The sequence below is a fragment of the Lentzea fradiae genome (assembly GCF_900100955.1).
Classification (GTDB): Bacteria; Actinomycetota; Actinomycetes; order Mycobacteriales; family Pseudonocardiaceae; genus Lentzea; species Lentzea fradiae.
Window position 1 is genome coordinate 115,344 of record NZ_FNCC01000019.1, and the last position, 57,671, is coordinate 173,014.

A 57,671-nucleotide genomic window follows, 5' to 3' on the forward strand; every position below is an offset into this window, starting at 1 on the left:
TTCCACCGGGGCGACTTCCCGCGCATGGCCGACGGCGACCCGGTGTGGTCGCTGACGCTGGACGGCTGGGCGCCCCAGCTCACCACCCGCTGACGGAGGGAAAGCAGGCATGACCACGTTGCGCGACCGAGCACCCGCCCCCAGCGGGGCGCGTGTGACCCGGCCGATGACCGGCGACGAGTACCTGGAGAGCATCCGCGACGGCCGCGAGGTGTGGGCCTACGGCGAGCGCGTGCGCGACGTCACCGAGCACCCGGCGTTCCGCAACACCGCCCGCATGACGGCACGCCTCTACGACGCGCTGCACGACCCGGAGCACCGGGACGTGCTGACCGTGCCGACCGACACCGGCAGCGACGGCTTCACGCACAGCTTCTTCCGCGTGCCGCGCAGCGTCGAGGACCTGGTCCACGACCGCGACGCCATCGCCAGGTGGGCCCGGCTGTCCTACGGCTGGCTGGGCCGCAGCCCCGACTACAAGGCGAGCTTCCTGACGACGCTGGGCGCGAAGCCCGAGTACTACGGCGACTTCGCGGGCAACGCGCGCCGCTGGTACACCGAGGCGCAGGAGAAGGTGCTGTTCTGGAACCACGCGGTGATCAACCCGCCGGTCGACAGGAACCGCCCGCCGGACGAGGTGGACGACGTCTTCGTGCACGTCGAGGAGGAGCGTGACGACGGCCTGGTGGTCAGCGGCGCCAAGGTGGTGGCCACCGGGTCGGCGCTGACCCACGCGAACTTCATCGCCCACTACGGGTTGCCGGTGAAGAAGAAGGAGTTCGCGCTCGTCGCCACGTTCCCGATGAACGCGCCGGGGCTGAAGCTGATCTGCCGGCAGTCCTACGAGCTGGCGTCCGCGCGGACGGGCAGCCCGTTCGACCAGCCGCTGTCGAGCCGGTTGGACGAGAACGACACCATCTTCATCCTCGACCGGGTGAAGATCCCGTGGGAGAACGTGTTCATCTACGGCGACACGGCGAAGGCGGGCACGTTCCTCACCCAGTCCGGCTTCACCCACCGGCTCACCTTCCACGGCGTGACGCGGCTGGGCGTGAAGCTGGACTTCCTGGCCGGCCTGCTGCTCAAGGGCCTGGAGGTGACCGGCACCAAGGACTTCCGCGGGGTGCAGACCCGCGTCGGCGAGGTGCTGGCGTGGCGCAACCTGTTCTGGGGCCTGAGCGACGCGATGGCACGCACGCCGAACGCGTGGCACGGGGACGCGGTGCTGCCGAACCTGGACTACGGCATGGCGTACCGGTGGTTCATGACGCTGGGCTACCCGCGGGTGCGGGAGATCATCATGCAGGACCTCAGCAGTGCCCTGATCTACCTCAACTCGCACGCCAAGGACTTCCGCGAACCGGAGCTGCGGCCGTACCTGGACCGCTTCATGCGCGGCTCCGGCGGCTACGACGCGGTGTCGCGGGCCAAGCTGATGAAGCTGATCTGGGACTCGGTGGGCACCGAGTTCGCGGGCCGTCACGAGCTCTACGAGCGCAACTACTCCGGCAACCACGAGAACGTGCGCATCGAGCTGCTGCTGGCGCAGACGGCCTCCGGTCAGGTGGACGAGTACAAGGGCTTCGCCGAGCAGTGCATGTCCGAGTACGACCTGGACGGGTGGACCGCGCCGGACCTGGCCGGCCCCGGCCGGGAGTGACGACGTGGCGCCGCCGGGCGACCGGGGCGCGGGCGGCGGTGCGTCCGCCGCCCGCGCCCGCGGTCATCCCGTGACCAGTGCGAGGGTGAAGCCGTCATGGCCCTTGGCGCCGACGGTCTGCAGGGTCGTCGCCTCCACGCGGGGCTCGTCGGCGACGAGCTCCAGGAAGCGGCGCACACCCCGCACACCACGGTCGGGGTGGCCGGGGTCGGCGACCGCGCCGCCCTGCACCACGTTGTCGACGACGATCAGCGAGCCGGTGCGGGTGAGCTTGAGCGCCCACTCGAAGTACTCGGGGATGTCGGGCTTGTTGGCGTCGACGAACACCAGGTCGAAGGGTGCGGCGGGATCGCCGGCGAGGCCGGGCAGGACGTCCAGCGCCCGGCCGGTCAGCTGGCGGACCCGGTCGGCGACGCCGGCGCGGGCGATGTGCCCGGCGGCCGCGGCGGCGAAGGACTCCTCGTACTCGATGGTCACCAGCGTGCCGCCGGCGGGCAGTGCCCTGGCCAGCCAGATGGTGCTGTACCCGCCGAAGGTGCCGATCTCCAGGATCGTCCTGGCGCCGCGGATCCGTGCCAGCAGGTGCAGGAACTTGCCCTGGGCGGGCGAGACCGCGATGTCCGGGAGCTCGAACCCGACATTGGCCCGAGCCGCGTCCTCCAGCGCCGGGTCCGGCGCCACGAGAAGGTTGTCGATGTAGGCGTCCACTGCGTTCCAAGAATCGTGTCCCATACCTGACAATTCTACGGAGGAGACCCCGGCAGGCAAACTCCGGAAATCATCCGAACTCACTTTCATCCGAATGCCGTAAATTGCGACCAGGTGAGCGAAACACCAGCTCACCGGCCTTAGCGCGCTCTTTATCAGACTGTCGCGAAACCATTGAATAAATACGCCTCGACAACTTGCAATACCGCCTCGGACGTGCTTAGCATCAAATAGAGACCACTATTCCGCACCCTGATTACGGAGGAATAGCCGTGACCGAGACGACCGCCTCGCCGAACCAGGTGAGCACGCTGCTCCCGCCCGCGCCCCGAATGCACCACATCGGCATCCAGACCAGTGACCTGGCGAACTGCGTGGCGTGGTACCGGGACTTCTTCGGGTGTGCCGAGAAGTGGAGCCTCGAGGAGTTCTCCGACCTGACCGAGAGCAGGCTGCCCGGCATGAAGCGGCTCACCGAGGTCAAGGTGGGCGACCTGCGCTTTCACCTGTTCGAACGCGCCGACGACATCGAGGGCCTGCCCGGCGGGGACAAGGTCCAGTTCCAGCACGTGTGCCTCGTGGTCTCCTCCCCGCAGGACCTGGTCGCCTGGCGCGAGCGCTGGCTGGAGCTGCACGCGTCCGGCCGCTACCGCTTCGCCTCCGACGAGATGCCCACCGACGTCGTCACCGACGCCGACGGCGTGCAGAGCTGCTATTTGGTGGACGTCAACGGCCTGGAGTTCGAGCTGACCTACGTGCCCGGCGGTGACCGATGAGCACGTCCACCGCCGTGCTGGCGGACCTCCCCGCACGGCAGGGCTGGGACTTCGGCGACTTCCCCTACGGCCTGGAGCCCCTGGTGCTGCCCGACCCTCCTGGCCGCGACGCCCGCGGCGGGCCGCCGGACGTCGTGCCCGACGAGGAGACGGCCGCGCTGCTGCGGGAGCTGGAGGCGCTGCCCCCGTGCCGCCGGTCCGCGCCCGCCCTGGCCGGCACCGACGAGGCCCACCAGGTGTTCTGGTTCCGCTGGATCACCGGCCACCAGGCCACGTTCGCGATGTGGCAGTACCTGGCGCGGGCGCAGCACGACGCCGAGGCCGAGCCGGACGAGCCGCGCCACCTCGCCGTGATGGGCCGGCTGGTGCAGGCGTACACCGCGATGCTGCTCTACACCGGCTCCTGCCCGAACGACGTCTACCACGAGGTCATCCGCCCCAGCATGTTCCTCCAGCACCGGGGGTTCAGCGGCGCGTGGGCGCCGGACTTCGCGCCGGTGCGGCGGCTGCTGCGGGGCCGGACCTTCCCGTGGTCGCAGACCCCGGCGGGGCAGGAGCTCGCGGAGCACGTGCGCGCCTACCACGAGGTGCACGCGGGCATCGCGGCCAAGCTGGTGCCGGGCGGACGGTCGCTGCTGCAGGAGACCGTCGCGGAGACGCGCCTGCTGCACCCGCAGATGCGCGCGGTCGTCTACGACAACTACTTCATGACGCTGCGCGCCCCGGTCGACCGGCCGGAGGTCGCCCGGCAGCTGGTGCGACGGCTCAAGGCCATCGCCCTGGACGTCACCGAGAACGGGCTCTACCCGGGTCAGGACGCCGACTCGCCGGACCTGCCACCGGAGCTGAGGGCCCCCGGCGTCGTCGTGCAGGAGCGCGAGTTCACCTCGATCGTCACCGGGCTGGCCGCGCTGGTCACCGGCGTCACCGGCTGACGCGTGAGGAGCGGAAGTGCGACACGGAGTGCTGATCCTCCCCGAGCAGCGCTGGCGGGACGCCCGGACGCGGTGGACCCGTGCCGAGGAGTACGGGTTCGACCACGCCTGGACCTACGACCAGCTGATGTGGCGGTGGCTGCGGGACAAGCCGTGGTTCGGCACGGTGCCCACGCTGACCGCCGCCGCGACGGCGACCACCAGGATCGGTCTCGGCACGATGGTGGCCACCCCCACCTACCGCCACCCGGTGCCGTTCGCCAAGGAGGTCATGTCGCTGGACGACATCAGCGACGGGCGGTTCACGTGCGGGCTCGGCGCGGGCGCGGGTGCGGTGGACGACCTGGTGGTCGACCCCGTCGAGCGCACGCCGAGGGAGCGGGCGGACCGGTTCGCGGAGTTCGTCGAGCTGACCGACCTCCTGCTGCGCCAGCGCGTGACCTCCTACGACGGTGAGCACTACCGGGCCGACGAGGTGCACATGCACCCGGGGTGCACGACCACGCCGCGCACGCCGTTCGCCATCGCGGCCACCGGGCCGCGCGGGATGCGGCTGGCCGCCCGGTACGCGCAGACCTGGGTCACCGCGGGCCCGCCCGCCACCTTCGACGCGCGGCCGTACGAGCTGGCGCTGCCCGGTGTCGCCGCGCAGGTGCGGATGGCCGAGGACGCGTGCGTCGCGGCCGGGCGGCACCCAGGGTCGCTGCGCAGGCTGCTGCTGACCGGCGCGGCGGTCGGCGGTGTCCTGGACTCGGTGGAGTCCTGGCGGGACGCGGCCGGCCGGTTCGCCGAGATCGGCATCACCGACCTGGTCGTGCACTGGCCGCGCGCGGACTTCCCCTACGCGGGCGACGAGCGGGTGCTGGAGGACATCGCGCGAGACCTGACGGCGACGAGCGCGGGAGGGCGGCGGTGAACACCCGGATCGAGTACGAGGTCGTGGACATGTTCGCCGAGGGCCCGCTCACCGGGTGCGCGCTCGGCGTGGTCCCCGACTCCGAGCACCTGTCCGACGCGGCGATGGCCGCGGTGGCCCGCGAGATCGGCACCTCGGAGACGGCCTTCGTGCTGCCCGCGACGGCCCCCGGCGCCACCCACCGGGTGCGGGTGTTCAACCCCGGCGGCGAGTCGCCGTTCGGCGGGCACTCGGCGGTGGGCACGGCGGCCACGCTGGTGCGCCTGGGCCGGGTGGCCACCGGACGGCTGGTGCAGCAGTGCGGCGAACGCCTGCTGCCGGTGGAGGCCGACGTCGACGGCGCGTCCCTGACCACCACCGCCGGACCGCTGGAGATCTCCCCGTTCGACCCCGCCGGGCCCGCCGAGGCGTGCGGGCTGCGGCCCGAGGACGTCGCCGGGCCCGCCGCGACGGCGGGGTTCGGCCCGGCGTTCCACCTCCTGCCGGTGCGGCCGGACGCACCGGCCCGCGCCGCGCTGCGCCCGGAGCACCCGGTCTGGCGCGGCCAGCCGGACGTCCTGGTCTTCGCCTGGGACGCCGCGACGCGCACGGCCCGCGCCCGGATGTTCGCGCCGGGCTACGCGATGCCGGAGGACCCGGCCTGCGCCTCGGCCGCGCTCGCGCTCGGGCCGTGGCTGGTGCGGACCGGCCTGCTGCCCGCGACCACCGGCTCCCACCCGTACCGGCTGCGCCAGGGCGTCGAACTGCACCGCCCGGCCCTCCTCGACTGCCGCGTGGACGTCGTGGGCGGCCGGGTGACGGGGGCGTCGGTGTCCGGCGCCGTCCTGCCGGCGGCCAAGGGCCGGATGACGCTCCCCGCATCGGCCACCACCGCACCGGCCCGGCCTGCACCCACACCGGAGGAACGACCATGTTGACCCGACCCGAACTGCGCGGCACGAAGGCCGCGGTGTCCTCGACCCACTGGCTCGCCTCCGCGGCGGGGATGGCGATGTTCGACCTGGGCGGCAACGCCTTCGACGCGGCGGCCGCGGCCGCGTTCGTCATCCAGGTGGTCGAGCCCCACCTCAACGGACCGGCCGGCGACGTGCCGATCATGGTGCACCGAGCCGGTTCCGGACGGGTGGAGGTGGTGTGCGGGCAGGGGCCGATGCCCGCCCGCGCCACCCCGGAGGAGTTCCGCGCCCGCGGCCTGTCCGCGGTACCGGGCTCCGGCCTGCTGCCGGCGTGCGTCCCCGGCGCGTTCGGCGCGTGGCTGCTGCTGGTGCGCGACTACGGGCGGCTGCCGCTGGCCGACGTGCTCGCCCCCGCCGTGCACTACGCCGAGCACGGGTACCCGGTGCTGCCGAAGGCGGCGGAGATGATCGGCTCGCTGGAGGAGCTGTTCCGCGACGAATGGGCGGAGTCGGGGCGGACGTACCTCCTCGACGGCCGGGCTCCGGCACCGGGCCAGCGGCTTCGCAACCCGGCGCTGGCGGAGACCTACCGGCGCCTGCTGGCCGAGTCCCAGGCCGCGGGCGGCACCCGCGAGCAGCGCGTCGACGCCGCGCTGCGGGCGTTCTACGAGGGTTTCGTCGCCGAGGCGATCGACCGGTTCACCACCACCGCGCGGATGGCCGACTCCACCGGCCGTCGCAACGGGGGCCTGTTGACAGGCGCCGACCTGGCGTCCTGGCGGCCGGTCGTCGAGGAGTCGGTGTCCCTGTCCTACCGGGGCCTGAGCGTGCACAAGCCGGGCCCCTGGTCGCAGGGCCCGGTGTTCCTGCAGCAGCTCGCCCTGCTGGAGGGCTTCGACCTGGCCTCGATGGGCGCGGGCAGCGCGGACCACCTGCACACCGTGGTGGAGTGCGCGAAGCTGGCGTTCGCCGACCGCGAAGCGTGGTACGGGGACCCGCAGCACGCGGACGTGCCGCTGAAGACGCTGCTGGACCGCGGGTACGCCGACGAGCGGCGGGCGCTGGTCGGCGCGACCGCCTCCGGCGTGCTGCGCCCCGGCTCCCCCGACGACCGCGCACCGCTCCTGCCACCGCTGCTCGACCACGACGCGGTGCCGGACGAGCCGTCGTGGCTGCTCCAGCTCGACGACGGCGTACCCGCGGTGGTGCGGCGGACCGCCGCGCGCGGCGACACCTGCTGCGTCACAGCCACCGACGCGGAGGGCAACGTCGTCGCGGCGACGCCCAGCGGCGGCTGGCTCAAGAGCTCGCCTGTCGTGCCCGGCCTGGGCTTCCCGCTCGGCACCCGCGGGCAGATGGCGTGGCTGGTGGACGGCCACCCGAACACCCTCGCCCCGGGAAAGCGCCCTCGCACCACGCTGAGCCCCACGATCGTGCTGCGCGACGGTGCGCCGCACCTGGCGTTCGGCACGCCGGGTGGTGACCAGCAGGACCAGTGGACGCTGAACTTCTTCGTCAACCACGTGGACTTCGGGATGGGCGTGCAGGAGGCGGTGGAGGCGACCGCGTTCCACACCGACCACGTGCCGTCGTCGTTCACCCCGCGCCGGGCGAGGCCGCTGGCGCTGGTCACCGAGTCGGGCCGCGACCGGGCGGTGGTCGAGGAGCTGCGCCGCCGCGGTCACGAGGTGCACGAGGTGCAACCGGGCACCCTGGGCAAGGTGTGCGTCACCGGCCGTACCGGCGACGACCTGGTGCTGGCGGCGGCCAGCCCGCGTGGACAGCAGGCATACGCGATAGCCAGGTAATCACCTGATCGGACCACAGGCGCCGGGGAGCTGGTCAGTCGCGTGGCGATACCCGAGGCGGCGGTATACGATTTCCAGGCGGAAATCATTTGGCAGCGGGAGGGGCAATGAGCACTCGCGGCGAGGTCCGCTCCGGCGGGTACATCACGATCGGCAACGCCCGGGAGAACAACCTCCGGAACATCTCCCTGCGCATCCCCAAGGGCCGGCTCACGGTCTTCGCGGGGGTGTCGGGGTCGGGCAAGTCGTCGGTCGTGTTCGACACCATCGCGGTCGAGTCGCAGCGCCAGCTCAACGAGTCCTTCCCGTCGTTCATCCGCAACCGGCTGCCGCGCTACGAGCGGCCGGACGCGGAGGTCGTGGCGAACCTGTCCACGGCGATCGTGGTCGACCAGAGGCCGGTGGGCGGCAACTCGCGGTCCACCGTCGGCACCATGACCGACATCCACCCGGTGCTGCGGGTCCTGTTCTCCCGGCACGGCAAGCCCACCGCGGGCGAGTCGACGAAGTTCTCGTTCAACGACCCGCAGGGCATGTGCCCGGCCTGCGAGGGCCTCGGCCGCACCGTCCGGGTCGACCTGGACGCGCTGATCGACGAGGACAAGAGCCTCAACGAGGGCGCCATCCGGTTCCCCGGCTTCGCCAAGGGCACCTTCCAGTGGCAGCTCTACGCCGAGTCCGGCCTGTTCGACCCGGACCTGCCGGTGAAGCGGTTCAGCGCGGCCGACCGGGAGAAGCTGCTGCACGGCAGCGGTTTCAAGGTGGACAGGGCCGGTCGCAACGGCGTCTACAAGAACGAGTACGAGGGCGTGGTGCTGCGGTTCAACCGCCGCTACCTCAAGAAGGGCCTCGACTCGCTCAACGAGCGCGAGCGAGCCGCCGTCGAGCAGGTCGTCCACGAGGGGCCGTGCCCCGAGTGCCGGGGCGGCCGGCTCAACCAGGCGGCGCTGAGGTCGAAGATCGCCGGCCACTCCATCGCGGACCTCACCGCGCTGGAGGTCGACGAGCTGATCGACGTGCTGACCGGGCTCGACCTGCCCGCGGCCAAGCCGATCGTCGCCTCGGCGCTGAGCGCGCTGCGCCGCGTCTCCGGCATCGGCCTCGGCTACCTGACCCTGGACCGCGAGACACCGACGCTGTCCGGCGGTGAGAGCCAGCGCCTCAAGACGGTGCGCCACCTGGGCAGCAGCCTGACCGACCTGACGTTCATCTTCGACGAACCCAGCGTCGGCCTGCACCCGCGCGACGTCCACCGGCTCAACGACCTGCTGATCGCCCTGCGGGACAAGGGCAACACGGTGCTCGTCGTGGAGCACGACCGCGATGTGCTGCGGATCGCCGACCACGTCGTGGAGATGGGCCCCGGCGCGGGCACCGAGGGTGGTGAGGTCGTCTTCGAGGGGACCGTGGCCCAGCTCCGCCGTGCCGCCACCGCCACCGGCAGGGCCCTGCGCTCGGTGCCGGGGCTCAAGGAGCGGTTCCGCGAGCCCACGGGGACCCTGCCGGTGCGCAAGGCGAAGCTGCACAACCTGAAGGAGGTCTCCGTCGACCTCCCCACCGGCGTGCTGACCACCGTCACCGGCGTCGCGGGCTCCGGCAAGAGCACACTGGTCGCGAGGGTGCTGCCGCGCCAGCACCCCGGCGTGGTCCTGGTGGACCAGTCGTCGACCGGCATCTCGCTGCGCTCGGTGCCCGCCACCTACCTGGACGTCATGGACCCGATCCGGGCCATGTTCGCCGAGGTCTCCGGCCAGGAGGCGGGCCTGTTCAGCTTCAACTCCGCCGGCGCCTGCCCGTCGTGCAAGGGACGCGGCGTCATCCAGACCGACCTCGCCTACCTCGACCCGGTGACCACCACCTGCGAGGCGTGCGGCGGCAGCCGGTACCGGCCGGAGGCGCTGGAGCACACCCTCGACGACCACACCATCGCCGACGTGCTCGCCATGACCACCGACGACGCCCTGGGGTTCTTCACCGACGACAACGTCCGCGCCCGGCTGGCGCTGCTGTCCGAGGTCGGCCTGGGCTACCTGACGCTCGGCCAGCCGCTGTCCACCCTGTCCGGCGGCGAGCGCCAGCGCCTCAAGCTCGCGAGCCGCCTGCACGAGACCGGCAACGTCTACGTGCTGGACGAGCCCACCACCGGCCTGCACATGTCCGACACCCGCCGGCTGCTGGCACTGCTGGACCGCCTCGTCGACGCGGGCAACACCGTCGTCGTCATCGAGCACGACCTCGACGTCGTGCGGCACTCCGACTGGGTCGTCGACATGGGCCCCGAGGCAGGGCGGCACGGCGGCCAGGTGGTGTTCGAGGGCACACCGGCCGAGCTGCTCGGGGCCAAGGGCTCGCACACGGCGCGCTGCCTGGCAGCGGACCTGGAGGAGTACTCCGCCAGGAGGCGGAATGGCTGAGAACGACCTCATGCCGATCGGGCGCGTCGCCCAGTGGTTCGGGATGCGCGTGCCCGCGTTGCGCTTCTACGAGGAGCAGGGCCTGCTGACCACCCGGCGCCGCAACGGCCGGCGGCACTTCGACCGGAACGACCTGCTCCGGCTCGCGCTCGTGCGGACCTACGTCGAGGGCGGGATGCTCAGCCTCGACGAGGTCAAGGAGCTGGTCGCGACCGAGCCGACGACGGACGCGCGGCTGCTGGCCGAGCGCCACGTCTCCGTGCTGAGGGAGCACGCGTCCAGCGCCGCCGCCGCGCTGCGGCTGCTGCGCCACCACATCGACCACGACCTGCCGGACCAGCTGTCGTGCCCCCGCTGCGCCGAGGAGCTGCGGGACCGCCTGGCCCGGTTCACCCGCCGCCGCGGACACGAGTGAGGAACGGGAGCAACCATGCCGCAGATCCACGTGACGCTGCTGAAGGGACGGGCGGAGAGCGAGATCACCGCCCTGGGCAGCGCGCTCACCGACGCCGCCGCGCGAGCGCTCGGCGTGTCCCCGGACGTGGTCCGGGTGACGGTCACCGAATGCGAACCGGAGCACTGGTTCGTCGGCGGTGAGTCGATGGCGAGCCTGCGCGCGGCGGGTCGCCGCTGACCACGCGGCAACACAACCGCGAGTACGAGGGAGAAGGTGCGTGATGGTGCGAGAGCCAACCCAGGCGCAGGTGCGCCGAGAGCTGGAGAGCGGTCTGCCCGGCCTGCGTCCGCCGCGCAGCGTCGTCGTGGTCGGAGCGGGCCTCGCCGGGCTGGCCACCGCCTACGAGCTGACGAACCGCGGGTGCGAGGTGACGGTGCTGGAGGCATCGGACCGCGCCGGCGGCCGGGCGTACACGCTGCGGCACCCGTTCGCGGACGGGCTGCACGCCGAGGCCGGGGCGATGACCATCACTCCGCACTGCTACTACGTCCACCACTACGCGCGTGAGCTGGGCGTGGAAATGGACGTCGCCGACCTCGTGGACTCCCAGTTCGCGTACTTCATGGGCGGGCGGTTCTTCACCCCGGACCAGGCGTCCGTCGCGGGCTCCGGCCTGCCGCTGACCGACGAGGAGCTCTCCCTCGACGTGCCGGGCATGATCAAGCGGTACGTCACGGAGCTGGCCGACGAGCTGCGGCCGGACCTGACCGCCGAGGAGTGGCACGCCACGCCGAAGCTGCTCCCCTACGACGAGCGCTCGGTGTACGAGGTGCTGCGCGAGCGCGGCGCCTCCCCCGCCGCGATCGACCTGATGGAGCCGCTGTTCCTGGAGATGCGCGGCGGTGACCTGAAGTCCGCCTCCGCACTGGCGTGGCTGCGGCACGAGGCCAGCCCGCACTCGCTGACCCACGCCGACCCCCGGTGGTCGAAGATCAAGGGCGGCACGGACAACCTGCCGCGCGCGTTCGCCGAGCGCCTGCGCGACCGCATCCACTACCGCAAGCCGGTGGTGCGGGTCCGCCAGGACGACGACGAGGCCGAGGTGACCTTCCTGGAGCACGGCAGGCTGCGTTCGATCAGGGCCGAGCACGTCGTCGTCACCGTGCCGTTCAGCGCGATCCGCCACATCGACCTCGGCGAGGCGCGGCTGCCCGCCGACAAGATCGAGGTCATGCGCCGGGTCAAGTACTCGTCGATCGTGCGCGTCTACCTCCAGGTGCGCGAGCGGTTCTGGCAGGGCAAGGCGATCAGCTACTCGACCGACCTGCCGGTCCGCTGGCTGCGCGACGCCACCCCGCGCACGGCGGGCCCGCGCAAGATCCTGGAGTGCCTGCTGACCGGCTGGCGGGCCCGCGCCATCGGCGCCATGACCGAGGAGGAACGCGTCGGCTTCGCCCTGGACCAGGTGGAGAGCGTCCTGCCGGGTGCGCGGGAGCACTTCGAGCTGGGCACCTCGGTGGTCTGGGACAAGCAGCCCCACATCGAGGGTTCCTACATCCTCCCCGAGGTGGGCCACGAGAAGCTGCTGCCGGTCATCCGCCGCCCCGAGGGCCGCGTCCACTTCGCCGGTGAGCACGCGGGCTTCGAGCCCAACGGCGGCTCGATGACCTTCGCCCTGGAGTCCGGCGTCCGCACGGTGGTCGAACTGGGGGCGTGAGACCCGGCGGGCGCGGCCCTCCGCCTCCGGGGCCGCGCCCGCCGGTCGGAAGCCACCTGATCGACCAACCGCGACAAGAGGGTGTGCCGTGCCGGAGCTGCTCGGTCAGCACGAGCTGATCACCGTGCCCGCCTATCGGTTGCTCACCGTGCGAGACCAGGCCAACGATGCCGGTGTGGGTCTCGACGAGGCGATCACGCGCGCCCGGGCGACCATCGTCGCCTCGACCGGCTACGAGCTGGTGATCACCTGCGCGCAAGACCTGCTGCCGGTCTCGGCACGGCTTGAGACGTGGTCCGCGCCGCCTGAGGACGCCGACGAACCAGGCTGGTCGGAACCCCGGTTCTTCGAGCTCGAGTGCCCGAGCGGCCTGCTCGTGCTCAGCTCTCCCACCGGCGACGCACTTGACGCGCGACTGCCGGCCGGACCAGGCGTCTACGCGCTCAAGGTCACCCACCAGGCACGCGAACAGGCCCTCGCAGCGCGCCAGGAGATCCTCGAGCACGAGGACATCGCCACCCACGCGGAAGCCCTCGCCGACGCACAGCCAGGTGGCTTCGAACGGTACCGGATCCGGATGTGGCTCTCCGCCGCCTTGCCCGACGAAGAGGACGAGCCTCGGGACTGACCGAGGCGGCATGGCACCATCGGCCGAGCCCCCGGCCGGAGCCCGCACGCCGCGGGCTACTTGGTCTCGACCGTCGCCATCGGCGTCTCCCGCGCTTCCAGCGCCTTCACGGCGACGTCCCAAGACGTGTCGCCGGGGAACAGCCGGGAACGCAGGTAGGCCCACACCAGCGCGCGCAGTCCGGCGACCCGTTCGGGGTTCTCGTCGGAGGTCTCCGCGGCGTCGTAGCCGGAGATCCCGCCGAACAGGTGCCCTGCGCCCAGGAAGGTCAGCAGCGTCTTGTTCCCGCCGGGGCTGTGGGTGTACGAGTCCCAGCGGTAGCTGAGCCTGGACGAGAAGTGGGGGTTCAGGTCGTCGTCACCGGCGATGACGAGCGCGGTGCCGGTCATCCGCTCGAAGCCGATGTGCTTCATCATCGGGTAGTGCTCGGCCGCCCACGGCGAGAAGTGCTCGTCGGCGACGCCCGGTCCCCCGATGATGACGCCCGCCTTGACGCGGGGGTCGGAGAGGTCCTTCTCCCGGGAGTCGTCCGGGTCGGACACCTGCGATCCCAGCAGCAGCGAGACCGTGTGACCACCGGCCGAGTGCCCGACCGCGGCCACCTTCTCGGTGTCGACGCGGCCCGGCAGTCCCGGCACCGCGGCGAGGATCTCGTCGAGGTGGTCGAGGACGGTGTGCATGTCGGTGGCGCGGTCGTGCCAGAACAGCGGCGCGTCGGGCAGGTCCTCGCCGCGCAGCCCGAGCACCGTGGAGTCCAGGTGCGTCGGCTGGACGACGACGAACCCGTGGGCGGCCCAGAAGTCCGCGACGGGGCCGTAGCCGCGCATCGAGGAGATGAAGTTGGCCTGGCCGTGCCCGTGCGAGAGCAGCAACACCGGCAGGTCCGTGCCGGTCACGGGCGCCGAGACCTTGATCTCCAGCGGCACGGGCCTGCCCGGCACCTCGATCGTGACGGGGCTGTGGCTGAGGATCGGCGTGGGGTCGCTGACCGGGAAGCCGGCGGCGTCCGCGTAAGTCGTGCTCATGAAGGGTTCCTCTCAGGCCGTTCGTCCGTGCGGCCGGTGCTCGCCGGACTCGGTGGTGATCGACTTCGACCGCCTGACCAAAGATTGCCATGAACGGCAAGTTTGCACAAGGAGGCATTTTTGCCGTGGCTACCTGTAGGCTGAGGCACGCCCAGGCGGCGATCGACGAGTGCGGGAGTGTGCGGTGACCAGTGACGGTCCAGGGCTTCGGGAACGGTCCAAGGCACGACGACGGCGGCTGATCCTGCACACAGCGCTGCGCCTGTTCGCCGAGCACGGGTACGAGCGGACCACGATCGCCGACATCGCCGAGGCGGCCGAGGTCGCGCCGCGGACCGTGACGGGCTACTTCCCGTCGAAGCTCGACTTCGTCATCGAATGGCCGGCGGCCATCGAGCGGCGGCTCATCGAGCTGCACCAGGAGGAACCCGCCCTGGAGTTCATCGAGCTGGTGGACAGGTGGTGGCACGACCTGCGCGACAACGCCGACCGGGAGGAAGCCGCGCTCACCCGCGCCATGGCCCTCGCCAACCCAGGCGTGGTCGCCATGGCGGAGGCCGAGGTCTCACAGCGGACGCCGGGAACCGAGTTCAAGTTCGAAGGAGCCGGTCGCGACGACCTGTTCGGAGCGGCGGGCAGGGCCGCGATCAGGGGCGTCAACCACATGTTCCTGCGCGGCGTCGCCGAGGGCCGCATGACCGACGAGCTCCACGCCGACCTGCTGGACCTGATCCGCACCATCGCCGACAGGACCAACGTCGGCCACGGTGCGCTGAAGCTGGATCCTTAGTACGACAACGACGGAGGCTTCACTCCGCCACCAGGAAAGAGCTCGCGAGCCACTCCTCGTGGTACAGCGTGTCGAGGTAGTTGCCGCCGAGATCGGGCGCGATGGCGACGCACGTCAGGCTTTCGTCCGCCCCGGTGGACGAAAGCCAGCGCACGGCACCGCTCACCACCGTGCCGGTCGACCCGCCGAACAGGTAGCCGTGGCGCACCAGCTCGTGGCACGTCCGCACGGTGTCGCTCTCCTCGACGTGCACCACGTCGTCCACAAAGGACTCGTCCAGGATCGGCGGGCGGACGCTGGTGCCCAGGCCCGGGATCAGGCGGGTGCGGGAGGGGGTGCCGAAGGTGACGGAGCCGACGCTGTCGATCGCCACGATCCGGACGGACGGGTGGTTCTCGCGGAAGTACCGCGCGCAGCCCATCAGCGTTCCGGTGGTGCCGGCGCCGATGAACAGGACGTCCAGTTCCGGGAACGCCTTGGCGATCTCCGGGCCGGTCGAGCGGTAGTGGCCCGTCCAGTTGCCGGGGTTCGCGTACTGGTTCAGCCACACGAAGCCGGGGTTGGCGCGGCACAACGACTGCACGTGCGCGATGCGTGTGCCCAGGAAGGCGCCGGAGGCGTCCGGTGTGGAGACGACGTGCACCTCGCTGCCGAAGGTCTCCATCGTCCGGCGTGCCGCTTGGGTGCACCGCACGTCGGTGACGCAGATGAACCGGTAGCCCTTGCTCGCCGCGACCATGCTGAGCGCGATGCCCATGTTGCCCGACGACGACTCGACGATCGTGTCGCCCGGCAGGAGCTCGCCGGAGCGTTCCATCGCGTCGACCATCTCCGCGGCTGCCTTGAGCTTGATGGACCCCGCGAAGTTGAAACCCTCGCACTTGAGCAGCAGCCGCCGTCCGACGATCTGCCGCAGATCCACGTAGAGGTCCGGAACGTTGAATTCCAGCGGACTCACGATGACTGCTGCCACACCGAAATCCCATCTCGTCGCCCTACCGGCCGCGCTCGAATGCTTTCCAGCGAGCCGATATTTCCGCTATATGGCGGGCGATAGGCGCGATACCGACGAAATATAGGTGCCGTCCCCAGCATCCGTACTGCGACCCACCGGAGGGAGAAGGCGGATGGAACACTGGGCTCCACTCGAGCTCGACCCGGCCAGCGCCGGGGCCGGGGCAGGACCGCGGGGACTGGTCGAGCACCTGCGCGCCTCGGACGACCTCGGGGACCTCCTCGTCAAGCACAAGGCGTTGGTGTTCCGCGGTTTCCACGTCACCCAGGAGGAGCTGGGCGAGGTGATGGACCTGCTGCTGCCGAACAGGCTGGCATATGTGCACGGCAACTCGCCTCGTACCAAGGTGGGAAACAACGTCTACACCTCCACCGAGTACCCGCCGCAGTACGACATCTCGATGCACAACGAGATGTCTTATGCGCACCAGTGGCCTGCGCGGCTGTTGTTCTTCTGCGCGGTGGCACCGGAAACGGGCGGTGCGACGCCGGTGGTCGACGGTGTGCGCTGGCTCGGTTCGCTCGATCCCGAGGTGCGCGAGGCGTTCCGGCAAGGCGTGCGCTACACGCAGAACCTGCACGGCGGCAAGGGTTTCGGCAAGAGCTGGCAGGACACGTTCGAGACGTCCGACCGCGCCGAGGTGGAGGAGTTCCTCGCCGGCTCGGGCAGCGAGTTCACCTGGAAGCCCGACGGCGGGCTGCGGGTGAGCCAGGTGCGTCCCTCGACCACCCGCCACCCCGTGACCGGCGACGAGGTCTGGTTCAACCAGGCCGACCAGTGGCACGCGGCCGGGCTGGGCGACGAGACCGCGGCGGCGTTGCAGCAGATCATGCCGGAGGAGGACCTCCCCCAGTCGGTCACGTTCGCCGACGGCTCGCCCATCCCGGCCCACCACGTCACGCAGATCCGGGACCGCGGGCTGTCCGAGGCGGTGAACGTCGACTGGCGCACCGGTGACCTGCTGCTGATCGACAACGTGGCGGTCGGTCACGGCAGGCGGTCGTTCACGGGGCCGCGCCGGATCCTGGTCGCGATGTCGGACTGAGGGGCACCCGGTGAGCGCCCAGATCCACGACCAGCACAGAGCGGACTCGTTGCGCCGCGCGGCACGCCGGTTCGCCACCGGCGTCACGGTGGTGGCGGTGCGGCACGACGGCGGTGACCACGCGCTGACCGCCAACTCGTTCATCACGCTGTCGCTGCACCCGGCGCTGATCGGGGTGTCGGTGACGTCCGGCGGCCGGATGCGCAGGCTCGCCGAGCAGACGCGGTACTTCGGCATCAGCGTGCTCAACGCCGGGCAGGAGGAGTACGCGCGGCACTACGCGAGCCGCGGGCGCATCGACGCTCCGGAGCACCTCGGGCTGCACACCCCGGACACGCTGCCCGCGCCGATCGTGCCTGGCTGCCTCGCGTACTTCGTCTGCCGGTTCGAGCACTCCCATCCCGTGGGCGACCACGACCTCATCGTCGGTTCGGTGGTGGAGAGCGAGGTGCTCAGCGAGGAGCACCCGCCCCTGATCTTCCTCGACGGCAAGTTCAGCTGACAGGAGCCACCAGCGATGACCCTCGCTTCGGGGCCGGTCCCGCCCATCGGCGGCCACTCCCTGTTCCTCTTCCTGCTCCAGCTGGCGCTGTTGCTGCTGCTGGCCCTGCTGATGGGCAGGCTCGCGGCGCGGGTGTCGCTGCCGCCCGTCGTCGGGGAGCTGCTCACCGGCATCGTGCTCGGCCCGTCCCTGCTGGGCACCGTGGCGCCGGACTGGTTCGCCTGGCTGTTCCCGCAGCAGACCGAGCAGTTCCACCTGCTCGACGCGTTCGGCCAGGTCGGCGTGCTGCTCCTGGTCGGCATGACCGGGCTCTCGCTCGACCTCGGGCTGGTCCGCAAACGCGGCGGCACGGCGGCGCGGGTCAGCCTGCCGGGCCTGGTGATCCCCCTCGGGCTCGGCGTCGGCGCGGGTTTCCTGGTGCCGCAGGCGCTGCTGGCGGACGGGTCGGACCGCACGGTGTTCGCGGTCTTCCTCGGCATCGCCATGTGCGTCAGCGCCATCCCGGTGATCGCGAAGACCCTGATCGACCTGAAGCTGCTGCACCGCAACGTCGGCCAGCTCATCCTGATCTCCGGCACGGTCGACGACGTCTTCGGCTGGCTGGGCCTGTCGATCGTGACGGCCATGGCGACGACCGGGGTGCAGGCGGGCGGGATCGCCCGGTCGGTCGGCTTCCTCGCGCTGTTCCTGCTGGCCGCCTTCGTGGTCGGCCGTCCCCTGGTGCGCGCGGTCGTCAGGGTCACCGCCAGGTCGGCCGAGCCCGGTCCCTGCATCTCGGCCGCGGTGGTGGTCGTGCTGCTGGTCAGCGCGACCAGCCACCTGATGGGGCTGGAGGCGGTGTTCGGCGCGCTGGTCGCGGGCGTGCTGCTGCGCAGCGCGGGCCACGGCGTGCTGGAGCGGCTGGCACCGTTGCGGACGCTGGTGATGACGGTGCTGGCTCCCGCGTTCTTCGCGATGGCCGGGCTGCGCATGGACCTGTCCGCGCTGACCCAGCCGACCGTCCTGCTCGCGGCGGCCGTGCTGCTGCTGATCGCGGTCGCCGGGAAGTTCGCCGGCGCGTTCCTCGGCGCGTGGACCAGCGGCCTGAACCGCTGGGAGGCGCTGGCGATCGGCGCGGGCATGAACGCGCGGGGCGTCGTCGAGGTGGTGGTCGCGATGGTCGGGCTGCGGCTCGGCGTGCTCAGCACCGAGATGTACACCGTCGTCGTGCTGATCGCGATCGTCACGTCGCTGATGAGCCCTCCCGTCCTGCGCCTGGCCGCCGCGCGCATCGAGGTGACCGCCGGCGAACAGCTCCGGCTGAGCGAGTACGAGACCCCGCCGCGGCAGCAGCCCGCCGTCGACCCCGTCTGAGGAAGGAAACCCGTGCAGCCTCCCCCTTTCACCGTCATCTCCGGCGCGCAGGTGCGCGAAGTCCTGCAAGGCAACGAGAAACAGGTCACCGAGGTGGTCGAGGCCGCGTACCGGCTGCACGGCGGCGGGCGGACGGTGAACCCGGACTCGTACTTCCTGCGGTTCCCCGACCGGCCGTCCTCGCGGATCATCGCGCTGCCCGCGTCGCTGGGCAGCGTGCACGGCCTGAAGTGGATCTCCAGCTTCCCGGAGAACGTCGCGGGCGGCATCCCCCGCGCCTCCGCGGTGCTGATCCTCAACGACGTCGTCACCGGCTTCCCGTTCGCGTGCATGGAAGCGTCGGTCATCAGTGCCGCGCGCACCGCGGCGTCCGCCGCGCTCGCGGCCGTGGAGCTGAGCACCCGGCGAGGAGTGCGGCCGGTGCGGGCCGGGTTCGTCGGCACCGGCCTGATCGCCCGGTACGTGCACACCTATTTGGCGGCCAACGGTTTCACGTTCGACGAGATCGGCGTGCACGACCTGTCCCACGAGCACGCCGAGGGGTTCACGGGCTACCTGGCACGGACCGAGACCGGCCGGATCACCGTGCACGACAACGCCGAGGACCTGATCCGCTCGTCCGACCTGGTCGTCTTCGCGACCGTCGCGGGCGAGCCGCACGTCCACGATCCCGCGTGGTTCTCACACAACCCGCTGGTGCTGCACGTCTCGCTGCGCGACCTGTCCACCGACGTGGTGCTGGCCTCCTGCAACGTGGCCGACGACGTCGAGCACTGCATGAAGGCGAACACGTCCCTGCACCTGACCGAGCAGCGCACCGGTGGCCGGGACTTCGTGGCCGGGGACGTGCGCGCGTTGCTGGCGGGCGAGATCGACGTGCCCGCCGACCGGCCGGTGGTGTTCTCGCCGTTCGGGCTCGGCGTGCTGGACCTCGCGGTGGGGGCGCACGTCCACGAGCAGGTGACCCGCGACGGCGGCGGGCTGGTCGTCGACAGCTTCTTCGACGAGCTGAAGCGTTACGGCTGAGGAGTCTGGCATGAGCAAGCGACTGGCCCTGTCGGCGGCGCAGCGGGGCGTCTGGTTCGCGCACCAGCTCGACCCGTCCGGGCAGAAGTTCAACTGCGCGGAGTACCTCGCCATCGACGGCCCGCTGGACGCGGACCTGGTCGCGGTGGCGTGGAACAGGTTGCGCGGTGAGGCCGACGCCCTGCGGATCGAGGCGCTCGAACGCGCCGACGGCGAGCTTTGGCAGGTCGTCGCGCCGGACACCCGCGCGGAGCTGCCGTTCCTCGACTACAGCTGGCACGCCGACCCCGAGGGCGACGCCCTGCGGTGGATGCGCCAGGACGTGACCCGGCCGGTCGACCTGTCCGCGGCGCCCGTCTCGGCGTTCGCGCTCTTCCGGGTCGGCCCGGCGCGGTGGTTCTTCTACTACCGGATGCACCACGCCGTCATCGACGGCTACGGGGTGCAGCTGATCGGCACCAGGCTCGCGGAGATCTACTCGTCGCTGGTGTCCGGTGCGGACGAGGGCACGGCCTGCACGTCGTTCGAGTCGATCCTCGACGAGGACCTCGCCTACCGGGCCTCGGAACGGTTCGAGCAGGACCGCGAGTACTGGATGAAGCGGTTCGGCGACCAGCCCGCGGTCATGCGGGTGCCGGGCGACGTGCCGCCGGACGCCGACCCCGCGTCGCTGCCGCTGCGGCTGAGCAGGGTGGCCGCCCTGGAACCGGACGAGGTCGGCCGGCTGCGGCAGGCCGCGGCGACCACCGGGTCGACCTGGCAGGTCGTGGTGCTCGCCGCCGTCGCCGCCTACGTGCACCGGGTGACCGACCGGCGGGACGTGATCATCGGCATGCCCGTCGCCGGACGCCGCAGCGTCGTGTCACGGCGGGCGCCGGGCATGGCGACGAACTCCGTGGCGCTGCGGCTCGACGTCTCGGCGGCGGAGAGCCTGGTGGACCTCGTCCCCCGCATGGGCGAGGAGGTCCGCGACGCGCTGAAGCACGAGCGGTACCGCGCGGAGGACCTGCGCCGGGCACTCGGCATGGAGGGCAGCGACCAGGCGTTCATCGGCCCGATGGTGAACTTCATGCCGTACGACCGGACGTTGCGGTTCGGCACGGCGACGGCCACGACGCACAACCTCGCGTCCGGGCCGATCGTGGACCTCTCGCTGGGCGTGCGCGGGCAGACCGGCGGCGAGATGTCGCTGGTGCTGGAGGCCAACCCCGAGTACCACGGGCTCAGCGGGTTCCTCGCGCACCGCGACCGGCTGTTCGCGTTCCTGCGGGAGGTGGCGGCGCACCCGCACCGCCCGATCGGCCAGTTCTGCCTGCTGTCCACCGCCGAGCAGCTGGAGCTGCTGGTGGAGCGCAACGCCACCGCGCGCGACGTGCCGGACGAGACGGTGCCGGAGCTGGTCGCCCGGCAGGCCGCGCGCACCCCGGACGCCACGGCGCTGGTGTCCGGCGACAGCACCCTCACCTACGCCGAGCTGGACGCGAGGGCGTCCGGGCTGGCCGCGGAGCTCGTGGCACGCGGCCTGGGCGCGGAGGACTTCGTCGCGATCGCGCTCCCCCGCTGCCCGGAGCTGGTCGTGTCGATGCTGGCCGTGCTCAAGGCCGGCGCGGCGTACGTGCCCGTCGACCCCACCTACCCCGCCGAACGCGTCGCGTACATGCTCGACGACCTGGCGCCCCGGTGCGTGCTGACGTCGCGGGACATCGCCACCGGTCTGCCGCCGGGTACGCCCGTCGTGCCGGCCGACGACGTCCGGCGCGGCACGGTCGAGCGGCGGGTGACGGATGCGGCGACCGCGGCGTACGTGATCTACACGTCCGGGTCGACCGGTGCGCCCAAGGGCGTCGTGGTGTCGCACCACGCCCTGCGCAACTTCGTGCTGGACCACGCCGACCGGTTCGGGGTCGACGCGCGGAGCACCGTGCTGCAGTTCGTGTCGCCGAGCTTCGACGTGGCCACCGGCGACATCTGGCCGGTGCTCGTGTGCGGCGGGCGGCTGGTGCTCGCCCCGGTGGACCAGCCCGTGCTGACGGACCTGCTGCGCGCGGAGCGGATCACGCACGCCGCGATCCCGCCGGTGATGCTGGCGCAGCTGGACTCCGAAAACCTGCCGGACCTGCGGCTGCTGATCACCGGCGGCGAACCGCCCCCTCCGGACGTGGTGCGGCGCTGGGCGTCCGGGCGCCGGATGGTGAACGTGTACGGCGTCACCGAGGCGGCCGTGGCGAGCACGACGAGCCCGCCGCTGACGGCGGGTGACGGCGTCCCGATCGGCAAGCCCATCGCCAACTCGCAGGTGTACGTGCTCGACTCGCGGCTGGAGCCCGCGCTGCCCGGTGCGGTCGGCGAGCTGTTCCTCGCGGGCGACGGGCTCGCCCGCGGGTACCTGGACCGGGCCGCGCTGACCGCCGAGCGGTTCCTGCCGTGCCCGTTCGGCACGCCGGGCGCGCGGATGTACCGCACCGGCGACCTCGTGCGGTGGCGCCCGGACGGCAACCTGGAGTACCGGGGCCGGGCCGACGACCAGGTGAAGGTCCGGGGGTTCCGGGTCGAGCTCGGCGAGCTGGAGACCGTGCTGCTCGCCCATCCCTCGGTGCGGTCCGCCGTGGCCGTGGCGCGCGAGGACGACGGACGCAAGCGGCTCGTCGCCTACGTCGTGGTGGACGGCGACGTCACGCCCGCGGAGCTGCGCGAGCACGCGGCGCGGACGCTGCCGGACTTCATGGTGCCCGCCGCCGTCGTGCTGCTCGACGAGCTGCCCGTGACGCCGAACGGCAAGGTCGACCGGCGGCTGCTGGTCGCACCCGACTTCTCCTCCTCCGACGACGCGGCCGACGCCGCACCGGAGGGGTCACGGGAAGCGTTGCTGTGCAAGCTCTTCGCCGACGCCCTCGGTGTCGCGCGGATCGGTCCGCACGAGTCGTTCTTCGATCTCGGCGGCGACAGCATCATGGTGTTCCCGCTCGTGTCGGGCGCTCTGGAGGCCGGTCTGGAGTTCACCGCGCGGGAGGTGTTCCAGCACCCGACGGCCGCCCGGCTCGCGACGGTCGCCAGGGACGTCTCGGCCGCGCCGGCGGGCACCGGGCCGTTCCCTCCGACGCCGGAGCTCGCCCGGCTCGGCACCGCGCTCGACGGGCTGTACCAGTCCGTCGTCGTGCCGGTGCCGCTGGGCACCCGGATGAAGGGCGTCACCGCGGCGCTGGAGACGCTCATGGAGCGGCACGAGGCCCTGCGCGCGCGGGTGGTCGCGGACGGCACCTGGGAGGTCGTGGACACTGTCGACGACCACCTGAGCCGGGTGCTGCTGGTCGGTGACCCCGCGCCGGAGGTCGTGGAGGCCGAACTGGAGGCCGCCGTCGCGCGCCTGTCCCCCGGCGCGGGGCGGATGGTCCAGGCGGTGTTCTTCGACTCGGGTCCCACGCATCCCGGGCGGCTGCTGCTGGTCGTGCACCACCTCGTGGCGGACGACGAGTCGTGGCGGATCCTGCTGGACGAGCTGTGGTCCGATCCGGCGGAGCTGCCGGTGGTCCCGTTGCGGGACACCGTGTCCGCCGCGGACGCCGGTCCCGCCGTCGTCTTCGGGGACGTGAGCACGGAGGAGTTCACGCTGCCGGAACCGGACTGGGCCTCGCTGGCGCGGCGGTACCGGGTGGACCGGACCGACGTCCTGCTCACCGGGCTGGCGCTGGCCGTCGCCGAGCCGTGCTTCGCCGAGGCGCCGCGGTCCGTCCGCGCGGTCGGGCGGATCTCGGGACGCGTCCCGGTGCACTGCGGCTGGGAACCGGCGGGCAAGGCGCTGAAGCGGGTGAAGGAACAACGCCGCGGCGACGGCTCGGAGACGTTCCCGCGCATCGCCTTCCGCGACCTCGGGGAGCTGCCGGGCGCCTTCTCCTGCACACCCGACCCGGGGTACGCGCTGGCGTGCACGTCCTGGTCGGAGGGCGGCGAGCTGCGCGTGCAGATGGCCTGGAACCCGGCCGCGTTCTCGGCGGACGACGTGCGGGACCTGGTCACCCAGTGGAGCTCCGCGCTGGCCGACCTGGACGGGCTCGGCGCCGTGCCCGGCCCCGTGGCGCTGACGCCGTCGGACGTGCCGCTGGCCGGGCTCACGCAGGCCGAGATCGACGCGCTGGCCGCCGCGCACCCGGACCTGACCGACATCCTGCCGGTGTCGCCGTTGCAGGAGGGCTTCCTGTTCCTGCACGCCGTGTCCGGGCAGCACACCGACGCGTACGTCTCGCAGCTGCGGTTCGACCTCGAAGGCCCGTTCGACGCGGCCAGGATGCGCACGGCGGCGGAGTCGCTGCTGCGCCACCCCAACCTGCGGGTGGCCTTCCACCACGACGAGCTGGCCCGGCCGGTGCAGGTCGTCTGCTCCGGCGCGACGATGCCCTGGGCGGAGACCGATCTCACCGCACGTCCCGACGACGCCGAACGGGTGGCGGCAGGCGAACGGTCGAAGGGCTTCGACCTCGCCGTGCCGCCGTTGATCAGGATGCACGTGCTCAAGCTCGGCGACGAGCACCACCGCCTCCTCCTGACGGCGCACCACGTGCTGTGGGACGGGTGGTCGACGTCGTTGCTCGTCCGCCAGCTGTTCGCCCGGTACACATCGGACGGTGAGCCGCCGTCCGGTCCGCCGTACTCCGACTACCTGCGCTGGCTGGCCGAGCAGGACGCCGCGGCCTCCAAGGCCGCGTGGGCCGAGGCGCTGGACGGGTTCGCCACCCCGACGCTGGTGGCGCCCGGCGCCCCGCCCTCGGACCGGCGCCAGGAGCAGGTCAGGACCGATCTCGACGCGGAGCTGACAACCGCGCTGGACCGCATCCCCGGCGTCACGCTGAACACCGTCGTGCAGGCGGCGTGGGCGACGGTGCTGAGCCAGGTCACCGGGCGCGACGACGTGGCGTTCGGCTGCTCCGTCTCCGGCCGGCCCCCGCACCTGCCCGGCATCGAGCGCATGGTCGGGCTGCTGACCAACACGATCCCCGTGCGGGTGCGGCTGCGGGCGGGCGAACCGGCGCCGGAGCTGCTGGCACGCGTGCAGTCCGAGCAGGCGGCGCTGATCCCGCACCACCACACCGGGCTGTCGGACGTGCAGCGCGGCCGCGAGCTCTTCGACACGGCGATCATGTTCGTCAACTACTCGTTCGACCGCGCCGAGTGGGCGGAGCTGCTGCCGGAGCTGCGGCTGGCGGCGTTCGAGGTCGAGGACGAGACCCACTACCCGCTGCGCCTGGCGGCCGTGCCCGGCGAGCGGCTGCACCTGCGGCTCGGGTACCGGCCGGACCTGTTCCGCCCCGCCGAGGCACGGCGGCTGCTCGACCGTCTCGTCCAGGTGCTCGGCACCTTCGTCCAATGAGGAGGCAACGTGCGCACGTCGGACGTGTACGTGAAGGGGCTCGGCGTCTACCTGCCGCCGGTGGTCGGCATCGAGACGGCCGTGGCGCAGGGGCTCTACCCGGCCGAGGAGGTCGAGCTGCACCAGCTGGCGGGCGCGGCGGTCGCCGGGGACGTGCCGGCGCCGGAGATGGCGTTGCAGGCGGCCCAGCAGGCGTTCAAGCGCACCGGCCACAACGCGGACGACGTGGACGTCCTGCTGTACGCGGACTCCTGGCACCAGGGACCGGACGGCTGGCAGCCGCAGTACCACCTGCAGCGGCATCTGCTCGGCGGGGACGTGCTGGCCGTCGAGGTGCGCTTGGGCTGCAACGGCATGTTCGGCGCGCTGGAGCTGGGCGCGGGCTACCTGTCCGGCGGAGCGCGCAGCGCGTTGCTGGTGGCGTCGGACAACTTCGGCACGCCCATGATGGACCGCTGGCGGATGGGACCGGGGTACGTCGCCGGGGACGCCGCGTCCGCCGTGATCCTCTCTACGGAGCCTGGTTTCGCGCGGCTGCTCTCCGTGCGCTCGGTCGCCGTGCCCGAGGCGGAGCGGATGCACCGGGGCGACGAGCCGCTGTTCCCGCCGGGACCGACGGTCGGGCGGCCGCTCGACTTCGTCTCGCGCAACGCCGCGTTCAAGAAGCGGGCGGTGGGGTCCGGCGAGGGCACCGGCGCGTTGATCCGCATCCACCAGCAGACGCTGTCCGTCGTGCAACGCGTGCTGGACGAGGCGGGGATCGGTCTCGGTGACGTCACGCGCGTCGCGTACATGAACTACTCGCGGGAGATCGTCGAGCAGCGCTGCATGGCCGCGCTCGGACTGGGCATGTCCCGCTCCACCTGGGAGTTCGGCCGCACCGTCGGCCACCTCGGTGCGAGCGACCAGATCGTCTCGCTCGACCACCTGGTCTCCGCGGGCGAGCTGGGACCCGGCGACCACCTGCTGATGCTCGGCGTCGGACCGGGAGTGACGCTCTCCGCCGCCGTGGTCCAGATCGTGCACCCCGCACCCTGGCTGGCTTGAGTTGAGGAGTGAGATGAACACACCACCGGTGGCGGTCATCGGCGTCGGCTGCAGGTTCGCGGGCGGCGCCGGCACCCCGGCCGCGTTCTGGGACATGCTGGTGTCCGGCCGGGACGGCATCGGCGACCTGCCGGAGGGCCGCTGGCGCGCCTACGACGGGTCGTTCCCCGCGGAGCTGCGGCGCGCGGCGGCGGTGCCGGGCGGTTTCCTGGGTGACGTCGAGGGGTTCGACTCGGCGTTCTTCGGGCTCACGCCGCGCGAGGCCGAGCTGATGGACCCGCAGCAGCGGTTGCTGCTGGAGGTCGCCTGGGAGGCGCTGGAGCACGCGGGCATCGCGCCCCGGTCGCTGGCGGGCGGGGACACCGGCGTGTTCGTCGGCGTCGGGTCCGACGACTACGGGCGGCGGATGCTGGAGGACCTGCCCACCATCGAGGCGTGGACCGGCATCGGCAGCGCGATGTGCGCCGCCGCCAACCGGATCTCCTACGCGCTGGACCTGCACGGCCCGAGCCTGGCCGTCGACACGGCGTGCTCGGCCTCGCTGGTCGCGACGCACCTGGCGTGCCAGGCGCTGGCCGCGGCCGAGTGCGGCATCGCGCTGGTCGGCGGCGTGAACCTGATCATCGGGCCGGGACTGACGCTGACGCTCGACGCGGCCGGCGCCACCGCACCGGACGGGCGCTGCAAGCCGTTCGACGCCGACGCCGACGGGTACGGGCGCGGCGAGGGCGGCGGTGTGCTGGTGCTGAAGCTCCTGGAGCACGCTCTGCGCGACGGCGACCGGGTCCTCTCGGTGATCCGCGGCTCGGCGGTGCGGCAGGACGGCCGCACGAACGGGATCATGGCGCCGTCCGGTGACGCGCAGCGGACGCTGCTCGCCGAGGCGTGCGCGCGGGCGGGCGTCGAACCGTCCACTGTGGACTACCTGGAGGCGCACGGCACCGGCACGCGGCTGGGCGACCCGCTCGAGGCCGGTGCGATGAGCGCCGTGTACGGGGCCGGTCGCGACGAGCCCTGCCTGATCGGGTCGGTCAAGCCGAACATCGGGCACTTGGAGGCGGGAGCCGGGGTCGCGAGCCTCATCAAGGCGTCGCTGGCGCTGCACCACGGCGAGATCCCGCCCAGCCTGAACTGCCGCACGCCCAACCCGGCGGTCGACTGGGCCGGTTCCGGCCTGCGCGTCGCCACCTCCCGCACGCCGTGGCCGCGGGGCGAACGCGTCCGGCGGGCCGGTGTGTCCGGGTTCGGCTACGGCGGCACGATCGGGCACGTGGTGCTGGAGGAGGCGCCCGCCGTGACGCCGGTGGCCGCGCACGGCTCCGGCCCCCGGCTGTTCCCGCTGACGGCGGCCTCCGAGGCCGCGTTACGCGCGTCCGCCGAACTGCTCGCGGCGCAGGAGGTCACCGACCTCGACGCGGCAGGCCACACGCTCGCTTCCCGGCGCTCGCACCTCGCACACCGGGCGGCGGTCATCGCCTCGGACAGCGACGGACTGACGGCCGGGCTGCGGTCGCTGGCCTCGGGCGAACGGTCGCAGGAGACCGTCACCGGCACCGTGCCCGCGCACCCCGGCACCGGGCTGGTGTGGGTGTTCTCCGGGCACGGCGCCCAGTGGCACGGCATGGGCCGGGAGCTGCTGGACAGCGAACCGGCGTTCGCCGCGGCGGTCGCCGAGCTGGAACCCGTGTTCGCCGAGGAGATCGGCTTCTCCCCCGCGCAGGTCCTGCGCGACGGCGACTTCGACACCATCGACCGCATCCAGACGATGATCTTCGTGGTGCAGGTCGGCCTGGCGGCGGTGTGGCGCTCGTACGGCGTCCGGCCGGACGCCGTGATCGGGCACTCGGTCGGCGAGATCGCCGCCGCCGTCGCGTGCGGCGCGCTGAGCCCGCAGGACGGCGCCCGGTTGAGCTGCCGCCGGTCGGCGCTGCTGCGCCGGGTCGCGGGGCAGGGCGCGATGGCGATGACGAGCCTGTCGTTCGCCGAGGCGGCGGAACGGCTGGCCGGGCGCACGGACGTGGTGCCCGGCATCTCGGCCTCCCCCGGTTCGACGGTGGTCTCCGGATCGCCGGAGGCGGTCGAGGCGCTGGTCGGGGAGTGGGGCGCCGAGGGCGTCCAGGTGCGGCGCGTCGCGTCGGACGTGGCGTTCCACAGCCCGCAGATGGACGCGCTCACCGCCGACCTCGCCCAGGCCGCGGCGGACCTGACGCCCCGCGTGCCCGAGATCCCCATGTACTCCACGGCGTCGCCCGACCCGCGGTCGGCGGAGCCGCTCGACGGCGCCTACTGGGCGGGCAACCTGCGCAACCCGGTGCGGCTCACCTCCGCCACGCGGGCCGCCGCCGAGGACGGCTTCCGGCGGTTCCTGGAGATCTCCGCCCACCCGGTCGTCGCGCACTCGATCACCGAGACGCTCACCGAGCAGGACATCGAGGACGCGTTCGTCGGGATCACCTTGCGGCGCGACAAGCCCGAGGCGATCTCGGTGCTGACCGCGCTCGGGACCGCGTTCTGCGCGGGAGTCGACGTCGACTGGACGCGGTTGCAGCCGGTCCACCGGCTCGCCGACCTGCCGCCGGTCGCGTGGCAGCGCACTCCGCACTGGCACGAGTCGTCGGTCAGCGGCGCCCCCGCGCAGCACGACCCGGCGTCGCACACGCTCCTCGGGTCCGCGATCGAGGTCGCCGGGCAGGCGAGGACGACCCTGTGGCGCACCACCCTCGACGAGGCGAACCGGCCGTATCCGGGCAGCCACACCATCCACGGGACCGAGATCGTCCCGGCGGCAGTGCTGGTCAACACGTTCTTCGGCGCGGCGGGGACGTCCGCGCTCACCGACGTGGACCTGCGGCTGCCGGTCGTGGCCGGGGAGCTCCAGGTCGTGCGGGACGGCACGGCGCTCCGGATCGCCGCGAAGGCGACGGACACCTGGCTGACCTGCACCACCGCCACCGCCGGGGAGCCGTCGCAGCTGCCGGAGAAGCTGCCGAAGCTGCCGTCCGGCGCGAAACCGGTCCCGCCCGGCCATGTGCGGGCGCACCTCCGCGAGGTCGGCGTCCCGGACATGGCGTTCGAGTGGACGGTCGAGGAGCTGTTGCGCACCGAGTCGGTGCTCAGGGCGCGGGTCCTCGCCTCGGATGGCTGGCCGGGAGTGCTCGACGCCGCGCTGTCGATCGCGCCGGCGGCGTTCCCGGGACCGGCCACGTTGCGCATGGTCGCGCACATCGGCTCGGCCGAGGTCCGCGGCGAAGCTCCGGCGACCGCGGACGTCCAGGTCACGGTCATGTCCGACGACACGGTGGAGGTCCTCGTCGCCGACACCACCGGAACCGTGCGGGCACGGCTGGGCGGTCTGCGGTACGGCGGGATGACGTCCCAGGCCACGCCCGCCGACCTCGTGCACGAGATCGCGTGGCTCCCGCTGGAGCTGACCCCGTCCGGCACGCCCAGGACGATCGTGCGGGCCGGGGAGGACCTCGGCGGCGCGACGGACGTGCTGGTCGTGGCGCCCGACCCGTCCGGCGACGTCCCCGATGCCGCCGCCGAAGCCGCGTGGTCGTTGCTCAGCACCGCACAACGACTGTCCTCTATGGACAACCCGCCGAGGCTGTGGTGCGTGACGCGGGGCGTGCGGGAGAGCGCGACACCGCAGGCGCTGGCGCAGTCGACGCTGTGGGGTCTGGGCAGGGTGCTCGCCGGGGAGTACGAGGAGTTCTGGGGCGGCATCGTAGACCTGCCCGCCGACGGACGGACCGACCGGCTCGCCGAGGTGGTCGAGGCCGCTCCGGGAGAAGACGTGATCGCGATCCGCGACCGGATCGAGGTCGCCAAGCTCCGCAGGACCACCAGGGACGTGACGCACCAGCCCCTGACGTGCCGTCCCGACGGCACCTACCTCGTCACGGGCGGGCTCGGCGTGCTCGGCCTGGAGGTCGCGCAGTGGCTCGCCGAACGGGGCGCCAGGAGGCTCGTGCTGGCCGGACGCCGGCCGTTCCCGGCCCGCCGCGACTGGGACGCGCACCCCGACCGGCGGCAGGTCGACGCCCTGCGCAAGCTGGAGGAGGCGGGCGTGACGGTCCGCACCATCGCGCTCGACGTCGCCGACCTCGCGGACGCGCAGCGGCTCGCCGACCTCGACCTGCCGCCCATCAGGGGCGTCGTGCACGCCGCCGGTGTGCTCGACAACCGGCTGGCGGCCAACGTGGACGAGGACTCGCTGCGCACGGTGCTGGCGCCGAAGGTGCAGGGTGCGTGGAACCTGCACACCGTCTTCCCGCCCGGCAGTCTCGACTTCCTGGTGCTCTTCTCGTCGTGCGGCCAGCTGCTCGGCCTGCCCGGCCAGGCCACCTACGGTGCCGCGAACGCGTTCCTCGACGCGCTCGCGTCCCACCGCGACGACGTCACGAGCTTCGGCTGGACGTCATGGCGCGACCAGGGCATGGCGGCCAACGACGCCGTCGACCGCCAGCTCAGCGCACGGGGCGTCACGGACATCTCGGCCGCGGAAGCGTTCCGGGCGTGGGACTTCGCGGCCGTGCGGGGCCCCGGCCACTACCCGGTGCTGCGCACCGTCTCCGGTGAGGACGTGGAACGCCCGCCACTGCTGAGCGAGCTGACCGACGTCGTCGAGCCCACGACCGCCGCGGAGACCGACGACTTCGACGGCCTGCCACACGAGCAGCTCAAGGCGCACCTGGTCGAGGTCGTCGGCGCGCAGATCGCGGGCGAGATGCGCCTGCCCGCCGCCGACCTGGACATCCGCAGGTCGCTGGTGGAGCAGGGGCTCGACTCGGTAATGACCATCGCCGTGCGGCGGCGGCTGGAGAAGCGGTTCGGCCGCAAGCTGCCGTCCACGCTGCTGTGGCACCAGCCCAGCGTCTCCGCCATCGCGGACCACCTGGCGGACGAGCTCGTCTGACACCACGACGACGGAGGGGCTTTCCCGGTCCGGCCGGGAAAGCCCCTCTTTCGTCGTCCGCAAGCGCGCACACGAGAACGGGCCGGCTCCCGCAGGAGCCGGCCCGTCGCGGTCCGGTGTCAGAAGCCGGGCGCCGAGGTGGGCGCTCGAAGCGTGCCCAGGTACGGGTGCCAGAGGTGGTCGGGGTTGGCCTCCACCGCGGCCACGACCTCCTTCATCGCCTTCAGCGCCTTGGGCTCCTCGCCGTCGTAGACGTCGCCCTGCAACATCTTGAGCACGTCCACCCGGTAGCGGTGGTCCTGCACGAAAGCGGTGAAGAGCACGTTGAGCCGGTAGTAGATGGAGATGAACTCGTACCAGTACTTCACCGCGCGGCGCAGCTTGTTCTCGTACGTGGCGAAGCGTTCCCGCTCGTACGAGCCGGCCTCGTGCGCGTTGATGATGTCCTGCGAGGCGATCCGGGCGCTGTTGAGCGCGACGCTCACGCCGCTGGAGAAGATCGGGTCGACGAACCGCGCCGCGTCGCCGATCAGCACGAACCGGTCGCCGCAGATCTGCGTCATCGCGTAGCTGTAGTCGCCCTCGACCTTGAACGGGCGGACCTGCCGCGAGTTCTTGAGCGCGTCGGCCAGCTCCGGGCGGCTCGACACGAAGTCCCAGAAGAACTCCTCGCGGTCGCCGGAGCTCTCGCGGAACCGCTTCTTCTGCGTCACCACCCCGATCGACGTGACGGTGTCGGTGATCGGGATCTGCCACACCCAGGTGTCCTTGATGGGCAGGAAGTGCACGAAGATGTGGTCGGCCTGCGAGGCGTCGCCCGCGAACGCGTCCCGGTCGAGCCCCTCGAACCAGGTGTGCACCGCGTACTGGTCGAACACCGGGTCGTTGACCTTCACCTTGAGCTGCTTGCCGAGCAGCGTCTGGCGGCCGGACGCGTCGACGACCATGCGGGCGGTGAACGGGACGTCCCGCGGCCCGAACCGGCACGTCAGCCGCACCAGGTCGGGGTCGGAGAAGTCGACGTCGCGCACGCGCACGCCGTTGAACACGGTGGCGCCCTGCTCCTGGGCGTGCTTGAGCAGGATCGCGTCGAACCGGCCGCGGTCGACGTGGAACGTGTAGTCGCGGTCGACCCCGGGCTGGTTGCGTTCCACGAACTGGATGTCCGCGGTCCAGCCGTGGCTCAGGCCGCTGTACCCCATCTTGGGGATGTCGCGCGACTCGGCGGAGGTCCAGGAGGCGCCGTACTTCTTCGGGAAGCCCGCCTCGTCGATCTTGTCCAGCGCGCCGATCTCGGCGAGCACGGGGGTCGTGGCGGGCACGAGCGACTCGCCGACGTGCTCGCGCGGGAACGTCTCGCCCTCGAAGACCACCACGGACAGGCCGGCCCTGGCCAGGTAGGACGCCATCGTGGACCCGGCGGGGCCGCCGCCGATGATCGCGACGTCGTAGTCGGCGCTCATGCCCGGCCCGCCTCGACGACGGACTCCGCGTGCAGCATCGCGGCGATCGTCCTGATGTCCGCGAAGTTCTTCGCGTCGATCTTGTCCAGCGGCACCTGCACGGCGAGCTCGTCGCGGATGAACGCCATCAGCACCGCGATCCGCAGCGAGTCGAGGATGCCGGACTCGATCAACGGCGTCGTGGCCGTGAGCGCCTGGTCACCGCTGTCCGCCAGGAACTCCCGCGCCACGAAGGCCAGGAGCACGGACGTGTAGTTTTCCTCGGTCATCCCATCCCACTTTCGTCCAGCAGCAGCGATTGTGCGGCCAGTTCTTCGTCGGACATCTGGTCGAGCTCCGCCCGCACCTGCTCCTCGACCACCTCGGCGAGGTCGGCGACCGTGCCGCCCTCGAAGACCGCGCGCATCGGCACGGTCACCTCGAACTCGGACTGGATCGTCGCGATCAGCCGGATGGCGAGGATCGAGTTGCCCCCGCTCGAGAAGAAGTGGCTGTGGGCGCCCACGGGCACCCCGAGCAGGTCGGTGAAGATCTCCGCGACGCGTTCCTCGACGACGCCGCGGGGTGCCACGAGCCCCTCCCCCGCCGCCTCGGCGGCGGGAAGTGCGGCGTGGTCGAGCTTTCCGTTGGCGTTCAACGGGAACGCGTCGAGCGCCGTGAACGTGCCCGGCACCATGTACGCGGGCAGCTTGCCCGCGCACCAGTCGGTCAGCGCCACCTCGCCCGCGACCGGCACGTAGTACGCGGCCAGCGCGCCCTCCCGTGCCACCACGACGGCGTCGCGGACCTCCGGGTGCTCGCTGATCACGGCGGCGATCTCGCCCGGTTCCACCCGGTAGCCCCGGATCTTGACCTGCTGGTCGCGCCGGCCGAGGAAGTCCACGTCACCGGTGGGCAGCAGGCGCGCCAGGTCGCCGGTGCGGTAGAACCGCGCGCCGGGCGGCCCGTACGGGTCGGGCAGGAACCGTTCCGCCGTGAGCTCCGGGCGGTGGGCGTAGCCGCGGGCGACACCCGCGCCGCCCACGTACACCTCGCCGACCACGCCGACCGGCACCGGCCGCAGCAGGTCGTCGAGGACGTGCATCGTCATGCCTGGCAACGGTTTCCCGATCGGCACGGAGTCGCCGACCGGCTCGCGCACCGGATAAACGCACGTGCCGACCGATGTCTCGGTCGGGCCGTACTCGTTGACGAGATTGCAGTGCACCCACTGCTCGGCGAGCCGAGGCGGTAGCGCCTCGCCCGCGACGACGATCACGTCGGCCAGACGCGCTCGCTCGTCGTGCGTCAGCTGGTGCGACAGCACGTCCAGGTGGCCGGGGGTGAGCTTGATGAAACCGAACGGCGCGGCCTCCAGCAGCCGGGCGCCCAGTTCGGACAGGTCGAGGTCCTGCGGCAGCAGGTGCGTCGAGTGGCCCGCCACCAGCGGTGCCCACACGTTCGGCACGACGAGGTCGAACGCGACCGACGAGAACACCGGTGCGCCACCGGTCTTCGCAAGCTCCCCCGCCGCCCAGCGGACGTGGTTCGCGAGACCGCGGTGCGGCACCTGCACGCCCTTCGGCCTGCCGGTCGAACCGGACGTGTAGATCACGTACGCGAGGCCGTCCAGGTCGGTCCGCCGGGGCAACGGACTCGCGTCGCCTCCCTCGTCCCCGGCCAGGACGACCTGCCCGCCGAACCGGTCCCGGTAAGCATCAGCGGTGACCAGGACGTCCGCCCTGGCGTCGGCCAGCACGTACCCGACGCGGTCGGCGGGGAAGTCCGGGTCGAGCGGCACGTAGGCGGCGCCCGCCTTCCACACCGCGAGGAACGCGGCGAGCAGGTCCGCGCCGCGGTCGAGGAGCACGCCGACCACCGACTCGGGACCGACCCCCCTGTCCCGCAACCGATGCGCGAGACGGGTGGCGTGCGCGTCGAGGTCGGCATAGGTCACGCTTCGCCCGCCGGTCACCAGCGCGACCGCGTCCGGGGTGGCGGCGGCCTGGCGTTCGAACTCGTCGAGCACCGACGTGACGACCGGTTCGACCGGGTTCTCGGTCCACTCGCGGACCGCGTCCCGTTCGTCGGCGGTCAGCAGGCCGACCGTGTCCAGCCGGGTGCGCGGGCTCTCCGCCAGGGAGTGGAGCAGGTGCTGGAAGTGCCGCGCCAGGCGGTCGACCGTCGAGTGGTCGAACAGCGCGGTCGCGTACTCCAGCATGCCGGTCATCGACCCGTCGGACTGGTTGCGCAGGTACAGCGTCAGGTCCGTCTTGGCGACCCGCGAGGCGGCGACCAGTGTGGACAGTTCGGCGTCGTCCTCGGGAGCGCCGGTCAGCTCGTCGCCGTGGAAGTCGAAAGCGACCTGGTAGAGCGGTGTGCGGGACAGGTCCCGTTCCGGCGCCAGCTCGGCCACGAGCCGTTCGAACGGCAGCTCCTGGTGCGCGAACGCCTCCTTGCACGTGTTGCGCACGGTCTCCAGCGCCTGCTCGAACGTCAGCTCGCCCGCCAGCCGGCACCGCAGCACCAGGCTGTTGAGGAAGAACCCGACGACGTCCTCGACCTCGGGCCGGTCCCGTCCCGCGACCGGCGTCCCGATCACCACGTCCCACTGGGCGGTGTAGCGGGCGAGCAGGGTCGCGTACGCGGTCAGCATCGTCATGAACGGCGTGGCGTCGCTGCGCCTGCCCAGCTCGGCCAGCGCTGCGGCGACCGGCGCCGGGATCGTGAAGCTCACGACCGCGCCCTGCGCCTCGCGGGCGGCGGGTCGTGGCCGGTCGGTGCGCAGGGCCAGCGGGGTCGAGCCCTCCAGCACCTGGCGCCAGTGCGTCAGCTCGCCTTCCAGCACGTCGTCGGTGAGCCGGTCCCGTTGCCACACCGCGAAGTCGGCGTAGTGGACGGTCGGCGCCGGAAGCTCCCGTCCCGCCAGGACCTCGTGGAACTCCCGTTCCAGCACCGCGGACGACCAGCCGTCGCACACGATGTGGTGCATCAGCACGACGAGCCGCTGCTGTTCGGGGAACAGCAACGCCCGCACGACCGGTCCGTTGGCGAGGTCGAAACCGCGGCGCGCGTCCTCGTCGAGGATCTCGGCGATCTCGTCCGGAGTGGTGCCGGTGACGACCCGCAGCTCCATCGGGCGGGGCGGGTCGATCAGCTGCAGAGGTTCGTCGGCGCCGAACCGGGTGCGCAGCGACTCGTGCCGGGCGACGAGCGCGTCCAGTGCGCGCCGGACGTCGGTCTCGGCGGCGTCCGTGCGCAGGAAGAGCCCGGACACCCACTCCCGCGAACGCGGGTGGATGCGGTCGAGCAGCCACAGCCGCTGCTGCCCGAACGACAGCGGCAACGGCCCGGTGCGCGGCACCGGCACGACGGGCACCGACGAGGCGGGCCTGGGGTCGATCAGCCGGGCCTGCGCGGTGACGGTGGTGGCACTCAGCAGCGCCGCCAGCGGGATCTCGACGCCGGTCGCCGCGCGGAGCCTGTTGCCGAGCCTCGTCAGCTGCAACGAGGAGCCGCCGAGCCGGAAGAAGTCGTCGTGCGCGCCGACCCTGGCGACGCCCAGCAGCTCGCGCCAGACCCCCGCGACGAGCTCCTCGGCCTCGGTGCCGGGAGCGGCGGCGGGCCCGGCACCGGGCACGGGCAGTGCGCGCCGGTCGACCTTGCCGCTCGACGTCATCGGGAACTCGTCCAGCTCCACGAACGCGGCGGGCACGTGGGTCTCCGGCAGCCGCGTGCCGAGGTACGCCGCCAGGTCGGCCTGCTCGCCCATCCGCACGTACGCCGCGAGGCGGGTCGCGCCGGTGGCCGCGTCGAACGGCGCGACGACGGCCTGCAGCACCGCCGGATGCGCCTGGAGCGCGGTCTCGACCTCGCCCGGCTCGATCCGCACGCCGTTGACCTTGACCTGGTGGTCGGTCCGGCCGAGGAACTCGAACGTCCCGTCGGCGCGCACCCGGACGAGGTCGCCGCTGCGGTACAGGCGGGAACCGGGCGGGCCGCCGGGGTCGGGCACGAACCGCTCCGCCGTCAGCGCGGGGTTGCCGAGGTAGCCGTGCGCCACACCGGGTCCGCCGAGCAGCAGCTCGCCGTCCGGGGCGACAACCGCGCGCACGCCGTCGATCGGCGCCCCGATCGGCACCGGTCCCGACCGTTGCAACGAGTCGGCCTCGTGCGCGGTCGCCTCGACCGAGCACTCCGTCGGCCCGTAGGTGTTCCACACCGTGACGTCGCAGTTCCCGGCGGCGCGCAGGAACCGTTGGACGAGGTCGGCGTGCAGCTGCTCGCCGCCGGACGACAGCACGCGCAACGTCGTGCAGTCCGCCCACCCCGGCTCTTCGACGAGTGCGCGCAGCACCGAGGGCACCACCTGGAGCACGGTGATCCCGTGTTCCACGACCGCGCGGGTGATGGCGGCGGCGTCCCGTTCCGCCCCGGCCGGCGCGAGCACGACGGTCGCGCCGCTGATCAGGGGCGCCCAGATCTCCCAGCAGGCGGCGTCGAAGGTGATCGCGGTCTTCTGCAACACCCGGTCCCCTGCCTGGAGCCCGAGCGAGCGGACACGCCACCCCAGGTGGTTGCCGATGCCGGCATGGCTGATGACCACGCCCTTGGGCGTCCCGGTCGAGCCGGAGGTGTGCAGCACGTACGCCGGGTGGTCACCGGAGACCGGCACGTCCGGAGCGCTGAAGTCCTGCTCCCCCAACGCGTCCGCCACCACGTCCGCGTCGATCACGAGACGTGGCCCGGCGTCCGCCAGCAGGGTCTCGATACGTGCCGCCGGGTGGGTGGGGTCGATCGGCAGGTAGGCCGCGCCCGCCTTCCACACGGCCAGCAGGGCGACGATCAGGTCCGCGCTCCGCGGCAGCCGCACGGCGACCACGTCGGCGGGACGCACACCGTTGGCGCGCAAGGAGTGCGCGAGCTGGTTCGACCGCCGGTCGAGCTCGCGATAGGACACTTCGCGGGTGCCTTCGACCAGTGCGACCGCGTCCGGTGACGAAGCCGCCTGCCGCGCTATCAGTTCGTGGGACACGGTCGGTTGCGCTACGCCGTTCATCGTTTCTCCACCTGTGCGCAGATAGACGGGTTGCCGCGATCGAACTTCCCGGCGGCCCCGATACTCGACCTATACTTCGACTATCCGGTCGGCACGGGACCAGCGGGAGTCCTCGCGGAAGAGCGCGGCGAGCCCTTCGGCCGACTCGTCGAAGTAGAAGTGCCCGCCGGGCTGCACGACCGCCTCGAACGGCCCGATCGTGAGCTCCTGCCACCGGCGCACGTCGTCGGGCGACACCGAGTCGTCGGCGTCCCCGGCGATCGCGGTCACCGGACACGTCAGCGGCGCGGCCGTGCGGTACCGGTACGTCTCGATCATCCGGAAGTCGTTGCGCAGCGCGGGAAGCGAGAGCTGCCACAGCTCGTCGTCCGCCAGCAGCGCCGCACCGGAACCGCCGAGCGAACGGACGTACGCGCGGATCTCCTCGTCGGCGATGACCGTGGTGCGCGGCCGGCGCGCCGGTGGCGCGTCGCAGGCCGAGACGTACAGCCGCGCCAGCCGCGACGGGAACCGGGGTTGCAGGCGTCTCGCCACCTCGTACGCCACGGTGGCGCCCATGCTGTGCCCGAAGAACGCGGTCGGGCGGGTCAGCAGCGGCGCGATCTCCACCGCGATCTGCCCGGCCAGCGCGGCGATGTCGGCCGGTGGAGGGTCGCCGAAGCGGTCCTGGCGTCCCGGGTACTGCACGGCCACGACGGCCGTCGACGGACCGAGGAGCTCGGCCCAGCCCCGGAACGCGCTGGCCGCGCCGCCCGCGTGCGGGAAGCACACGAGCTGGCGCGGTGCCTGCGGCCGGGGCACGAAGGTGCGGAACGAGCGGAAGGACCTCACCGCGCCTCCAGCGAGACGGGCAGGCGCTTCAGGAACCGGAAGTTGATGCTCTCCAGCCACACCGGCGCCGGGTCCAGCAGCGTGAACGAGGAGAACCGGTCCAGGAACCGGGAGACGGCGATCTCGATCTCGGCCAGGGCGAGCGAGGCGCCGAGGCAGTAGTGGATGCCGTGCCCGAACGACAGGTGGTCGTGCGCCTTGCGCGTCACGTCCAGCCGGTCCGGCGACTCGTACCGCAGCGGGTCGCGGTTGCCGGCGCCGAGCACGAGCGCGACGGACTGGTCGCGTTCGATCCGGTGGCCCGCGATCTCGATCTCCTCGAGCGCGACGCGGCTGGTGAACTGCACCGAGCTGTCGTAGCGCATGAACTCGTGCGCGGCGTTGGCGGCGAGCGACGGCTGCTCGCGCAGCAGGGTCTGCTGGTCCGGGTGCTCGGCCAGGGCCAGCACGGCGTTGCCGATGAGGTGCGTGGTCGTCGCCTGGCCCGCGTCGATGAGCAGCAGGAAGTTCGCGAAGATCTCGTCCTCGGTGTACTCGTCGCGTTCGAGCCGGCCGGAGACCATCTTCGTGAAGAGGTCCGTGCCGGTGCCGTCGCGGCGGGCCTGCGCGCCCTCGTCGAACAGCCCGCGCAGCGCGGTGATCCGCGGGACCTCCCTGCGGGACTGGGTGAAGAACTCGTGCAGCAGGCCCTGCCAGCTCTCCAGCAGGTGCGCGCCGCGCTCCGGCACGCCCGCCAGCTGGGTGATCACGTCGCGGGTGAGCGGTTCGGAGAAGTCGGCGACCACGTCCATCCGGCCGCGGGCGGCGGCCTCGTCGAGCAGCTCCTCGACCCGTGCGGCGATCACCGACCGGATCTCCTTGATGAACCGCGGTGTCAGGCCGGGGCGCAGCAGCTGGCGCAGCCGGGTGTGCCGGGGCGGCTCGTTGAACAGCATCATGGGCGCCAGGGCGTCCTTCAGCGGCGCGAGCCCGGTGCGCGCGCTGTCCGGCAGCTGCTCGTAGAACGACTCGATGCGCGCGCCGGACAGCCGGGGGTCCTTGGACAGCTCGGTGATCTCCCGGTGTCCCAGCACGATCCAGGTGCGCATCCACTCGTCCCAGTGCACCGGCCCCGTCTCGCGCAGCCGCCGGTACAGCGGGTACGGGTCGGCCTGCCCGTACTGGCTGAACAGGCTCGTCGTCTCGATCGACTTGGTCACGTGGTCACTCCTTCGCGGTACCGCGTGGTGCGGATGACGGGCGAAAGCCCTGCGGTCACGGCCAGTGCGGCCATCACGGCGCTCACGCCGAGCACGGTGCTGCCCACGGTCAGCGAGGCCAGCAGGAAGCCGGCGGCGAGCGCGCCGAACGAGTTCGCGCCCGAGCTGAGCAGCCCGGCGACGGCGCCGACCCTGCCCTGCATGCCGTCCGGGGTGACCTGCACCTGGTACACGCCCGCCATCACGTTGATCAGCGCCCCGGCGAACGACATGCCCGCGAACACCGCGCCGAGCAGCACGGGGTTCGTGGTCAGCGCGACCAGCGGCATGAACGCCGCCCAGACCGCGAAGACGACGATGATCACCACGCCGGGCCGCAGCCTGCGCACGAACCACGAACCGCTCATCGCGCCCAGCACGCCGCCGACGCCGGACGCTGCGCCGATGACGCCGATGACGGCGGGTGAGCCGCCGCTGTTCCTGATCGTCACGGCGAGGCTCAGCGAGAGCACCTGGAACAGGACGTTGGTGCACCCCACCAGCAGCACGGCGGACCGCAGGAACCGTTGTCCCAGCAGCCATCGGATGCCCTCGGCGATCTCCGCCCGCACGTCACGCCGCCCGCTCTCGCGGGAGGTCTGGAACTCCTTGCGGATCAGCAGCAACGTCAGCAACGCCACGAGGTGGCCGAGCGCCGTGAAGACGAACGGCGCCCAGCGCACCAGCGCGAACAGCGCGCTGCCGAGCGGCTGGCCGAGCAGTCCCGCCGCCCGGCTGCGCGCCTCGTTCTGCGACAACGCGGCGGGCAGGTGCTCCGGCTCCACGACGTTGCGCACCGCCGCGCGTTCGGACAGGCGGTAGAAGATCTGCGCGCTGCCCTCCAGGAACGCGACGACCAGCAGGTGCGGCAGCCACAACGTCCCGAACAGCAACGAGACCGCCACGCTGCCGATCGACACGAACGACACGGCGTCGCAGGTGATCATCACGCGCCGCCGGTCCCAGCGGTCGACGAACACCCCGGCCGGCAGCTGGAGCAGCAGCATCGGCAGCAGTGCCGCGAAGCCGACGAGTCCCGCCTGGACCGGCGACCCGCCGTACCAGATCATCAGCAGCGGGTACGTGACACCGGTGATCGTGCCGCCCAGCGCGGAGATCCCCGCGCCCGTCCACAGCAGCCGGAAGTCCCGGTTCTGCCGCAGCGGGCGCGCCTGCGTGACGCTCACAGGTCACCGTCGAGCAGCGACGTGTGCTGCCGGACCACGGCGGCGCCCGCGTCCGAGTTGGTCAGCGCCACGAACCCGGTGCCCTGACCGATGCGGCACATCGCCATCGCGTGGTAGCCGCCGCCGGTGCCGCCGTGCCCGAACTGGACGTCCGTGCCGAGGTCGTCGACGACGACGCCGAGCCCGTACGCGCTGTGCCGGTGTTGCGGTGTCAGCATCTCCCGCGCCAGCTCCCGCGTCAGCACCGCTCCCGGCTCGCCGAGGTAGGACCGGCGGATCTCCAGCAGGAGCAGCGCGAGGTCGGCCGAGGTCGTCCAGAGCCCGGCCGCGGCCTGTCCCGGCCACAGCAGCCAGCCGCCGTCGACCGGACGGCCCTCCTCGTCGTGACCCGGCGCCGCGTCCCTGTCGTCGGGGAACGTGTGGCCGAAGCCGCTGTTCCTCATGCCGAGCGGCGTGAACACGAGGTCGCGGGCCAGTTCCGGGAACGGCCGCCCGGTGACGTCGGTCAGCAGCTGCTCCACCACCGTGTAGTGGATGTCCGCCTTGCGGAAGAGCGTTCCCGGCGCCACTCCCAGCCTGGTCTCGGCCAGCAGGTCGGTGAGCGCGGGGACGTCCGTGCCGCGCGGGTGGCCGGTGCTCGGCGTCGGTTCCAGCCCGGAGAGGTGCCCGAGCAGGTGCCGCAACGTCATGGGCGACGGCGCGGACCAGCTGGTCAGGTACGTGTTCACGTCCTCGTCGAGGTCGAGAACGCCTTGCCGCACCAGGTGCAGCGCGGCGAACGCCGTCACCGTCTTGCTCAGCGAGCCGACCTGGAAGACGGTGTCCCTGCCCGCCTCGCCGCGGCTCCGCACCTCGGCCAGCTCACCGTCCCGGATGACGGCGACACTCACGGCGGGGACGCTCACCCGTGCCTCGGTGGGAGCGGGCGGGACGCGGTCCATCGCCGCGGCCACGGCGGCGAGGCTGTCGTCCTGGTAGATCGCCAGCAGCGACAGCGTCCTGCCCGAGCGCCGGGCCGCGGCGATCACCTGGAACACCAGGATCGAGTGGCCGCCGAGCTCGAAGAACCGGTCCTGGGACCCGACCCGGTCGACGCCGAGCAGTGCGCTCCAGAGGTCCGCGAGCCACTGCTCGGTGTCCGTGATCGGTTCCTGGTACTGCCGCCGCGCGAACGCCTCCCCGTCCGGCGCCGGCAACGCGCGCTGGTCGAGCTTTCCGTTGGCGGTCAGCGGAATCCGGTCGAGCCGGACGAACGCGGCCGGGATCATGTGCGCGGGCAGCCGTTCGGTGAGCCAGCCCCGCAGCTCCTGCCGTTCGCCGACGACGTAGGCGACGAGCCGCTGCCCGTCGGCCACGACTCGGGCGTCGTCGACCCGCTCGGCCAGCACGGCCTCGATCTCGCCGAGCTCCACCCGGAACCCGCGGATCTTCACCTGCCCGTCGCCGCGGCCCAGGAAGTCGAGGTCGCCGGACGGCAGCACCCGCGCGAGGTCGCCGGTGCGGTACAGCCGGGAGCCGGGAGCACCGAACGGGTCCGGCACGAACCGCTCCGCCGTCAGCTCCGGCTGCCCCAGGTAACCGCGGGCCACGCCGGTTCCGCCGACGTACAGCTCCCCCGGCACGCCGACCGGCACCGGCTGCAGCCAGGAGTCCAGCACGTAGCTCGTCACCCCCGGCAGCGGCCTGCCGATCGGCACCACACCACCCTCATGACCGGCCGGGACCGTGAACTCGTTGGACGTCACCGTGATCTCGGTGGGCCCGTAGGAGTTGACCACCCGGCCGTCGGCCAGCGCGCGGGCCTCGGCGACGACGTGACCGGAGACGGCCTCGCCCCCGACCACCAGGTCCCTGGCGAGCACGCGGTCCACCTGGCCGATGACCAGCTCCAGGTGGCTGCGGGTCAGCTCGATGAAGTCGAACGGCCCGTTCTCGGCCAGCCACGACCCGAGTGCGTCGAGGTCCAGGTCCCCGGGCGCCACGGACAACGGCAGCCCGGCCGTCAGCGGTCCGTACACATTGGACACGACCATGTCGTAGGCGATCGAGGCGAACAGCGGCGCGCCCCGGTCGACCAGGTACTCCGACCTCACGTACGACAGGAAGTTCGCCAGGCCGCGGTGCGTGACCTGCACACCCTTGGGGCGGCCGGTCGACCCGGACGTGTAGATGACGTACGCCAGCCGGTCGAGGTCGGTGCTGCGTGCGGGAGCGTCGGACGGCAGGGCGTCGAGCGGCTCGGCGTCGACCAGCAGCCGGGGTCCGTCGAAGTCCGCCGCGCACGCCGACTCGGTGACCAGTGCGGCGCAGTCGCGCAGCATCCCGGCCAGCCGCACCGGCGGGAACGACGGGTCGAGCGGCACGTAGGCCGCGCCCGCCTTCCACACGCCCAGCAGCGTCGCGACGAGGTCCACGCCCCTGCCGAGCAGCACGCCGACGACCGACTCGGTGCCCACGCCCGCCGACCGCAGCCAGTGCGCGACGCGGTTGGCCCGCACGTCGAGCTCGGCGTAGGACACCGCCTTGCCGTCGTGGAGCACCGCGGGTGCGCCCGGAGTGGCCGCCACGTGCTCCTCGAACCGGTCGAGCGCGCAGCCGGTCACCGTCGCGGCCGGTCCGGCGGGCAGCACGAGCGAGTCCTCTGGCAGGAACGCCTCACGCGGGTCACCAGCGGTGTCGGCGGCGATCGCCTCCAGCACCGCCCGGTACATCGCCGCCAGCCGCTCCCCGTTCTCCCTGCTCACGAAGGACGCGTCGCAGGCGAGGAACACGCAGGCGTCGGAGGCGGTGACGGCGAGCGGGAACTCGTCGCGGCTGAAGCCCTCGGTGGGGTCGCCGGCGACGTCGAGCGTGCCGAAGTCCTCGTAGCTGAAGTACACCTGCACGAGACGCCCGCCACCGGCGAGCCCGTGCTGGATCGCGGGCATCGGGAAGTGCCGGTGCGGCCACGCCTCCAGCTCACGGTCGAACACCTGCCGGACGAGAGCGGCCCACGTCGGCGCGGACAGCTCCACCGGGAACGGCACGGTGTTGAGGTGCGTGCCGTACACCCGGTCGCCGCCGTCGGGACGGCAGTGGGTGACGAGCCCGGAGTGGAACCGCCGCGCGGGCGTCAGCTGCCCCAGCACCTTCAGGTGGGCGGCGAGCAGCACGCTCTTCACCGACACGCCGATCGCGGCCGCGGCCTCCCTGAGCGGCAGGTCGTCCAGCGGCACCCGGAGCTGGTAGCCGTCCCCGGCACCGCCCCAGCCGTCCGGCAGCGTGAACCGCTCGTAGGTGTCGACGACGTCCTGCCAGTACGCGCGGTCCTCTGTGGACTCCAGCGCCCGCAGCTCGGCGGCGACGGTGTCGGCGTAGCGCAGGACGGGCGGCGTGAAGACCGGCAGGTCGGCACCGTCGCGCATCGCCCGGTAGGTCTCCAGCAGCTCGGTCCGCAGGGTGCTGAACGTCCAGCCGTCGATGATCACGTGCGACTGGGTGATCGTGAGCTGCCACTCCCCGCCCGCCAGCCGGTGCACGCACACCCTCAGCAACGGCGCCTGGTCATGCGGGAGCAAGGTCTCGCTCTCGGTGCGCAACGCCGCGCGGACCACGTCGTCCGGGTCCTCGGCCGTGGTCAGGTCGACGACCTTCAACGGCACCAGAACGGACGAGTGGACGAGCTGCATCGGCACGGAGAACCGTTCCGTGTCAACGGACGTCCGCAGCGCGTCGTGCCGTTCGGCCAGAAGCTCCAGGGTCTTCCGCAACGCGTCGCGTGAGAACGGCTCGTCCGCTCCGATCCGCACGGACGCCACCCGGTGGTAGGCGCGCGGGCCGTCGCCGGACAGCATCTCGGCCAGCATGCCGGTCTGCGTCTGCGTCAACGGGTAGGCGTCGGCGAGACCGGACGGCAGCAGTGCGCGGTCGGCGTCCGTCAGCAGTGCGAACGGCGCCACCGGCTCCACCGCGCGAGCCCCGGAGGAGCGGGCGAGCAGCGCCGAGATCGTCTGGTGCCGCAGCACGTCGAGCGCCGTCACCAGCACTCCGGCCGCGCGCATCTCGCCGACGATCATCACCGCGCGGATCGAGTCGCCGCCGAGCTCGAAGAACCCGTCTGCCAGGCCGACGCGGTCGACGCCGAGCACCTGGCACCAGATCGCGGCGACCCGTTCCTCCAGCGGCGTCGCGGGGGCGACGAACTCGGCGCCCGCGAACGCGTCCCGGTCGGGGGCCGGCAACGCCCGCTTGTCCAGCTTCCCGTTGGGCGTCAGCGGAACGCGGTCGAGGACGGGGTACGCGGCCGGGATCATGTAGTCGGGCAACGTCCTGCCGAGCCACGCCCGCAGCTCGGCGGGATCGAGGTCGCCCGCCGGGACGACGTAGCCGACCAGGCTCTCGTCCCGCAGCACGACCACCGCCTCGCGCACGCCGGGGTGCCCGAGCAGCGCCGTCTCGATCTCGCCCAGCTCGACCCGGTAGCCGCGGATCTTGATCTGGTCGTCGGCCCGCCCGGCGAACTCCAGGCTGCCGTCCGGGCGGCGCACGGCCAGGTCGCCGCTGCGGTAGAGGCGGGAACCGGGCGCGCCGAACGGGTCGGGCACGAACCGTTCGGCCGTCAGCTCCGGCCGGTTCAGGTACCCCCGCGCCACACCGGGGCCGCCGACGTGGATCTCGCCGCGCGTCCCGGCCGGCACGAGGTTGCCGAAGGCGTCGAGCAGGTGCACGGTCAGGTCGCTCAGCGGCCTGCCGATCGGGTTGCCCGCGCCCGGCGCCAGGTCGCGCTTGGCCAGCCGGTGGTAGGTGGTGTGCACGGTCGTCTCGGTGATGCCGTACATGTTGACCAGCGCGACCCTGCCGAGACCGACGCGGTCGGCCCACGGCCGCAGTTCCGCGATCTCCAGCTTCTCGCCCGCGAAGACCACCGCCCGCAGGGACAGCCGCCCGATGCGTTCGTCGCCGTCCGCGGCGGCGGCCACGATCGACCGGAACGCCGACGGCGTCTGGCTGAGCACCGTGACCTCGTTGTCCACCAACAGGTCGAGGAAGTCCTCCGGTGAGCGAGTGACCTCACGCGGGACGACCACGAGCGTGCCGCCGTGCAGGAGCGCGCCCCACATCTCGAACACCGACACGTCGAACGCGTACGAGTGGAACATCGACCACACATCGGACTCGTCGAACGCGTAGTGCTCCTGCGCGGTCTCCATCAACCGCACGACGTTGGCATGGGTGAGGCACACGCCCTTGGGTTTGCCCGTCGAACCGGACGTGTAGATCGTGTAGATGAGGTTGTCCGGCACCGTGACGCGGGTGGGGTTGGTGTCCGGTCCGCCGGGCAGCTCGTTCATCACGGCCGCCGTCACGACGACCGAGACACCGGCGTCCTCCTGCACGTACCGCAGCCGCTCGGGCGGGTTCACCGGGTCCAGCGGCAGGTAGCCGGCGCCGGACTTCAGCACACCCAGCAACGCCGGCAACAGGTCAGGTCCGCGTTCCAGGGAGACACCGACCAGCTGCTCCGGACCGACACCCAGCCCACGCAGATGGTGCGCCAACCGGTTCGCCCGAGCGTTCAGCTCCGCATACGTCAACGACGCGCCACCGGCCACCACGGCGACCGCGTCCGGAGTGCGTTCCACCTGCTGCTCGAACAGCTCGTGCACGCAGGACGTGACGGGCCCGGCGGACGTGGTTCCCCTCGTCGCCTGTTCCAGCAACCGTTCGCGCTCGCCGCGCGGCAGGTACACCGCACGCGCGTCACCGTCCACATCGGACGCCATCGCCTCCAGCACCGAGCGGTACATCCCGGCGAGGCGTTCGGTGTTCGCCCGGCTGAGGACCCGCTCGTGCGAGTTCACCCAGAGCCGGTCGCCCCGGTTGAAGATCGACAGGTCGAACTCGTTGGGACCGATGTTCATCCGGGTCCCGGTGGCGACCCGGTCGGTGTCGACCTGGTGGAAGTCGAGGTAGTTGAACAGCACGTTGATCAGCCGTCCACCGCCCCACTCGTGCTGCACCGCGGGCATCGGGTAGCGGCGGTGCGCCCACAGCCGGACCTCGCCCTCGAAGACCTGCGTGAGCAGCTCGCGCCAGGTCCGGGCGCCGCGGTCGATGCCCATCGGCAGCGTGTTGAGGTACATGCCCGGCACGCGGTCCGCGCCGAGCACCTCGGGACGCACGTCGCACACCAGCCCGGTGTGGTAGGCGGGTTCGTCGGTGACCTGGCCCATGACCTTGAGGTGCGCGGCCAGCAGCACGCTCTTCATCGACACCCCGGCGGTCGCCGCCAGCGCGCGCAGCGACTCCCCGAGGTCCTCGAACGGCACCTCGACGTACACGCGTTCGTCGGAGTCGCCCGCCCACTCGGGCGGCATCGAGACCGGCACCTGCGAGGTGGTGACGTCCCTCCAGTACGCGCGGTCGGCGTCGGAGCGCAACGCGGCCAGCTCGCCCGCGATGGTGTCGGCGAAGCGCACCCGCGGCCGGTCGTACGGCGCGGGCTCCTCGCCGTCGCGGATCGCCCGGTAGACGTCGAGCAGCTCCATGAGCAGCAGGTGGTAGCTCCAGCCCTCGGTGATCGCGTGCGACTGGGTGAACGTCACCCACCACGCGTCGTCGCTCTCGACGTGCGCGATGATCCGCATGAGCGGCGCCTTCGCCACGTCGAACAGGGCCGCGCGCTGCTCGGCGGCGAGGTCCTGCCGGACCCGGCCGAGGTCCTCTTCCGAGAGTCCGCGGACGTCCCTGAACTCGACCGGGAGGTCCACCTCCCGGTGCACCAGCTGCACCGGCACGGAGAAGCCGGTGAGCCGGAACGACGTGCGCAGCACCTCGTGCCGGTCGGCGAGGACGCGGGCCGCCGCCTCCAGCGCGGCGGGCACGAGCGGCTCGGGTTCGGTCACCCGGAACGTGTTGATGATGTGGTACGGGTGGCGGCCGTCGTCGGCCAGCATCTCGATGATCATGCCGAGCTGCGTGCGGCCCACCGGGTAGGCGTCCACGACGTCGCCGGGCAGCGCGGCCCGGTCGGCGGCGGTGAGCAGCTCGAACGGCGCGACGAACACGTCGTCGCCCGCCGCGTCCCTGCCGGAGATCATCCGGCACAGGTTCTCGACCGTGCGCGCCTCGAAGACGTCCCTCACGGCGACGTCGAACCCGTCCGCGCGCAACGCGCCGACCAGGCCGACGGCCCGGATCGAGTCGCCGCCGAGGTCGAAGAACCCGTCCCGCACGCCGACCCGGTCGAGGCCGAGCGACGTCCGCCAGATCTCCGCGACGCGCTCCTCCACCGGGGTGCGCGGCGCGAGGTGGTCGCCGCGGGCGAACGCGTCGTCACCGGGCGCCGGGAGGGCCTTGCGGTCCTGCTTGCCGTTGGGCGTCAACGGGAACTCGTCCAGCAGCACGAACGCGGCGGGCACCATGTAGTCGGGCAGCGTGTCCGCGAGCCGGTCGCGCAGCGTCTCGCGGGAGACCTCCGCGACCGCCGTGTAGTAGGCGACGAGCCGTTCGTCGCGGACCACCACGAGCGCCTGGCCGACCTCGTCGGACGCGGCCAGCGCGGCCTCGATCTCACCGAGCTCGATCCGGTGCCCGCGCACCTTGACCTGGTCGTCGATCCGGCCGAGGAAGTCCAGCGCTCCGTCGGGCCGCCAGCTCACCAGGTCGCCGGTGCGGTAGAGCCGCGTGCCCGCCGGCCCGAACGGGTCGGGGACGAACCGCTCGGCCGTGAGGCCGGGCCGGTTCAGGTAGCCGCGGCCGACGCCGAGCCCGCCGACGAACAGCTCACCGGCGACACCGGACGGCACCGGCTCCAGCCGGGAGTCCAGGACGTACAGCCGGGTGTTGCGGATCGACTCGCCGATCGGCACCCGGTGCCCGCGCAGCTCACCGGACAGGAACGCGTGCGTCACGTCGTCCGAGCACTCGGTCGGGCCGTAGGCGTTGACGAGCGGGATGCGCGGGAACCTCGCGAACCACTGCGTGCACAGCTCGGGCGGCAGCGCCTCGCCGGTGACCATCAGCCACCGCAGGTCCGGCAGCTGCGGCACGGACCGCCCCTGCAAAGCGGTGCGCAGCAGGGACGGCACGACCTCCAGCACGGAGATCCGTTCGCGCGCGGTCAGGCCGAACAACGCCTCCGGGTCGAGCGCGGTGTGCGCGTCGACCACCCGCACCGCTCCGCCGACGACCAGCGGCGCGAGCATCTGCCACACCGAGATGTCGAACGTGGGCGAGGCGTTCTGCACCACGCTGTCGGCGGCGGTGAGGCCGAGGTCCTCGATCTTGGCGAGCAGGTGGTTGCCCATGCCGCCGCGGCGGACCATCACGCCCTTGGGGCGGCCGGTCGAGCCGGACGTGTAGATGACGTACGCCAGGTTGTCCGGCGTCGCCCGTGCGAGTGGGTTCCGCGCGGAGCGACCGGACCACTCCCCCGGCTCGTCGATCAGCACGGTGCGCTCGTGCGGCACGCTTTCGCTCACGGACTTCCGCGTGACCAGCAGCTTCGCGTCGGCGTCCGCGAGCACGAAGGCCAGCCGGGCGGACGGGGTCTCCGGGTCGAGCGGCAGGTAGGCGCCACCCGCCTTGAGCACCGCGAGCACGGAGACGACCATCTCGGGTGAGCGTTCGAGGCAGATGCCGACCAGCACCTCGGGTCCGACCCCGAGGTCGGTGAGGTGCGCGGCCAGCCGGTTCACCTCGGCGTTGAGATCGGCGTAGGTGGTCGTGCGGTCGTCCGCGGTGAGGGCGACCGCGTCCGGGGTGAGCGCGGCCCAGCGTTCGAACTCCTGCTCCACGCACAGGTCCAGCGGTTCGCGTTCGGTCGAGGACGCCTCGATGAGCAGCCGCCTGCGTTCCCCGGAGGGCAGGTAGGTCACGCGGGCGTCGCCGTCGGGGTCGGACACCATCGCGTCGAGCACGGCCCGGTACATCCCGGCGAGCCGCTCACCGTCCGCGCGGGACAGCGCGGCGGTGTTCGTGGTGAGGTTCAGCCGGTTCGGGCGACAGTGCAGCGTCAGGTCGAACTCGGTCTGCGACACCGTGTAGCGCGACTCGACGTCCGGTCCCGCCGACTCCTCCTTCGGCAGGTCGACGTAGTTGAACGCCACGTCCGCCAGCCGCCCGCCGCGCCACTCGCGCTGGATCGCGGGCATCGGGTACCGGCGGTGCGGCCACAGCCCGACCTCGCGGTCGAACACCTGGAGCACCAGCTCGCGCCACGTCCTGGCGGAGCGGTCCACCGCGAACGGCACGGTGTTGAGGTGCATGCCGTACACCCGGTCCGCGCCCAGCAGCTCGGGCCGCGCGTCGCACACCAGGCCGACGTGGAACGCCGGCGCCTCGGTCAGCTGGCCCATCACCTTGACGTGCGCCGCCAGCAGGACGCTCTTGACCGAGACGTGCAGCTCGGTCGCCAGCGCGGTCAGGCTGGCCACGATGTCGTCGAGCGGCACGTGCACGTCGTAGCTCTCGCCCGGTTCCTCGCCGCGCCACGACTCGGGCAGCGGCACCGGGGTGTGCGTGTTGACCACGTCACGCCAGTAGGAGACGTCCTCCTCCGACGCCAGCGACGCCAGCTCGGCGGCGATGTAGTCGGCGTACCGGACCTCCGGCGCGGTGTACGGCGCGGGCGCGGCACCCGACCGCAGCCGCCGGTAGCAGCCGACCAGCTCGGCCAGCAGCCAGTTGTGGCTCCAGCCCTCGGTGACCGCGTGCGGCCGGCACAGCGAGAGCCACCAGCCCTCGTCGTCGGTGACGTGCGCGGCGACCCGCAGCAGTGGCGCGGTGTCGAGGTCGAACTGCGCGTTGCGTTGCTCTACCAGCGTTTCCATCAACGCCTCGTCGTCGCGGCCGTGGAGCTCGTAGACCGTCACCGGCGTGTCCACGGCGCCGTGCACGACCTGCATCGGCACCGAGTAGGTGTAGAGGTCGAACGACGTGCGCAGCATGTCGTGCCGTGCCACGACGATCCGGGTTGCCTCGCGCAGCGCCTCCGCGGAGAACGGGCCGTCGTCGGTGATCCGGTACGACACGAAGCTGCGGTAGGTGTCGACGCCGGTCAGCATCTCGACCACCATGCCGGTCTGCACCAACGACATGGGGTAGGCGTCGACCGTGCCGTCCGGCAGCTTCGCCCGGTCCGGGGCACCGATCAGCTCGAACGGCTGAACCGGGCCGCGCGTGCCGGTGAGGCCGTCCCGGCCGGAGAGCACCGCGGCCAGGCCGCTGACCGTGCGGTGCTCGAAGACGTCGGGCACCGAGACGTCCACGCCGCCCGCCCGCAGCGCGCCGACCAGCCGCACCGCGCGGATCGAGTCGCCGCCGAGCTCGAAGAACCCGTCGTGCACGCCCACCCGGTCCACGCCCAGCACGTCCCGCCAGACCGAGCTGATCCGCTCCTCGACGGGGGTGCGCGGCGCCACGTAGCTCGTGCGGGCGAACGCGTCCTCGTCCGGGTCCGGCAGGGCCCGCTGGTCCAGCTTTCCGTTGGCCGTCAACGGGATCGACTCGATCGCCACGAACGCCGACGGCACCATGTAGTCCGGCAGCTCCCGGCCGAGCGCCTCGCGCAGGTCGTCCGGAGCCTCCGGGACGACGTAGGCGACGAGCCGTTCGTCTCGGGCGATCACGACCGCGTCCCGCACAGCGGGGTGCGCCGTGAGAGCCACCTCGATCTCACCCAGTTCGATGCGGTAACCGCGGATCTTGACCTGGTGGTCCAGTCGCCCGAGGAAGTCGAGGCTCCCGTCCGCCCGGCGGCGGGCCAGGTCACCACTGCGGTACAAGCGGGACCCCGGCGCGCCGAACGAGTCGGGCACGAACCGTTCCGCCGTCAGCTCCGGCCGGTTCAGATACCCGCGCGCCACACCGGGGCCACCGACGTGGATCTCGCCCGGCACGCCGAGCGGCACGAGGTGACCGGAAGCGTCCAGCAGGTGCACGGACAGGTCGCGCAACGGCCTGCCGATCGCGTTGCCCGACAGCAGGTCGGCCTCGGTGATCCGGTGGTAGGTCGTGTGCACGGTCGTCTCGGTGATGCCATACATGTTGACCAGCGCGACCCGGTCGAGGCCGATCCGGTCGGTCCACGGCCGCAGCTCGGCCATCTCCAGCTTCTCGCCCGCGAAGACCACGGCCCTCACCGCGAGCAGGTCGACCCTCGGGTCGGCGGCGTTGGCGACGATCGACCGGAACGCCGACGGCGTCTGGCTGAGCACCGTGACCCCGTTGTCCACCAACAGGTCGAGGAAGTCCTCCGGTGAACGAGTCACCTCACGCGGGACGACCACGAGCGTGCCGCCGTGCAGCAACGCACCCCACATCTCGAACACCGACACGTCGAACGCGTACGAGTGGAACATCGACCACACATCGGACTCGTCGAACGCGTAATGCTCCTGCGCGGTCTCCATCAACCGCACCACGTTGCGGTGGGTCAGCACACAGCCCTTGGGCTTGCCCGTGGAACCGGACGTGTAGATCGTGTAGATCGCGTTGTCCGGCACCGTGACGTGGACGGGGTTGGTCTCGGGTCCGTCGGGCAGCTCGGCGAGCATCGACGCGGTCACGACAACGGAGACACCGGCGTCGTCCCGCACGAACTGCAACCGCTCGGGCGGGTTCACCGGGTCCAGCGGCAGATAACCCGCACCCGACTTCAACACACCCAGCAACGCCGGCAACAGGTCAGGCCCGCGTTCCAACGACACGCCAACCAACTGCTCCGGACCCGCACCCAGTCCACGCAGATGATGCGCCAACCGGTTCGCCCGAGCATTCAGCTCCGCGTACGTCAACGACACATCTCCGGCCACCACGGCAACCGCGTCCGGAGTGCGTTCCACCTGCTGCTCGAACAGCTCGTGCACGGACGCCGTCACGGGCACCGGCCGCGTCTCGCCCAGTTCGCGCAGCAAAGCCCGTTCGGCCTCGGGCAGGTAGACCTCCCGCGCGTCACCGTCCACATCGGACGCCATCGCTTCCAGCACCGCGCGGAACATCTGCGCGACGCGCTCGGCGTTGGACTGGCTGAGCACGTGGGAGTTGCTGCTGATGCTCAGCAGGCCGCCCAAGGTGGTGATGGCGAGCCCGAACTCGTTGGGGGCGTCGTTGAAGCCCCAGCCGTCCTCGGCCACCTCGGAGTCGAGCCGGTGGAAGTCGAGGTAGCCGAAGAACACGTCCACGAGGCGGTCGCCGCCGCCGCGGATGGCGGGCATCGGGTAGTGCCGGTGCGACCACGCCTCGATCTCCCGGTCGGACACCTGGCGCACCAGCTCCCGCCACGTGCGGGCGGTGCGGTCGGCGGGGAACGGCAGGGTGTTCAGGAAGTTGCCGAACAGCCGGTCGGCGCCGGTCGCCTCCGGCCGCGAGTGCGTGACCAGACCGGTGTGGAACGCGGGCTCGTCGGTCAGCTGGCTCATCACCTTGACGTGCGCGGCGACCAGCACGCTCTTCACCGACACCTTGGCCGCGGCGGCCAGTGCGCGCAGCCCGTCCGCCAGGTCGCCGAAGTCGATCCCGGCGCGCACGGTCTCCCGCGGCGCGGCGAGGTCGCCGTGCCAGCCGGCGGGGATCGTGAACTTGGCGTGCTCGTCGACCACACGCCGCCAGTAGGCGCCGTCCTCCTCGGACTCCAGGGCCGCCAGCTCGGCGGCGACGAAGTCCGCGTACCGCACGGGAACGGGCTCGTACCGTTCGGCGTCGAGGTCGTCGCGCACCCGGCGGTAGCAGCCCACCAGCTCCATCAGGAAGAGCTGGTTGCTCCAGCCGTCCATGACCGCGTGGTTCTGCGTGAACGAGCACAGCCACTGGTCGTCGGCCATGACGTGCGCGAACACCCGCAGCAGCGGCGACCCGGCGGACAGGTCGAACACATCCGCCCGTTCGGCGGCCACGAAGTCCGACACCGCGGCACGCCGTTCCCGCATGGCGAGCGGACGAAGGTCGCGCCATCCTGTCGGCGTCACGGCACTGGCGTGCACGAGCTGCATCGGCACCGAGAAGTCGGTCAGGTGCACCGACGTGCGCAGCACGTCGTGACGGGAGACGACGATCTGCACCGCGCGTTCGAACGCGGCCGGGTCGAACGGCCGGTCGTCGTGCACCACATACACGTTGACGTTGTGGTAGTTGCTGCGGCCGGTGTCGGCGAGCATCTCGACCAGCATGCCGGTCTGCACCTGCGACAACGGGTACGCGTCGGCGACCCCGTCCGGCAGTGCGGCCCGGTCGGCGTCCGAGACCAGGGCGAACGGCGCGACGAACTCCTCGGCGGCGGCCGCGTCACGTCCGGACAGCTGCGCGCACAACGCGGCCACGGTGCGGTGGTCGAAGACGTCCTTCACCGACACGTCGAGACCGGCTCCGCGCAGGGCGCCGATCAGCGCCACGGCCCGGATCGAGTCGCCGCCGAGCTCGAAGAAGTCGTCGTGCACGCCCAGCACGTCCGCTCCGAGCACGTCGGACCACACCGCCGCGACCCGTTCCTCCAGCGGGGTGCGCGGCGCCACGACAGAGGTGCGCGCGAAGGCGTCGTCACCGGGTGCGGGCAGCGCGTTGCGGTCGAGCTTGCCGTTGGCGTTCAACGGGATGGCGTCGAGCGGCACGAAGGCGGACGGCAGCATGTAGGCGGGCAGCACGGGCTCCAGCCGGGCCCGCAGCTCGGCGGGGTCGGGCGTCTCTCCGGCGACCAGGTACGCGACGAGCTGCTTCTCGCCGGGGGCGTCCTCGCGCAGCACCACCCGGACGTCCGCGACGCGCGGGTCCTCGGCGATGCGCGCCTCGATCTCGCCGAGCTCGACCCGGTAGCCGCGGATCTTGACCTGGCCGTCGCCGCGGCCGAGGAAGTCGACGTCGCCGGACGGCAGCAGCCGCACGACGTCGCCGCTGCGGTACAGCCGCGCGCCGGGAGGGCCGTAGGGGTCGGGCAGGAAGCGTTCGGCGGTGAGCTCCGGACGGTCGGCGTACCCGCGTGCGACACCGGCGCCGCCGACGTACAGCTCGCCGGGCACCCCGACCGGCACCGGCTCAAGCCGCCGGTCCAGCACGTACATCGTCACGTTCGGCAGCGGCCGTCCGATGGGCTGGACCTCGGCGGTGACGGGGCCTTCGACCGGGTACACGCAGGTGCCGACCGAGGTCTCGGTGGGGCCGTACTCGTTGACCAGCCGGACGTCCGGGGCGATCTCCTGCCACGCCGTCACGACGCGGCGCGTCAACGCCTCACCGGCGACGACGAGCACGGACGCGAGTCCGTTCGCCTGCTCCGGCGTGAGCTGGTGCGTCAGCACCTCCAGGTGCGCGGGCGTGAGCTTGATGAAGCTGTACGGCGTGGTCCGCGCCAGATAGGCGCCGAGCGCGCCGAGGTCGGTGTCCTGCGGCACCATGTGCACGGCCTGCCCGGCCAGCACCGGGGCCCACAGGTTCGGCACCACGAGGTCGAACGCGATGGACGAGAACAGCGGAGCGCCGCCGGTTCCCTGCGAGGCCAGCTCCTCCACGGCCCAGCGCACGTGGTTCACCAGGCCGCGGTGCGGCACCTGGACGCCCTTGGGCCGCCCGGTGGAGCCGGACGTGTAGATCACGTACGCGAGCCGGTCGAGGTCCGCGACCCGCTCCGGCGCGCTCGTCGGCAGCTCCGACACGTCGTCGACGTCCACGACCAGCGTCCGGCCGTCGTAGCCGCCCAGGTACTCGGACTGCGTGACCAGCACGGCGGCCTCGGCGTCGGCGAGCATGCCCGTGACGCGGGCGGCCGGGAACGACGGGTCCATCGGCAGGTACGCGCCACCCGCCTTCCACACGCCCAGCAGGCACGCGAGCAGGTCGGCACCGCGATCGAGCAGGACGCCGACGACCGACTCCGTGCCGACGCCCAGCTCGCGCAGCCGGTGCGCGTACTGGTTGGCTAGCGCGTCCAGCTCCACGTAGGTGAGCCGCCGGTCGCCCGCGACCACCGCGACCGCGTCCGGCGTGCGCGCGACCTGCCGTTCGAAGAGCTCGTAGGTGCACAGGTCCACCGGCGGGACCGGGTTCACGGCCCACTCGCCGAGCGTCAGCGCGCGTTCCTCGTCGGGCACGAACGTCTTCTGGGCGTCCCGCGCCGGGTCGGCGGCCATGTCCGCCAGCACCGCGCGGAACATGGCGGCGATGCGTTCGGTGTTCGCGAGGCTCAGCGACTGCGAGCTCGCGGTCAGGAAGATGTGCTTGTTGCGCGAGGAGATCGTGAGCGGGAACTCGGTGGGGCTGTCGTCGATGCCGACGGCCGCGTCCACCAGGTCCGTGTCGACCTGCCGGAAGTCCTGGTAGTTGAAGAAGACGTCGATCAGCCGCTGCGCGTCACCGAGCTCGCGCTGCACCGCGGGCAGCGGGTACCGGCGGTGCGCCCACGACTCGACCTCCTGCGCGAACACCTGCCGCACCAGGTCGAGCCACGTGCTCGCGCCGCGGTCGAACGGCAGCGGCAGCGTGTTGAGGTACATGCCGAACACCCGGTCCGCGCCGAGCACCTCCGGCCGAACGTCGTACACCAGGCCGCCGTGGAACGACGGCGCGTCGGTCAGCTGGCTCATCACCTTCAGGTAGGCCGACAGCATGACGCTCTTCAGCGACGCCTTGGCGGTCGCGGCGAGCGCGCGCAGCCCGGGTTCCAGGTCGTCCCAGGGAATTCGCACGTGGTGGGTGGTGCGCGGGACGTCCGGCGCGTCGCCCCAGCCGGTGGGCAGGGTGACCTTCGGGTACCGCGTGACGACGTCCCGCCAGTAAGCACCGTCCACACCGGACGACAGCGACTCCAGCTCGGCGGCGACGGAGTCGGCGAACCGGACGTCGGGGCGGTCGTACGGCTCGGGCTCGGCACCGTCGCGCAGGGCGTGGTAGAGCCGCAACAGCTCCATCAGCAACGAGTGGTAGCTCCACCCCTCCATCACCGGGTGGCACTCGGTGATGGAGATCCACCAGTTGTCCGTGCCGGTGAGGTGCGCGTGGAAGCGCATCAGGGTGGGCTCGGTGAGGTCGAACGGCGTGGCGCGCTGGTCCCGGACGAACTCCTGCAACGACGCCATCTGCCCCTCGTCGTCGAGGTGGCCGATGTCGCGCTGCCCGATCGTCATGGTCGCGGTGGCGTGCACCAGCTGCAACGGCACCGAGTAGTCGGTGAGGTGCACTGACGTGCGGAGCATGTCGTGCCGTTCCACGACGATCTCGGCCGCGCGCTCGAACGCCTCCCAGGAGAACGGGCGGTCGTCGAGGATTCGGAAGCAGGAGCAGTTGTGGTAGTTGTTCGAGCTGTCGTCGGCCAGCATCTCGATGACCATGCCGGTCTGGATCTGCGACAACGGGTAGGCGTCGACGACACCGTCCGGCAGCGCCGCGCGGTCCTCCGCGGAGATCAGCGAGAACGGCTGGACCAGTGCCTGGTCGGCGGCGGACAGCCCGGTGCGCCCGGTGATCAGCTCGCACAGCTCGGCCACGGTGCGGCGGTCGAACACGTCGCGCACCGCGAGGTCGAACCCTTCCGCACGCAGCGCGCCCACGAGCGCGACGGCACGGATCGAGTCGCCGCCGAGGTCGAAGAAGCTGTCGTGCACGCCGACGCGTTCCACCTCCAGCGCGATGGCCCACACGCGGGCGACCTGCTCCTCCACGGGCGTCCGCGGTGCGACGTACTCGCCGTGGGCGAACGCGTCGAGGTCCGGCGCGGGCAGAGCGCGCCGGTCGAGCTTTCCGTTGGGAGTCAACGGGAACGCGCCGAGCGTGACGAACGCGGCCGGCACCATGTAGTCCGGCAGGTCACGGCCCAGCACCTCGCGCAGGTCGTCCGGGATCTCGTCACCGGACGGCACGACGTAGGCGACGAGCCGTTCGTCGCGGGCGATCACGACCGCGTCCCGGACGCCGGGGTGCGCGGCGAGCGCCACCTCGATCTCACCCAGCTCGATGCGGTAACCGCGGATCTTCACCTGGTGGTCCAGGCGACCGAGGAAGTCCAGGCTCCC

At 72.1% G+C, this 57,671-nt stretch carries 30 protein-coding genes (2 of these 30 cut by a window edge); 20 read left to right on the top strand and 10 right to left on the bottom strand.

The features are described from left to right. Positions 1–93: the end of a flavin reductase family protein gene (locus BLT23_RS35435; protein WP_090058453.1), read on the top strand. Its footprint begins 453 nt before the window's first position; 93 of the gene's 546 nt are visible here — the last part of the coding sequence; its start codon lies off the left edge, out of view; it ends in the stop codon at positions 91–93. A 16-nt stretch (positions 94–109) separates the two neighbouring features. Continuing rightward, positions 110–1,660: a 4-hydroxyphenylacetate 3-hydroxylase family protein gene (locus BLT23_RS35440; protein WP_090058457.1), complete on the top strand. Its 1,551-nt coding sequence runs from the start codon at positions 110–112 to the stop codon at positions 1,658–1,660. A gap of 63 nt (positions 1,661–1,723) precedes the next feature. Here BLT23_RS35440 and BLT23_RS35445 read toward each other — a convergent pair whose 3' ends face one another. Further along, entirely contained in the window at positions 1,724–2,392 is a 669-nt protein-coding gene (locus tag BLT23_RS35445; RefSeq protein WP_090058461.1) for an O-methyltransferase, read from the bottom strand. Positions 2,393–2,640: 248 nt separating this feature from the next. Here BLT23_RS35445 and BLT23_RS35450 point away from each other — a divergent pair, with 248 nt between their 5' ends. The 10 genes from BLT23_RS35450 to BLT23_RS35495 all read left to right on the top strand — a co-directional run bounded on the left by BLT23_RS35450 (position 2,641) and on the right by BLT23_RS35495 (position 12,855). After that, complete coding sequence (locus tag BLT23_RS35450) at positions 2,641–3,144, top strand: VOC family protein (protein WP_245744525.1); 504 nt, start codon at positions 2,641–2,643, stop codon at positions 3,142–3,144. Next, the gene (locus tag BLT23_RS35455) at positions 3,141–4,079 is read left to right on the top strand and encodes a hypothetical protein (protein ID WP_090058465.1); all 939 of its coding nucleotides are present in this window, start codon (positions 3,141–3,143) and stop codon (positions 4,077–4,079) included. Before BLT23_RS35450 ends, BLT23_RS35455 begins: the two co-directional genes overlap by 4 nt. 16 nt (positions 4,080–4,095) lie before the next feature. After that, positions 4,096–4,995 carry an LLM class flavin-dependent oxidoreductase gene (locus BLT23_RS35460; RefSeq protein ID WP_090058469.1) on the top strand — a complete coding sequence of 300 codons (900 nt, stop codon included), beginning with the start codon at positions 4,096–4,098 and terminating at the stop codon, positions 4,993–4,995. Beyond that, positions 4,992–5,912 (top strand): PhzF family phenazine biosynthesis protein, encoded by a 921-nt coding sequence (locus tag BLT23_RS35465; protein ID WP_090058474.1) that lies wholly within the window; start codon positions 4,992–4,994, stop codon positions 5,910–5,912. Before BLT23_RS35460 ends, BLT23_RS35465 begins: the two co-directional genes overlap by 4 nt. Continuing rightward, positions 5,906–7,699, top strand: a complete 1,794-nt coding sequence (locus BLT23_RS35470; protein ID WP_090058478.1) for a gamma-glutamyltransferase family protein — start codon at positions 5,906–5,908, stop codon at positions 7,697–7,699. Before BLT23_RS35465 ends, BLT23_RS35470 begins: the two co-directional genes overlap by 7 nt. Before the next feature lie 107 nt (positions 7,700–7,806). Beyond that, the gene (locus tag BLT23_RS35475) at positions 7,807–10,113 is read left to right on the top strand and encodes an ATP-binding cassette domain-containing protein (RefSeq protein WP_090058481.1); all 2,307 of its coding nucleotides are present in this window, start codon (positions 7,807–7,809) and stop codon (positions 10,111–10,113) included. After that, complete coding sequence (locus BLT23_RS35480; RefSeq protein WP_090058486.1) at positions 10,106–10,528, top strand: MerR family transcriptional regulator; 423 nt, start codon at positions 10,106–10,108, stop codon at positions 10,526–10,528. Before BLT23_RS35475 ends, BLT23_RS35480 begins: the two co-directional genes overlap by 8 nt. A gap of 15 nt (positions 10,529–10,543) precedes the next feature. Continuing rightward, positions 10,544–10,747 carry a tautomerase family protein gene (locus tag BLT23_RS35485; RefSeq protein WP_090058491.1) on the top strand — a complete coding sequence of 68 codons (204 nt, stop codon included), beginning with the start codon at positions 10,544–10,546 and terminating at the stop codon, positions 10,745–10,747. A gap of 43 nt (positions 10,748–10,790) precedes the next feature. After that, on the top strand, positions 10,791–12,227 hold the full coding sequence (locus BLT23_RS35490) for a flavin monoamine oxidase family protein (protein ID WP_218133984.1): 1,437 nt from the start codon (positions 10,791–10,793) through the stop codon (positions 12,225–12,227). 88 nt (positions 12,228–12,315) lie between these two features. Continuing rightward, entirely contained in the window at positions 12,316–12,855 is a 540-nt protein-coding gene (locus BLT23_RS35495) for a hypothetical protein (RefSeq protein ID WP_090058494.1), read from the top strand. A 56-nt stretch (positions 12,856–12,911) separates the two neighbouring features. Here the strand turns inward: BLT23_RS35495 and BLT23_RS35500 are convergent, their stop codons facing one another. Continuing rightward, positions 12,912–13,880, bottom strand: a complete 969-nt coding sequence (locus tag BLT23_RS35500) for an alpha/beta hydrolase family protein (protein ID WP_090058498.1) — start codon at positions 13,878–13,880, stop codon at positions 12,912–12,914. Positions 13,881–14,064: 184 nt separating this feature from the next. Between BLT23_RS35500 and BLT23_RS35505 the strand changes: the two genes are divergently transcribed. Further along, positions 14,065–14,670, top strand: a complete 606-nt coding sequence (locus BLT23_RS35505) for a TetR/AcrR family transcriptional regulator (RefSeq protein ID WP_090058501.1) — start codon at positions 14,065–14,067, stop codon at positions 14,668–14,670. 19 nt (positions 14,671–14,689) lie between these two features. Here BLT23_RS35505 and sbnA read toward each other — a convergent pair whose 3' ends face one another. Further along, complete coding sequence (gene sbnA / locus BLT23_RS35510) at positions 14,690–15,628, bottom strand: 2,3-diaminopropionate biosynthesis protein SbnA (protein ID WP_245744526.1); 939 nt, start codon at positions 15,626–15,628, stop codon at positions 14,690–14,692. A gap of 169 nt (positions 15,629–15,797) precedes the next feature. Here sbnA and BLT23_RS35515 point away from each other — a divergent pair, with 169 nt between their 5' ends. The 7 genes from BLT23_RS35515 to BLT23_RS35545 are packed head-to-tail and all read left to right on the top strand — an operon-like array spanning position 15,798 to position 30,938. Beyond that, entirely contained in the window at positions 15,798–16,730 is a 933-nt protein-coding gene (locus BLT23_RS35515; protein ID WP_090058507.1) for a TauD/TfdA family dioxygenase, read from the top strand. A 10-nt stretch (positions 16,731–16,740) separates the two neighbouring features. Then, positions 16,741–17,232, top strand: coding sequence for a flavin reductase family protein (locus BLT23_RS35520; RefSeq protein ID WP_090058510.1), 492 nt, complete (start codon positions 16,741–16,743; stop codon positions 17,230–17,232). Between the two features lie 15 nt (positions 17,233–17,247). Beyond that, positions 17,248–18,585, top strand: coding sequence for a cation:proton antiporter (locus BLT23_RS35525; protein WP_090058512.1), 1,338 nt, complete (start codon positions 17,248–17,250; stop codon positions 18,583–18,585). A gap of 12 nt (positions 18,586–18,597) precedes the next feature. Further along, positions 18,598–19,611, top strand: a complete 1,014-nt coding sequence (gene sbnB, locus BLT23_RS35530) for a 2,3-diaminopropionate biosynthesis protein SbnB (RefSeq protein WP_090058516.1) — start codon at positions 18,598–18,600, stop codon at positions 19,609–19,611. A 10-nt stretch (positions 19,612–19,621) separates the two neighbouring features. Continuing rightward, positions 19,622–24,973 (top strand): non-ribosomal peptide synthetase, encoded by a 5,352-nt coding sequence (locus tag BLT23_RS35535; RefSeq protein WP_090058519.1) that lies wholly within the window; start codon positions 19,622–19,624, stop codon positions 24,971–24,973. A 9-nt stretch (positions 24,974–24,982) separates the two neighbouring features. Further along, the gene (locus BLT23_RS35540; protein ID WP_090058522.1) at positions 24,983–26,020 is read left to right on the top strand and encodes a ketoacyl-ACP synthase III family protein; all 1,038 of its coding nucleotides are present in this window, start codon (positions 24,983–24,985) and stop codon (positions 26,018–26,020) included. A 13-nt stretch (positions 26,021–26,033) separates the two neighbouring features. Next, positions 26,034–30,938, top strand: coding sequence for a type I polyketide synthase (locus BLT23_RS35545; RefSeq protein WP_090058526.1), 4,905 nt, complete (start codon positions 26,034–26,036; stop codon positions 30,936–30,938). Between the two features lie 119 nt (positions 30,939–31,057). Here the strand turns inward: BLT23_RS35545 and BLT23_RS35550 are convergent, their stop codons facing one another. From BLT23_RS35550 to BLT23_RS35580, 7 genes are all read right to left on the bottom strand, one after another. Further along, positions 31,058–32,401 (bottom strand): NAD(P)/FAD-dependent oxidoreductase, encoded by a 1,344-nt coding sequence (locus BLT23_RS35550; protein WP_090058529.1) that lies wholly within the window; start codon positions 32,399–32,401, stop codon positions 31,058–31,060. Beyond that, positions 32,398–32,670: a phosphopantetheine-binding protein gene (locus BLT23_RS35555; RefSeq protein WP_090058531.1), complete on the bottom strand. Its 273-nt coding sequence runs from the start codon at positions 32,668–32,670 to the stop codon at positions 32,398–32,400. The genes BLT23_RS35550 and BLT23_RS35555 overlap by 4 nt, the downstream gene beginning before the upstream one ends. Further along, positions 32,667–37,415, bottom strand: a complete 4,749-nt coding sequence (locus tag BLT23_RS35560; protein ID WP_245744527.1) for a non-ribosomal peptide synthetase — start codon at positions 37,413–37,415, stop codon at positions 32,667–32,669. Before BLT23_RS35560 ends, BLT23_RS35555 begins: the two co-directional genes overlap by 4 nt. Positions 37,416–37,508: 93 nt before the next feature. Next, a complete protein-coding gene (locus BLT23_RS35565; RefSeq protein WP_176947074.1) occupies positions 37,509–38,270 on the bottom strand; it encodes a thioesterase II family protein in 762 nt (253 codons plus the stop codon). Then, a complete protein-coding gene (locus tag BLT23_RS35570) occupies positions 38,267–39,469 on the bottom strand; it encodes a cytochrome P450 (RefSeq protein WP_090058537.1) in 1,203 nt (400 codons plus the stop codon). Before BLT23_RS35570 ends, BLT23_RS35565 begins: the two co-directional genes overlap by 4 nt. Further along, entirely contained in the window at positions 39,466–40,695 is a 1,230-nt protein-coding gene (locus tag BLT23_RS35575) for an MFS transporter (RefSeq protein WP_090058539.1), read from the bottom strand. Before BLT23_RS35575 ends, BLT23_RS35570 begins: the two co-directional genes overlap by 4 nt. Further along, on the bottom strand, positions 40,692–57,671 hold the 3' portion of the coding sequence (locus BLT23_RS35580; protein WP_090058542.1) for a non-ribosomal peptide synthetase. Its footprint extends 2,646 nt past the window's final position; the window shows 16,980 of its 19,626 coding nt (coding positions 2,647–19,626); its start codon lies beyond the right edge, outside the window — the gene reads right to left on this strand; it ends in the stop codon at positions 40,692–40,694. Before BLT23_RS35580 ends, BLT23_RS35575 begins: the two co-directional genes overlap by 4 nt.

Excerpts from the sequence above, each read along its gene's own strand:
- BLT23_RS35525 (WP_090058512.1), top strand. The coding sequence starts at position 17,248 with ATGACCCTCGCTTCGGGGCCGGTCCCGCCCATCGGCGGCCACTCCCTG.
- BLT23_RS35555 (WP_090058531.1), bottom strand. The coding sequence starts at position 32,670 with ATGACCGAGGAAAACTACACGTCCGTGCTCCTGGCCTTCGTGGCGCGG.
- BLT23_RS35475 (WP_090058481.1), top strand. The coding sequence starts at position 7,807 with ATGAGCACTCGCGGCGAGGTCCGCTCCGGCGGGTACATCACGATCGGC.
- BLT23_RS35455 (WP_090058465.1), top strand. The coding sequence starts at position 3,141 with ATGAGCACGTCCACCGCCGTGCTGGCGGACCTCCCCGCACGGCAGGGC.
- BLT23_RS35500 (WP_090058498.1), bottom strand. The coding sequence starts at position 13,880 with ATGAGCACGACTTACGCGGACGCCGCCGGCTTCCCGGTCAGCGACCCC.
- BLT23_RS35440 (WP_090058457.1), top strand. The coding sequence starts at position 110 with ATGACCACGTTGCGCGACCGAGCACCCGCCCCCAGCGGGGCGCGTGTG.
- BLT23_RS35485 (WP_090058491.1), top strand. The coding sequence starts at position 10,544 with ATGCCGCAGATCCACGTGACGCTGCTGAAGGGACGGGCGGAGAGCGAG.
- BLT23_RS35515 (WP_090058507.1), top strand. The coding sequence starts at position 15,798 with ATGGAACACTGGGCTCCACTCGAGCTCGACCCGGCCAGCGCCGGGGCC.
- BLT23_RS35470 (WP_090058478.1), top strand. The coding sequence starts at position 5,906 with ATGTTGACCCGACCCGAACTGCGCGGCACGAAGGCCGCGGTGTCCTCG.
- BLT23_RS35545 (WP_090058526.1), top strand. The coding sequence starts at position 26,034 with ATGAACACACCACCGGTGGCGGTCATCGGCGTCGGCTGCAGGTTCGCG.
- BLT23_RS35445 (WP_090058461.1), bottom strand. The coding sequence starts at position 2,392 with ATGGGACACGATTCTTGGAACGCAGTGGACGCCTACATCGACAACCTT.
- BLT23_RS35480 (WP_090058486.1), top strand. The coding sequence starts at position 10,106 with ATGGCTGAGAACGACCTCATGCCGATCGGGCGCGTCGCCCAGTGGTTC.
- BLT23_RS35550 (WP_090058529.1), bottom strand. The coding sequence starts at position 32,401 with ATGAGCGCCGACTACGACGTCGCGATCATCGGCGGCGGCCCCGCCGGG.
- BLT23_RS35535 (WP_090058519.1), top strand. The coding sequence starts at position 19,622 with ATGAGCAAGCGACTGGCCCTGTCGGCGGCGCAGCGGGGCGTCTGGTTC.
- BLT23_RS35490 (WP_218133984.1), top strand. The coding sequence starts at position 10,791 with ATGGTGCGAGAGCCAACCCAGGCGCAGGTGCGCCGAGAGCTGGAGAGC.